Origin of the sequence: Rahnella sp. ChDrAdgB13 (assembly GCF_017655185.1) — a bacterium.
Taxonomy (GTDB): domain Bacteria; phylum Pseudomonadota; class Gammaproteobacteria; order Enterobacterales; family Enterobacteriaceae; genus Rahnella; species Rahnella contaminans.
This window is the reverse complement of the sequence record NZ_JAEMGT010000092.1, coordinates 57672-105843: the sequence shown is the minus strand read 5'-3', so window position 1 is coordinate 105843 and position 48172 is coordinate 57672. Positions and strand designations below refer to the sequence as shown.

General features: G+C 53.8%; 37 protein-coding genes and 1 pseudogene (1 of these 38 running past the window's edge). 9 read left to right on the top strand and 29 right to left on the bottom strand.

What is annotated here, in order from left to right:
- Positions 1–55 precede the first annotated feature (55 nt).
- The 5 genes from J8X26_RS21335 to J8X26_RS21315 form a co-directional block, all read right to left on the bottom strand.
- Positions 56–310, bottom strand: coding sequence for a hypothetical protein (locus tag J8X26_RS21335; RefSeq protein ID WP_208951877.1), 255 nt, complete (start codon positions 308–310; stop codon positions 56–58).
- A gap of 495 nt (positions 311–805) precedes the next feature.
- Positions 806–1486 carry a type 1 glutamine amidotransferase domain-containing protein gene (locus J8X26_RS21330; RefSeq protein ID WP_208951876.1) on the bottom strand — a complete coding sequence of 227 codons (681 nt, stop codon included), beginning with the start codon at positions 1484–1486 and terminating at the stop codon, positions 806–808.
- Between the two features lie 98 nt (positions 1487–1584).
- Positions 1585–2190 carry a TetR/AcrR family transcriptional regulator gene (locus J8X26_RS21325; protein ID WP_208951875.1) on the bottom strand — a complete coding sequence of 202 codons (606 nt, stop codon included), beginning with the start codon at positions 2188–2190 and terminating at the stop codon, positions 1585–1587.
- Between the two features lie 150 nt (positions 2191–2340).
- Positions 2341–3882 carry a peptide MFS transporter gene (locus J8X26_RS21320; protein WP_208951874.1) on the bottom strand — a complete coding sequence of 514 codons (1542 nt, stop codon included), beginning with the start codon at positions 3880–3882 and terminating at the stop codon, positions 2341–2343.
- A 387-nt stretch (positions 3883–4269) separates the two neighbouring features.
- A complete protein-coding gene (locus J8X26_RS21315; protein ID WP_165060390.1) occupies positions 4270–5214 on the bottom strand; it encodes an aminoimidazole riboside kinase in 945 nt (314 codons plus the stop codon).
- A 255-nt stretch (positions 5215–5469) separates the two neighbouring features.
- On the opposite strand from J8X26_RS21315, the gene J8X26_RS21310 reads away from it, so the two are divergent.
- From J8X26_RS21310 to J8X26_RS27735, 4 genes and pseudogenes are all read left to right on the top strand, one after another.
- On the top strand, positions 5470–7050 hold the full coding sequence (locus tag J8X26_RS21310; protein ID WP_165060393.1) for a carbohydrate porin: 1581 nt from the start codon (positions 5470–5472) through the stop codon (positions 7048–7050).
- A 75-nt stretch (positions 7051–7125) separates the two neighbouring features.
- Positions 7126–8496: a sucrose-specific PTS transporter subunit IIBC gene (locus J8X26_RS21305; protein ID WP_152323904.1), complete on the top strand. Its 1371-nt coding sequence runs from the start codon at positions 7126–7128 to the stop codon at positions 8494–8496.
- Positions 8496–9902 (top strand): annotated as a pseudogene (locus tag J8X26_RS21300) (sucrose-6-phosphate hydrolase); the annotation flags it as partial. The gene J8X26_RS21305 and the pseudogene J8X26_RS21300, both read left to right, overlap by 1 nt.
- A complete protein-coding gene (locus tag J8X26_RS27735; RefSeq protein ID WP_307803489.1) occupies positions 9894–10964 on the top strand; it encodes a substrate-binding domain-containing protein in 1071 nt (356 codons plus the stop codon). The pseudogene J8X26_RS21300 and the gene J8X26_RS27735, both read left to right, overlap by 9 nt.
- A gap of 52 nt (positions 10965–11016) precedes the next feature.
- Here the strand turns inward: J8X26_RS27735 and J8X26_RS21295 are convergent, their stop codons facing one another.
- From J8X26_RS21295 to J8X26_RS21275, 5 genes are all read right to left on the bottom strand, one after another.
- Positions 11017–11727 (bottom strand): helix-turn-helix transcriptional regulator, encoded by a 711-nt coding sequence (locus J8X26_RS21295; protein ID WP_208951873.1) that lies wholly within the window; start codon positions 11725–11727, stop codon positions 11017–11019.
- Complete coding sequence (locus J8X26_RS21290) at positions 11724–12116, bottom strand: amino acid-binding protein (protein WP_152323907.1); 393 nt, start codon at positions 12114–12116, stop codon at positions 11724–11726. The genes J8X26_RS21295 and J8X26_RS21290 overlap by 4 nt, the downstream gene beginning before the upstream one ends.
- The gene (locus J8X26_RS21285) at positions 12109–12432 is read right to left on the bottom strand and encodes an antibiotic biosynthesis monooxygenase (protein ID WP_152323908.1); all 324 of its coding nucleotides are present in this window, start codon (positions 12430–12432) and stop codon (positions 12109–12111) included. Before J8X26_RS21285 ends, J8X26_RS21290 begins: the two co-directional genes overlap by 8 nt.
- A 179-nt stretch (positions 12433–12611) precedes the next feature.
- Positions 12612–13130, bottom strand: coding sequence for a hypothetical protein (locus J8X26_RS21280; protein ID WP_229893226.1), 519 nt, complete (start codon positions 13128–13130; stop codon positions 12612–12614).
- A 180-nt stretch (positions 13131–13310) separates the two neighbouring features.
- Positions 13311–21854: a GH36-type glycosyl hydrolase domain-containing protein gene (locus tag J8X26_RS21275; RefSeq protein ID WP_374101298.1), complete on the bottom strand. Its 8544-nt coding sequence runs from the start codon at positions 21852–21854 to the stop codon at positions 13311–13313.
- A gap of 308 nt (positions 21855–22162) precedes the next feature.
- Here J8X26_RS21275 and J8X26_RS21270 point away from each other — a divergent pair, with 308 nt between their 5' ends.
- Positions 22163–23368 (top strand): MFS transporter, encoded by a 1206-nt coding sequence (locus J8X26_RS21270; protein ID WP_208951872.1) that lies wholly within the window; start codon positions 22163–22165, stop codon positions 23366–23368.
- Positions 23369–23453: 85 nt separating this feature from the next.
- Here the strand turns inward: J8X26_RS21270 and J8X26_RS21265 are convergent, their stop codons facing one another.
- A complete protein-coding gene (locus J8X26_RS21265) occupies positions 23454–24890 on the bottom strand; it encodes a glycoside hydrolase family 1 protein (protein ID WP_208951871.1) in 1437 nt (478 codons plus the stop codon).
- 19 nt (positions 24891–24909) lie between these two features.
- Entirely contained in the window at positions 24910–25839 is a 930-nt protein-coding gene (locus J8X26_RS21260; RefSeq protein WP_152323912.1) for a nucleoside recognition domain-containing protein, read from the bottom strand.
- A gap of 179 nt (positions 25840–26018) precedes the next feature.
- Here J8X26_RS21260 and J8X26_RS21255 point away from each other — a divergent pair, with 179 nt between their 5' ends.
- Both J8X26_RS21255 and J8X26_RS21250 read left to right on the top strand, forming a co-directional pair.
- Positions 26019–26423 carry a GFA family protein gene (locus J8X26_RS21255; RefSeq protein ID WP_152323913.1) on the top strand — a complete coding sequence of 135 codons (405 nt, stop codon included), beginning with the start codon at positions 26019–26021 and terminating at the stop codon, positions 26421–26423.
- A gap of 271 nt (positions 26424–26694) precedes the next feature.
- Positions 26695–27726, top strand: coding sequence for a methyltransferase (locus J8X26_RS21250; RefSeq protein WP_307803488.1), 1032 nt, complete (start codon positions 26695–26697; stop codon positions 27724–27726).
- A 102-nt stretch (positions 27727–27828) separates the two neighbouring features.
- Here J8X26_RS21250 and J8X26_RS21245 read toward each other — a convergent pair whose 3' ends face one another.
- Positions 27829–28203 carry a YebG family protein gene (locus J8X26_RS21245; RefSeq protein WP_152323914.1) on the bottom strand — a complete coding sequence of 125 codons (375 nt, stop codon included), beginning with the start codon at positions 28201–28203 and terminating at the stop codon, positions 27829–27831.
- A gap of 160 nt (positions 28204–28363) precedes the next feature.
- Here J8X26_RS21245 and J8X26_RS21240 point away from each other — a divergent pair, with 160 nt between their 5' ends.
- A complete protein-coding gene (locus tag J8X26_RS21240; protein ID WP_152323915.1) occupies positions 28364–28840 on the top strand; it encodes a GNAT family N-acetyltransferase in 477 nt (158 codons plus the stop codon).
- Positions 28841–28848: 8 nt separating this feature from the next.
- Here J8X26_RS21240 and J8X26_RS21235 read toward each other — a convergent pair whose 3' ends face one another.
- From J8X26_RS21235 to J8X26_RS21170, 15 genes are all read right to left on the bottom strand, one after another.
- Complete coding sequence (locus tag J8X26_RS21235; RefSeq protein WP_152323916.1) at positions 28849–29331, bottom strand: DUF1003 domain-containing protein; 483 nt, start codon at positions 29329–29331, stop codon at positions 28849–28851.
- A gap of 147 nt (positions 29332–29478) precedes the next feature.
- Positions 29479–31104, bottom strand: coding sequence for an alpha,alpha-trehalase (locus J8X26_RS21230; protein ID WP_208951870.1), 1626 nt, complete (start codon positions 31102–31104; stop codon positions 29479–29481).
- A gap of 72 nt (positions 31105–31176) precedes the next feature.
- Positions 31177–32583, bottom strand: coding sequence for an alpha,alpha-trehalose-phosphate synthase (otsA, locus tag J8X26_RS21225; RefSeq protein ID WP_208951869.1), 1407 nt, complete (start codon positions 32581–32583; stop codon positions 31177–31179).
- Positions 32580–33365, bottom strand: coding sequence for a trehalose-phosphatase (gene otsB, locus J8X26_RS21220; protein ID WP_374101299.1), 786 nt, complete (start codon positions 33363–33365; stop codon positions 32580–32582). The genes otsA and otsB overlap by 4 nt, the downstream gene beginning before the upstream one ends.
- Before the next feature lie 206 nt (positions 33366–33571).
- The gene (locus J8X26_RS27925) at positions 33572–33694 is read right to left on the bottom strand and encodes a hypothetical protein (RefSeq protein ID WP_280118841.1); all 123 of its coding nucleotides are present in this window, start codon (positions 33692–33694) and stop codon (positions 33572–33574) included.
- A gap of 93 nt (positions 33695–33787) precedes the next feature.
- Positions 33788–33925, bottom strand: a complete 138-nt coding sequence (locus J8X26_RS27730) for a DUF2493 domain-containing protein (protein ID WP_244370759.1) — start codon at positions 33923–33925, stop codon at positions 33788–33790.
- Positions 33926–33955: 30 nt separating this feature from the next.
- The gene (locus J8X26_RS21210; protein WP_208951867.1) at positions 33956–35623 is read right to left on the bottom strand and encodes a Na/Pi cotransporter family protein; all 1668 of its coding nucleotides are present in this window, start codon (positions 35621–35623) and stop codon (positions 33956–33958) included.
- Between the two features lie 113 nt (positions 35624–35736).
- Positions 35737–38442 (bottom strand): magnesium-translocating P-type ATPase, encoded by a 2706-nt coding sequence (mgtA, locus tag J8X26_RS21205; protein ID WP_208951866.1) that lies wholly within the window; start codon positions 38440–38442, stop codon positions 35737–35739.
- Positions 38443–38761: 319 nt separating this feature from the next.
- Entirely contained in the window at positions 38762–39007 is a 246-nt protein-coding gene (locus J8X26_RS21200) for a hypothetical protein (RefSeq protein ID WP_152323923.1), read from the bottom strand.
- A gap of 322 nt (positions 39008–39329) precedes the next feature.
- Positions 39330–40550, bottom strand: a complete 1221-nt coding sequence (locus J8X26_RS21195) for a glycoside hydrolase family 5 protein (protein WP_208951865.1) — start codon at positions 40548–40550, stop codon at positions 39330–39332.
- A gap of 194 nt (positions 40551–40744) precedes the next feature.
- The gene (locus J8X26_RS21190; RefSeq protein ID WP_152323925.1) at positions 40745–41425 is read right to left on the bottom strand and encodes an oligogalacturonate-specific porin KdgM family protein; all 681 of its coding nucleotides are present in this window, start codon (positions 41423–41425) and stop codon (positions 40745–40747) included.
- Between the two features lie 66 nt (positions 41426–41491).
- On the bottom strand, positions 41492–43660 hold the full coding sequence (locus J8X26_RS21185; RefSeq protein ID WP_208951864.1) for a right-handed parallel beta-helix repeat-containing protein: 2169 nt from the start codon (positions 43658–43660) through the stop codon (positions 41492–41494).
- Between the two features lie 86 nt (positions 43661–43746).
- A complete protein-coding gene (locus J8X26_RS21180; protein WP_208951863.1) occupies positions 43747–45312 on the bottom strand; it encodes an MFS transporter in 1566 nt (521 codons plus the stop codon).
- A 389-nt stretch (positions 45313–45701) separates the two neighbouring features.
- On the bottom strand, positions 45702–46682 hold the full coding sequence (locus J8X26_RS21175) for a VirK/YbjX family protein (RefSeq protein WP_208951862.1): 981 nt from the start codon (positions 46680–46682) through the stop codon (positions 45702–45704).
- 195 nt (positions 46683–46877) lie between these two features.
- Positions 46878–47231 (bottom strand): helix-turn-helix domain-containing protein, encoded by a 354-nt coding sequence (locus J8X26_RS21170; protein ID WP_208951861.1) that lies wholly within the window; start codon positions 47229–47231, stop codon positions 46878–46880.
- Between the two features lie 122 nt (positions 47232–47353).
- Here J8X26_RS21170 and J8X26_RS21165 point away from each other — a divergent pair, with 122 nt between their 5' ends.
- Positions 47354–47896 carry an NAD(P)H-dependent oxidoreductase gene (locus J8X26_RS21165; RefSeq protein WP_152323930.1) on the top strand — a complete coding sequence of 181 codons (543 nt, stop codon included), beginning with the start codon at positions 47354–47356 and terminating at the stop codon, positions 47894–47896.
- 73 nt (positions 47897–47969) lie between these two features.
- On the opposite strand, the gene J8X26_RS21160 is transcribed toward J8X26_RS21165, so the two are convergent.
- Positions 47970–48172: the 3' portion of an oxidoreductase gene (locus J8X26_RS21160; RefSeq protein ID WP_208951860.1), read on the bottom strand. Its footprint extends 880 nt past the window's final position; only the last 203 of its 1083 coding nucleotides appear in the window; its start codon lies off the right edge, out of view — the gene reads right to left on this strand; the stop codon is at positions 47970–47972.

The following is a 48172-nucleotide window of genomic DNA, read 5'->3' as shown; positions in this document are numbered from 1 at the left end:
TGTACGGATTACCTGAGGAAGTCGGCGACGAGGGGAGCTTTTATCTAAATCCGATTTATTCAACAAAGCCGAAAACAATCTCTATCGCATCTAAAATACGGTCATAATTAAGAATTCCGTTCCTCATTGCCTGGATTATTCTGATTGTTTCAGTTTCGTGTGAGTAATGTGAATCAGTGTCGAATACACCATACGCCATATAACCCAAATCGACAGGTACGGAGATCGCTCCGTTAATAAAACCTAATACTGAGTCAGGTGATATAATGACATTGGCAATGCGTGTGGCGATTTCCTCATAATTGCTCATGCTAATTCCTTTTATTAGCCAGTTCTTAGCGTGTGAGTATACTCCCCCTTTGGCAGTAGATATATTAAAAGAAAGTACACCAAGAAAAATGTTTTGACTGTCATAACGTCATTGGCGCCATGCGATCATTAAAAAATCAATCGCATCTGACGGATCCCGCTGACTTTACCTTTTTGTTTCGATGCCAACTGTTTAGCTTTTGGTGTACCGTTGCTCACCGGCGCGATTACGACCTCCCCGGTGAGCATTTGGGGTTTACCCGTAGACTGCCCAACTTTCCTAAGGCACCGTCGGGAAGCAACGGGAACTGCGCTGTTCGCGGTGGCTTATACCCTGCCGTGGATGCTAGGTATTCCGGTTGTGGTAGTGGCCGCGCTGGGATTAGGTATCTCATTGTCAAAACAAAGTAAATCTTCAGTTCAAAACTCTGAAAACGTGTAAACATCCTAAACTGAAGGTGACAGGAACACCCTGTCACCTTCATTCAATTGTCGCTTACGCCGACAGTTGTTTGATCAGCACTTCTGCCGTTTCCGTTGAGGACATCGGGTTTTGTCCGGTGATCAGCAGGCCGTCGCGGACGACATACGAACTCCAGTCAGCGCCTTTGGAATAGTTCCCGCCCTTCGCAATCAGCTCGTCTTCCACCAGGAAAGGCACCACGTCCGTCAGGCCGACCGCCTCTTCTTCCGTATTGGTAAAACCAGTGACTTTTTTGCCTTCCACCAGCGGCTTGCCGGCAGGTGTTTTTACATGACGCAATACGCCGGGAGCATGACAGACAAGCGCAACGTGTTTATCCGCCGACAGGAATGCTTCGATGAGTGCGATTGAGTTTTTATCTTCGGCAAGATCCCACAAAGGACCGTGGCCGCCCGGATAGAAAACGGCGTCGTAATCTGCCTGCGAAACGCTGTCGAGGCGAACCGTTGCAGCCAGTTGCGCCACGGCATCCGCATCGGCTTCGAAACGATGAGTCTGTTCGGTCTGGAAATCAGACTCATTGCTTTTCGGATCTAACGGCGGATTCCCCCCCTTCGGCGAAGCCAGCGTGATTTCAGCGCCAGCATCCTTGAACGCATAGTATGGCGCTGCCAGCTCTTCGAGCCAGAAACCTGTTTTACGTCCGGTATCGCCCAACTGGTCGTGTGAGGTTAAAACCATAAGAATCTTCATTGTAAATCTCCAGTGTAGTAGGTAAAAACGACCAAGTAGACCAGTCGTCTATTTATCGGGTAAATAAAAAACGGTGAACCGTTTGTGATACACCCCCGTCAGGGGGCGGTATGAATAATTTGCTGCGTCATGCTCATAGCCGAATCGAACGGGCCGGTATTGCGGACAATCTTAACCATAATGCTGGCACCGACCCAGAGCTGATAAAGGCTCTCTGCGACACGAGCGGGCTCATCATCAATGCTCAGGGAGCCTTCTGCGACGCCGGATTCTAACGCCAGCGTCAGGCGCGATATTATCCCCGACGTTCCCGCCTGTAAGGTTAAGCGCATGCTGTCGGAAAGATCGGCGACTTCTGCGCCAAGTTTCACGGCAAGGCATTTCCCCTGGCAGTCAAAAAATGACTGTAACTCCTGCCATTGCTGCCAGTAATTCATCAGGCGCTGCGACATCTTCAGGCCCGGCTGGCTCAGCGTGCTGTCAAGCTGCGCCAGATAATCATCAAAATAGCGCTCAAGCATCGCCGCGCCAAAGGCCTCTTTCGAACCGAAATAATGGTAGAAAGACCCTTTAGGCACGCCCGCGTCCTTGAGGATTTCATTGAGTCCGACCGCGGAAAACCCCTTACCGGCCATAATTCGCTGGCCAGTCTCGAGAATATGTTCGCGGACATCATTGTTATGGTGCTGAGTTGCTGTCGTCATGGGGCTAAACTATCAGCGATTAGACCAGTCGTCTACAAGTAAATTAGATAAATTGTCTTTTGCCCAAAAAAAAGAGGCCGATCGTCAGATCCGCCTCTTTCATTTTTACGTTGTTGTTCCGCTATTTAATGAGAATAGCGTTATGTCTTATCACGCATTGGTCGCGGGTTTCGTCTGTGAATTTTCCAGCATTTTGCGCATCGGAATGATCAGAACGAACAGCACTGCGGCACAGATCAGCAGCGAAATAGAACAACGCGCGAACAAGTCTGGCAGAACGTCCAGCTGATCGGCTTTTACGTGGCCGCCAATCAGCCCAGCCGCCAGATTACCCAGCGCACTGGCACAGAACCACAGCCCCATCATCTGGCCGCGCATTCTTTCCGGTGCCAGCAGCGTCATGGTCGCCAGCCCAATCGGGCTCAGGCAGAGTTCGCCAAGCGTCAGCATCAGAATACTGCCCACCAGCCACAGCGGGGATACCCCTGCTCCGCCGTTGCTCAGCACATTCTGCGCCGCCATCATCATGATCCCAAAGCCCGCCGCGGCGCACAAAATACCGATGATGAACTTAGTGATGCTGCTCGGACGCACATTATTCTGTGCCAGTTTCGGCCATGCCCAGCTAAATACCGGGGCCAGCAAAATGATGAACAGCGCATTGACGGACTGGAACCATACCGCAGGGATTTCAAAATCGCCGATCATGCGGTTGGTGTAGTCATTAGCAAACAGGTTGAACGAGGTCGGTTTCTGCTCAAACGCGGACCAGAAGAATGCCGCTGAAACCAGCAAAATGAAGCACACCAGGAGTCTGGCGCGTTCTTTGCGATTCAGACCGGCGAACACGAACAGATAGATGAAATAGAGTACGACCGAGGCCGCAATGACGTACACCAGCATGCTGGCGAGTGCGACAGGATTAATGACGATAATGCCCTGTGCGATCAGCGTAACGACAACCGCCACACCGGCCGCCAGCGCCAGCAACCAGGCGCCGACGCCTTTCTTTTTCGCGACCGGGCTGTTCCAGGTGGAATCCAGACCGACTTCGCTGTCATAGCGTTTCATCGCAGGAACGGCGTAAACACGGAAGATAATCAGTGCTACCAGCATCCCGATACCACCGATACCAAAGCCCCAGTGCCAGCCGTGGGTTTTGATCAGCCAGCCGGAAATCAGCGGTGCGATAAATGAACCCATGTTAATGCCCATATAAAACAGTGAGAAACCGCCGTCGCGGCGCGCATCCCCTTTTTTATACAGCGTGCCCACCATGACGGAGATACACGTCTTAAACAGGCCGGAACCGAGGACGATAAACATCAGGCCGATAAAGAACAGGTTGTCGCCAAACCACGCAGACAACGCAATCGCCAGGTGGCCGAGCGCAATCAGAATTGAACCGTACCAGACCGCTTTTTGCTGCCCGAGCCAGTTATCCGCCAGCCAGCCGCCCGGTAATGCGGCGAGATACATACAACCCGCGAAAATACCGACGATTGCCGATGCATTTTCGCGCGCCAGCCCCATGCCGCCGTCGTAAACGGTCGCGGCCATGAACAGAATCAGTAAAGGGCGGATCCCGTAAAACGAAAACCGTTCCCACATTTCGGTAAAGAACAATGAACCCAGCGGATACGGATGGCCGAAGAACGTCCGGCTCTCGTTTTTGTTAACAGAGGAATGCATAAATTCTCCAGAGAAAGTCTTTAGTCGTGCTTGTGAATACCGAAATGTCCGGCGGCATCTGGACGGCCGCTCTACGACAATCAGCTATTATTATGAGTAGCAAAATACCAGTCAGGTCTGGCGCCAACCGTGGGACTTTAAGATGAAAAGTCGACAGTTGTCTACTTTTACAGATTTTAAATCGGCAAAAAGAGAGGGGTTATTGGCATGAATATGGCGAGGGAATTTAACGCCTTGATAAAACAACCCTATGATTTATAGATAAATCTTATTGCACAAAATACCGGTGTTGAACTTTCAAAAAAGAACAGACGCCATGACCGCGCGTCTGTTCTGATCTGCCGGTTTCAGTGAAGTGAGCCGGAAATCTGCGTTGTCCGTTTCCCTTTACGGGAACGCCAGAGCGTAAAACTGCTCCAGATTTGCGCGATCCGGTAATGCCGTCATGGCCCCTCTGGCCGTCGTTGCCAGTGCCCCGCAAGCCAGCGCCTGACGGAGTGTCTGCTCCCAGTCGCTTTCTGAATTCAGCGGCCAGTGTTGCGCCAGTCCGGCCAGTAAACCGGCGACAAACGCATCGCCCGCACCGGTTGTATCCAGGGTTTTCACTTCAGGCGCCGGATATTGCATCAACGACGCATCTTTTTTGCGGTATACCGACACGCCATTTTTGCCCTGTGTGACCAGCAAAAGTTCAGGATTATGACGGTCGCACAAACGCAGAATTCCCTCGGAAAGTAGCGCTTCACCCGTCAGATATTCCAGCTCGTCTTCGGAAATCTTGATGATATCGGCCATAGACAGCGCCTGATTCAGGCAATCGCGTAGCTGATTTTCATCCGGCCATAAGTCGTGGCGAATATTTGGATCAAAACAAACGACGCCGCCGGCGGCTTTCATCTGCGCCATCGCCAGCACGGCGGAAGAGCGGCTGGGTTCTGCGGATAAAGCAATGGAACACAGATGCAGAAACTGCCCGGCTTTGAAGGCAGGAATATCCGTCGGTTGAAGGAATAAGTCCGCACCCGGACGCACCATAAAGGTAAAAGACCGTTCTCCATCGGCATCGTTTTCAACCACCACGGTTGACGTGCGATGGCTGACGTCAGGCAGCATGTGCTCGGTGTCCACACCTTCAGCGCTCAGCGTTTTCTTCAGGAATTTCCCAAACGGGTCATCCCCTACCCGCCCGATAAATGCGCTTTCTCCGCCCAGACGACTGATCCCCACGGCGACGTTAGCGGGCGCGCCTCCCGGACATTTCAGTAAGCGGCCATCCTCTTCCGGAATTAAATCCACCACCGCATCGCCCAGTACCCAAATTCGACTTTTCATTTTCATTCCCTGTATTCAATCCCTGTCTGGCTACAGGGTTAGGTAAAATAGAAGAACCGGTTTAGCTAATCAAGTACAAATGAATTATCCGTGTTTAGTGATAATTTGCAAAGAGGATCACAAATACGGGAAATGACGGTAAAACATCATTGATTAAATCGGGTGCGGGTGATTATTGTGCAGAGGAAAACCAGTTTAGCAATTTAGCAAAAATGGTTTTTCTCATAATAATTACACTTACCCTGAGGGATAAAAATGATGATGAAACCTCGCTATCTTGCTGTTGCTATTGGATTAATTCTTTCTGGCGCCGCGCAGGGAGCGGATACGTCGGTAAGTGCCATTGAGGCCCGCCTGAATGCTCTGGAGAAAAGACTGCAACTTGCCGAGAATCGCGCCGCCAAAGCAGAAGCCCGCGCCACTGAAGCAGAAAAACAGGTAAAAACGCTGGAAACACGCACCGCCAGCAATGAACAACAAACCCGTCAGGTGGCCAGGAATGCGGAAATAAATCAGCAAAAAACGGCTCAGGTGGCTGAACGTACCGAATCGTTAGCCAGCATTAACAACAAAACCAGCAGTGCGCCTGAAGGCTTCAAATTCTCAGGCTATGCCCGTTCCGGCGTGATCATGAATGATTCCGGCACATCAACCGAAAGTGGCCCGTACGTGACCCCGGCCGGGCAAACCGGCGGTGCGGTGGGGCGTCTGGGCAACGAAAACAACACCTACGTTGAATTAAATCTGGAACATAACCAGACCCTGGCCAGCGGCGCGACCTCCCGCTACAAAGTCATGCTGGCGGACGGCCAGCGCAGTTATAACGACTGGACCGGTGCAACCAGCGATCTGAACATCCGCCAGGCGTTTGTTGAATTAGGCTCTTTGCCGACGTTCAGTGGCCCGTGGAAAGATTCGACGCTGTGGGCGGGTAAACGATTTGACCGGGATAATTTCGACATTCACTTCCTCGATTCCGACATCATCTTCCTTGCCGGGACCGGTGGCGGTATCTATGACGTTAAATGGGGAGAAAACCTGAAAAGTAACTTCTCACTTTACGGACGTAACTTTGACGACCTCGAAAATAAGAATAAAGACGATACGCGGATTGAGAACTACATTGTCACGGCGAACAACTACGCCGGACCTTTCCAGTGGATGCTCAGCGGCCTGCGCGCCAAAAACAATCAGGATCGCGAAAATACCGGCACTCAGGGCATCACGAATGCCGCCGATACCGGCTTCCACACCCTGCTGGCGTACCACGGGGACAGCTTCTACGGGCTGCGCGACGGGACATCCACGACCGCACTGCTTTACGGTCATGGCTTGGGCGCAGAGGTTAAAGCGCTGGGTTCGGACGGCCATCTGACCGATGACGCCAATACGCTGCGTCTGGCAACTTACGGGATCACGCCGTTAAGCAAAAACTGGAGCATCGCCCCTGCCGTTCTGGCGCAGCAGAGTAAAGACCGCTATATCTCCGGCGATGATTACAAATGGGTGACGTTCAACACCCGCCTGATTCAGCAGATCACCGAAAACTTTGAACTGGCGTATGAAGGCAGCTATCAGTACATGGATCTCGATCCGCAGGGTTACAACGATTACAACAAGGTGAAAGGCGGATTCTACAAACTGACCTTTGCGCCAACCTTCAAAGTGGGTGATATCAGCGACATGCTGAGTCGCCCGGAAATTCGCTTCTTCGCCAGCTATATGGACTGGAGCAAAGATCTCGACCGTTATTCTTCCGGCGATTCGTTCGGGACAGATGGTTTTACCGCAGGCGGACAGTGGAATTTTGGTATCCAGATGGAAACCTGGTTCTAAAAAACAGGGTGTGATTCACCAGGACGCGCCCGGTTAAACCGGGCGATGTCGATAATAAAAACGGTAAGGGACAAAATGAATATCAATGCAATTGCCACGCAGTTGCTGCCATTACTTGGCGGCAAAGACAATATCGCCAGCGCGGCGCACTGCGCGACACGCCTGCGTCTGGTGCTGGCCGATGACAGCCTGATCAATAAAAGTGGCATAGAAAAAGTTGAAGGCGTGAAAGGCTGTTTCAGCAATGCGGGCCAGATACAGATTATTTTTGGTACCGGTCTGGTGAATAAGGTTTACGCCGAGTTCATCAAAGTGGCGGGCATCAGCGAGTCCAGCAAGTCTGAAGCGGCGGATATTGCGGCGCAAAAACTGAATCCGTTCCAGCGTATTGCCCGTGTGTTATCCAACATTTTTGTGCCGATTATTCCGGCGATTGTGGCTTCCGGTCTCCTGATGGGCCTGCTCGGCATGGTGAAAACCTACGGCTGGGCCAATCCTGAGAGCGCGATTTTTATCATGCTCGACATGTTCAGCTCGGCGGCATTTATCATTCTGCCGATCCTGATTGGCTTTACGGCGGCGCGTGAATTTGGCGGTAATCCGTTCCTGGGGGCCACGCTGGGCGGAATTCTGACCCACCCTGCGCTGACCAATGCCTGGGGCGTTGCCAGCGGTTTCCACACCATGAATTTCTTTGGTATTGAAATTGCGATGATCGGCTATCAGGGCACGGTATTCCCGGTGTTGCTGGCGGTCTGGTTCATGAGTTTCATTGAAAAACGCCTGCGAAAAATCATCCCTGATGCTCTGGATTTAATCCTCACGCCGTTCCTGACGGTGATCATTTCGGGATTCATCGCGTTCCTGATTATCGGCCCCGCCGGTCGCGCGCTGGGTGACGGAATTTCGTTTGTGCTCAGTACGCTGATCGCGCATGCAGGCTGGTTCGCCGGGCTGGTATTTGGCGGATTGTATTCCGTGATTGTGATCACCGGGATTCATCACAGCTTCCATGCGATTGAAGCCGGTCTGCTGGGGAATCCGAACATTGGCGTTAACTTCCTGCTGCCGATCTGGTCAATGGCGAACGTGGCGCAAGGCGGTGCCTGTCTGGCGGTTTATTTCAAAACGAAGGATGCCAAAATCAAAGCCATCGCCGTGCCTTCGGCCTTCTCGGCCATGCTGGGCATTACCGAAGCGGCAATTTTCGGGATCAATCTGCGTTTCATGAAACCGTTCCTCGCCGCGCTGGCGGGGGGGGCGCTGGGCGGTGCCTGGGTGGTGGCGATGCACGTGAATATGACGGCCGTCGGCCTGACCGGTATTCCGGGGCTGGCGATCGTACAGGCCAGTTCGATCCTCAGCTATCTGATTGGCCTGGTAATTGCTTTTGGCAGCGCATTCCTGCTGTCATTGTTGCTGAAATACAAAACGGAGAGTGAATGATGACGGAAACGAGCTTGCTCAAACAAGCCCTGCGCAGCGTGGTTGCAGGGCAGGTCAAAGCAGCGGCGGACCCTTACCGGCCCGGCTGGCATCTTGCGCCACCGGTAGGATTACTCAACGACCCGAACGGATTTATTCAGCATAAAGGCCGTTATCATGTTTTCTATCAGTGGAATCCGCTGGCCTGTGCGCATGGCGCGAAATTCTGGGGGCACTGGAGTTCGGCGGATTTACTGAACTGGCGGCACGAACCGCTGGCGCTGGCACCGTCGGAAGCCTACGAAACCCACGGCTGTTATTCCGGCTCTGCGGTCAGCGATCACGGTCACCTGACGCTCATTTATACCGGCAACGTGAAATACCCTGATGGCAGCCGCACGGCGTTCCAGTGTCTGGCGCGTGAAAACGCGAAAGGTGAATTTGATAAAACCGGCCCGGTGCTGGATTTACCGGAAGGCTATACCGGTCATGTGCGTGACCCGAAAGTCTGGCGAAAAGGCGGTCACTGGTTCATGGTGCTGGGCGCGCAAGATCTCAGCCTTCAGGGCAAAGTCTTATTGCTCCGCTCTGACGACCTGCTCAGCTGGGAATTTCTGGGCGAAATTGCCGGATCGAATCTGAACGGATTAGGGGATTTCGGTTACATGTGGGAGTGCCCGGATTTATTCAGACTGGACGGTCAGGACGTGCTGATTTGCTGTCCGCAAGGTCTGCCTGCGCAAGCAGACCGTTATCTGAATACCTTCCAGTCGGGCTATTTTGTCGGGCATCTGGATACCGAAAAAGCGAAGTTTCCGCATGGCGAATTCACGGAGCTGGATCTGGGATTTGAGTTTTATGCGCCGCAAACGACGCAAACCGATGAGGGGCGCCGGTTGCTTATCGGCTGGATGGGTATCCCGGACGGCGATGAGTTTTATCAACCCACGGTGGAAAACGGCTGGCTGCATACCCTGACCTGCCCGCGCGAACTGACGCTTGTAGCCGGTAAAATTTTTCAGCGCCCTGCCCGTGAATTGCAGGCTCTTCGCGGCGACATGCAGCAGTGGCAAGGGCTGGCGGACGACGCACCGGTTTGGGATGTTACCCGTGCTGAAGTGGACATTGAAACCGTACAGGCCTTCAACGCTGATTTTGGCGGAGACCTGCTGCTGAGATGGGACGGTGATTGTCTGCATCTGACGCGTAAAAACCGGCGCACCGGATTGCCGGAAGAACGTATCTGGCACGGCTCGTTACGCAAACTGACGGTAATGTGCGACAGCTCGGGCATCGAGATCTTCATTAACGACGGGGAAGCGGTGATGACCTCACGCTATTTCCCGGTATTGCCGGCCAGATTAAACTTCAGCGGCCATTACCCGATTGCGCTGCGCCACTGGCTGTTAGCCGATTGCGTGTTAGAATATAAACCTTTCCGGACAACAGAATATGGCGCAGTGAAAAAGACCAAACGCATCACTATCAGTGGCATAGCAGAGCTGGCTGGCGTATCGAAATCGACTGCCAGCCAGGTTCTTAACGGACACAGCAAGAAGTTTCGCATCTCCGATACGACGCGCGATCGCGTGCTTGCGGTGGCCGCCGAGCAGCATTATCAGCCCAGTATCCACGCCCGTTCACTTAACGTCACCCGCAGCTTCACGCTGGGTCTGGTTGTCCCGGAAATGACCAACTACGGTTTTGCGGCCTGTTCCAACGAGCTTGAAACGCTCTGCCGCGAGAACGGCATGCAACTGCTGATTGCCTGCACGGATGAGAACACCAGTCAGGAAACCATGGTGGTGAATAACCTTATCCAGCGTCAGGTAGACGGACTGATCGTGGCGTCCAGTATGCTCAGTGATGCGGAATACGTGAAAATCAGCCAGCAGTTACCGGTGGTTCTGTTTGACCGTCATTTGCAGGAAACGCAATTGCCGCTGGTCGTGTGCGAAGCCATCGAATCCTCGGCCGAACTGGTCGCGCGGGTGGCAAAAAAGCATCCGGATGAGTTTTATTTTCTCGGCGGCCAGCCACGCATCTCTCCAACGCGCGACCGTCTGGCCGGTTATCAGCTGGGGCTTGAGCGTGCGGGTGTTAGCCTGAATCCTGAATGGATAATGTACGGAAATTATCATCCCAGCTCAGGTTATGAAATGTTTGCCAATCTTTGTGCCCGGCTCGGGCGTCCGCCTAAAGCGCTGTATGTCGCGTCCTGCGGGCTGATGGAAGGAGTATTGCGTTATATGAGCCAGCACAAACTGCTCGGGAGCGATATTCATCTGTGCAGTTTTGACGATCACTATCTTTATGACTCACTCACGGTGAAAATTGATACCGTCGCGCAGGATTGCAAAGCGCTGGCAATTCATTGTTTTGACATGATTATCAGCCTGATCAATGAACAACCGACTGAGCAGATTCAAAGCTATTTAGCGCCAAAACTTCACTGGCGGCATCCAGATTCTGCGGAAACCACAAACTGAATATCATCCTGCGCGCATGAATCTGTTGACCCGAGGAATGCGCCTGAATCCATTACTTCACATCAATCTGGAAAATGCGTAAAAACGCCCTTTTCCCTTCTTCAGTAAACGTGACTTCGCGATAGCCCGGCGTTCTGTTCAGCCACCCTTTTCGCTCAAAAGCGGCCAGTAAAGCGGCGCCGGAATCGCCCCCGAGATGGAAACGTCGCTCGCTCCAGTCAAGACACGCGCAGCTGCTTTTGCGCCGGGTGTTCGGGTTCAGAATGGCGCCTAAATCTTCAAAATGCTGCTTTCCGGCGGGCGTCAGCGCATTACCGTCAGGTTCCAGCCAGCCTTCGTTACTCATGAATTCGTAAATCCCGACCGCGATTTTTCCTGCCAGATGGTCATAGCAGGTTCGCGCGACGCGCAAATGTACCGGCGTTTTGGGCTGCGGCGATTTCATGGATTTCATGGAAATCCCCATCAGGGTTTCCAGAAGATGGGCGACATCGCTGCCAGCCAGCCGGTAATAACGGTGTCTTCCCTGCGAAAGGCAGGTAATTAATTCGCTGTTGAGGAGTTTGGTCAGGTGCGCGCTGGCGGTGGACGCCGCAATATTGGCGACCGAACTCAGCTCTGTCGCGGTCCACACGCGGCCATCCATCAGCGCGCAAAGCATGCTGACCCGCGAAGGGTCAGCAATGGCCGAAGCAACCGCGGATAACGACAGTTCAAGCTGCAATCCGTCATCATCCGTTTTACGAACGTTGGGTAAACTCATTCAGTCGGTACGTCCCATTCTGCTGTCACCTGTGTGGCGAGTGTATTGTTATCGGTAAGCAAAATCAGCCGGTTATCGTGATCGCTGTACTGCACCAATATGTTAATCCCGTTCTGCGCGATGACTGCGGCAATGGCACCCAGTTCTCCGGGGCGTTCCTGTTTCAGCTTTCTGATGACCGGCTTTGTGACCTGCCGGACGTCCAGCCCGGCTGCCGCCAGCACCGTGCGGGCCAGCTCGCCCTCTTCAACCAGAAAATGCGCATGGCTTTCATCGCCTGCCGTAAACACACCGCCGCCTTCAAGCCCTACACCATTTTTGCCGAGGACAGAACCGAGGCGCGCCAGCTCACCGGGCGCATTGCGGAGAATAACGTGAATATCATACATGCGAATAACCTCCTTTTTCAGATGAATAGTCCCTGAGAACCTCAACAACGCGGATCCGGTAAAAAGAGAAAATAGTGTTCCGTCCCTCGGATTGTGCAGCCTGATGTTTAAGATTCTTTTTCCACGCCAGCACCGACGCTTCATTTTCCCACCATGACAGCGACAAAATTTTTCCCGGTGTACTCAGGCTCTGAAAACGTTCAATAGAAATAAAACCCGCAACGTCGTCCAGCAAAGGTTTTAGCTCTGCGGCCAGCTCAAAGTAGCGGTCCCGTTGTTCAGGAAAGGCGTCAGCCTCGAAAAGTACAGCGATCATAAAATGCTCCGGTATGAATGTCTTAGGAGCTCACTATAAGACGCAAAAATGGGTGACACTTCGGTGGCGGACGAAATGTTGATGTTCGTATCCACCCCACTTTTCAGGATAAAAGCTGACGGGTAAAGTACATGTCCTGTTTGCCTCTGTGACGGAAAACGATCCGCTGTAATTTACCGCTACCTGAAACTCCACTGCACGCTGACCACAAACACGGAAGGAATGATGATCCCGGTTTCTACGCCGAAATAGCTGGTGAAGTTGTACTGGATGGCATGGTAGATGTACGGTGAAAATCCGATGCCGGTGACTTTTTTGAAATCCTCATAGGAACCGTCATCGCCGCAGTGTTTGAAAGCGTCGAAAAAGAACTCGCCGGTATAACCGTAGACGCCTTTAAACACCCAGTTGGAATCTCCCTGGATCCAGTCCCGGCGCAGCCCAAGCGCAATACAGCGGTCGCCGAAGCTGTTGTTCATGGTACCGACCAGTGCGCTGTATTTGGAGTCTTCAGAGAATTTACGTTCTACCGACATGAATTTATTATCGAAAAACTCGTTGTATTGCCCGTAGTTACCGGTCAGGTGGTAAACAAAAGAACCGGTATTGAAGGAATATAAATTAATTTCATCGGCATGGAGACCCACGGCGACAAGGAGTAAGAAGAAACACAGAACCCGGCTTGAATTTTTTATCATTTAGATAATCTCTTTGATTATAAAGACATAATTTTATCTAAAAAATTTAAATCATTGATATGAGCGTGATCAGGCCCGTAAAAATTATTCTAAGACAGGATTTGTGTTTGTACAAAAAAGCCCCGCTAAATCCGGCAACAAGGCGGTGCCTGTTGCCGGACATTTATTCAGACCGCAGATTTATTCGTTTTTAGCCCCCCTTCCCAGTTCAACGTCAACGTGATGATCCTGCCCGTCATCGGTGAGCGGGATCTCATCATTCGCCAGCAAGTTGCCGTCCAGCGTCACGCGATATTCTTCCGTACTTTTGCGCACGGTAATCAGATAACGGCTGCTGCCTTGCTGGTATGCGATGCTGATTTCCGGCCAGTTTTCCGGAAGCTGGCTGTGAATGGAAATGGTGTCGCCTTTGCGCGTGATCCCCAGCAATGATTCGGTGATCAGGCGGTACGTCCACCCGGCGGAACCGGTATACCAGCTCCAGCCACCGCGTCCGCTGTGCGGCGCGACCGAATAGATATCAGCGGAAATCACGTAAGGCTCGGCTTTGTACCGGCCAACCGCCTCTGCGGTCAGGCTGTGATTGATCGGGTTGATCATCGCCATCAGTTCCCAGGCACGCTCAATATTGCCCTGTTTCGCAAAGGCCATGACTGCCCAGATAGCGCCGTGCGTGTACTGGCCTCCGTTCTCGCGGACACCCGGCAGATAGCCGCGAATATAACCGGGGTTCGGGCCGTTGCCGTCGAAAGGCGGCGTCAGCAGTTTGATTAAACCGGCGTCATTGTCAACCAGGTATTTATCTACTGACTGCATGGCGCTGGCGGTGCGGTCAGGTGTTCCCGCACCGGAAAGCACCGACCAGCTTTGGGCGATGGCGTCGATCTGACATTCGTTATTCAGATGCGAACCCAGCGTTTGTCCGTCGTCAAAATAGCCGCGCAAATACCAGTCGCCGTCCCAGGCGTGATCGTTGAGATTTTGTCTGAGCCGCGCAGAGTGTTCACGGCAAAGCGTGGCGACCTCTGCGTCCTGACGCTCTTCCGCCAGCGCGCCATAACGTTGCAGAACGTCATAGAGGAAGAAGCCCAGCCAGACACTTTCGCCGCGTCCGCCCAGCCCGACCAGATTCATGCCGTCATTCCAGTCGCCTGCGCCCATCAGCGGCAGGCCGTGGTCACCCAGCTTCAGCCCGTATTTCAGCGCGCGGACGCCGTGCGCCCACAGGGTTTCCTGCGTGTTGCTGACCAAAGGTTGTTCATAGAAAGATTCCTCGCCGGGAGCCAGCAGACGCGATTCGAGGTATGGCACGATTTCTTTTGCCACCGCGCCATCACCGGTCACGGCAATATAATGACTGATTGCCAGCGGCAGCCACAGATAATCGTCCGAGCAGCGCGTGCGGACGCCATTGCCGGTCGGTGGATGCCACCAGTGCTGGACGTCGCCTTCAATAAACTGCCGCGAGGCGCACAGCAGGATCTGCTCGCGCATACGTTGTGGCGCGGCATGCGTCAGCGCCAGCGTATCCTGCAACTGATCGCGGAAACCAAACGCGCCGCCGGACTGATAATACCCGCTGCGCGCCAGTATACGGCTGGCGAGGGTCTGATAAATCAGCCAGCCGTTAGTCAGTAAATCGACGGATTTATCCGGCGTGGTGATCTGAATTTTATCCAGCACCTGATGCCAGTGATGATGAACGCGATCCAGCTCAGCCTGTGCTGCGCCTTCCTGGAAGAACTGATGGATCAGCGCTTCGGCGTCTCCGGCGTTTTGCCCCAGACCCAGCGCAAAAGTAAAGGTGCGCTGATCGCCGTCAATCAGCGTGGTCGCTGACTGTACCGCGCCGCAAGGATCAAGCATTGCGCCGGTTTTATCCGACAGGCGCTGCGTCTTCATTGCTGCGGGTGATGCGGCGGAACCTGTTCTTCCGAGGAATTCACGGCGGTCGCCGCTCACGGAACAATGTGCGCCGGTCACGGCAAAAAAGGCCGTGCGCGGTGAGCCGTTGCTGGTGTAATGATTGGTCGCCAGCACGCCGCAGCCCTGCACAACGTGTGCCGCCGAGGTGACAATATGCATGGCTGATTTCACCCGCAGATCGGCCATCACCCACTCGACGTAACCGGTCACCGAAAGCCTGCGCGGCCTGCCGGAAACGTTGGTCAGCGTAAGCATGATCAGTTTGACCGGTGCGTGCTCAGCGACCAGCACCGTCATTTCGCTGCTGATCCCCCGTTCGGTATGCTCGAAAACGCTGTAACCAAAACCGTGTCGCGTCACGTAGCCGCCGGGTCCTCGCACGGGCAATGGTGCCGGAGACCATACGCTGCCGGTCTCTTCATCGCGCAGATAAAACGCTTCGCCGGAACTGTCGCTGACCGGGTCGTTTTCCCACGGTGTCAGGCGGTATTCATGGGCATTTTCATACCAGGTATAAGCCTGACCACTTTCTGAAATCACCGAGCCAAATTCCGCATTCGCAAGCACGTTCGACCATGGCGCAGGGGTATTTGCTCCGTCGTTGAGGACTATCTGATACTCACGCCCGTCCGGCGAGAATCCGCCATGTCCGTTGAAATAACTGAGGTCACGTGGAGGAGCCGTGACCGGCTGATTGTCGTTTAGCGTGCGTACCGGCAGTAAAGCGGGCAGTGAAACATGCGGTGGCTGCATGCGCTGATTCAGCTGATCTGCCAGCGCCCCGCGGCGGTCGTCGATCACCACGCGGGCGACGCTCATCAGCAGTGTGCGGTCGTCCTGCGTCATCTGTTCGCCATTACGGACAAAAATGCCGCCCGGAATATCGGTCTGGCTGGAACCCGCGCCGGACGCCACCAGGCTGAGGATCTGGTTTTGCAACGCCTGCTGGTAGCCGCCGGAATCATTACACAGAATCACCAGATCGACTTTCAGCCCTTTCAACCGCCAGTAATGGTGCGCACGGATCAGCAACGTCACCAGCCCGATATTTTCATTGCTGGTCATTGTCAGCAGAACCACCGGCAAATCGCCGGAAAGCGATTGCCCCCACAGGCCGGATTGCCCGCGACGGTTAGCGCTGACCGCCTGCGCATCGCCGCGCATTTCCTGACTGGCGAACAGAATGGCACCGGCCAGCCGGTTAAACAGCCCTGCGTCTTCCTCGGTGGCATTCAGCTGACGCAGCACCACCTGACTGTGCGACCAGGTGATTTCAAATACCCGATCAGCAATATGATGATCGCGGTATTTTTCCAGCAACGCCAGACTTTGCAGGCGGGTGTCGGCAATCCCGTAAACCATATCGATGATGACCGGTACACCGGGTTTCAGGCGGATGCGCTGACGGATTGCCATCACCGGATCCAGCACCGCTCCGGCGCTGTTACTGAGTGCCCCGGCACGGCGTAATGCCTGCGGATTGGAGGCCGTATTGCCGCGCCCGATAAACTGCGCGCGGTCAGTTTCAAATGACGTTTCCCGCTCGACGGAACCGTGGATCGCCATCATGTGGAACATCCACGGGCACTGTTCTTCCGGCTCGCGCGGGCGGCGATGGCACAGAATCCCTTCCTGCGCGGGCATCAGTTCAGTCTGCACAAACAGATTGCTGAATGCCGGATGCGCCGCGTCATTAGCCGCTGGTGCCAGTACGACTTCGGCATAAGTGGTAATTTCCAGCTCACGGGCATGGCGGCCATGATGCGTGACCGTCATCCGGCGGATTTCGACATCATCTTCCGGTGAAACCACGATATGCGTCTGCATTGTCAGCGAACCGTGAGTGCGGCGGAACTCGGCACCGGCATCGGTCAGTACGGCGTGATACGTGCCCTTTTGTTTGCCGAGCGGCTGCCATGTATTGCTGGTGACCGTGCCGGATTCCGGATCACTCAGATAACAGAATATCCCCCGGTCATCGCGCGTCGCATCTTCCCGCCAGCGGGTCAGCGTCAGGTCTTTCCAGCGGCTGACGCTGCCGCCCGCCTGCGTCACCATCAGATGATAATTCGTATTGGAAAGCAGCTGAACTTCCGGCGCCGGGCTGTCGGCGTTGCTGAATTCGCGCAGCTCGATATTTACTTTTTGCAGCGTGCTGTCGTGGGATTCGAAATGACGGCGCGGGCTGTAAAGCTCCACGGCGTCCGGTACGCGTTCCTGCAAAAGCAGGCGCGCAGACTGGAATGCCGCATTCGCCGCAAAGCGCGCGTTCATGGGCGCATCGAGCAGCACATTCGCCAGCGCCAGAAAACCCATGCCCTGATGGTGAGCCATGTACGAGCGCACCACGATGTAAATCTGCCCGCGGATCAGGCGAGACGGCGTGTAGTCGAGCGCGTCATAAAAACCGTATTCGCCGCGTGCGCCGCGATTTTCCAGCTCAGCCAGATTGAGGCAGGCTTCCTGTGGCCGGATCATCAGCGCCATCAGCGTGGCGTAAGGCGCGACGACCATGTCTTCGGCGAGCCCGCGTTTCAGCCCGAGGCCGGGCACGCCAAACGCGTGATACTGATAATTCTGGTTGAGATCAAACGCGGCATACGCGGACTCCGAAATCCCCCACGGAACCTTGTTCTCTCTGCCCCAGGCAATTTGCCGGTCAACCGCGGTCTGGCACATCTGCACCAGCAGCGTGTCCGGATACGCAGGCATGACCAGCTGCGGCATCAGGTATTCAAACATCGAGCCGCTCCACGACATCAGCGACGGTTGCTTGTCGATCACCGTGAATAACCGGCCCAGCGCGAACCAGCTTTTTTGCGGCAACTGATTGGTGGCAATGGTGACGTAATTGGTGAGGCGGATTTCCGACGGCAGCAGATCGTATTTCCCGCTGTCCATTTTATGCGCGTCGCAGTTATAGCCGACGGTCAGCAGATGAGTGTTTTTGTCGTAGAGGAACTGGAAATCCATGCGCGCATGGTCGTTCAGGCGTTTCTCCAGCTCACGGATGATGTCAAGCCGCTGACGCGCCAGCCCGATCGCGCGGGATAAATCCGGCTGCGTTCGTGCATCCTGTTGCGCCAGCCATTGCAATGAAGGCAGGACGCCGCTTTGCACTTCCGGCGAAAACGCACCATAAAACTCAGTCCACTCTTCCAGACCGGCGTCAATTTGTGCGGCCAGACGTTGCAGCCAGACGCCATCTGCAGGCGTGATCAGCGCGTGCATTTCCCGCAAAGGATCCAGCGCCTGCACGTTTGCCGCAGTATGCGGCATCAGCTGGCGGAGTTTGTTCAGCACCGGCATTGGCGTCTGCTTTTCGGCCATTTGCAAGGTATCTTCCAGCCCGGTCAGCCATCGTCCGATATCCATCGCAGGCTGCGTGCGCCACAACCGTAAACCGGTGCTGAGCGTCAGTAAATGCCCGGCCAGATTGCCGCTGTCCACGCTCGAAATGTAGCGCGGATTCAGCGGTTCAAGCGTGCGCGTGTCGTACCAGTTATACAGATGACCGCGATAATGCTCGAGTTTGTCGAGCGTATCCAGCGTCAGGCTGGTGCGTTCCAGCACCTCTTTTTGCGTGAGGTAGCCGAAATCCCACGCGGTAATATTGGCCAGCAAAGAAAGGCCGATATTGGTGGGTGACGTGCGGTGTGCAATGGTGGGCTGCGGGATTTCCTGGAAGTTATCCGGCGGCAGCCAGTTTTCAGTTTCCGTGACGAAATCTTCGAAGAAAGCCCAGGTCTGGCGCGCAGTCTGGCGCAGGAAAGCGTGTTGCAGAACATTGAGATCCGGCATATCACGTTTTGCAGGCTGACTGAGCCAGCACAGAATGCGCGGCGCCAGAAACCACAGAATGCCCAGCGGAAGTGCGAATGCCAGCAGCGGCAGATGGGAATACGCCGCCACTAAAATTACCGCCACACCGGCCAGCGGGTTGGCCCACATCCGGCGATAAAAATATTCCGGAGAATGCGCCCGGCTTTGTGCGCCAATACTCACGCTCGCCCATTCGTGCAGTTTGCGATGGCTGACGTTCAGCCGCCACAGCGTCAGCAAAATTGCCTGTACGGAGTAAACCGCTTCATGCGGCAAAGTCATCAGGTGCAGAAAAATACGCGAGACCCGGCTGACGGTGGCAGAAAATACGCTTTTCAGATGCGGGATCAGCGCGCGTCGCGGGCCTTTATTGAACAAATCCAGCACCAGCGCAACCCCTGCGGGGAACAGCAACATAAAGCTGATAAAGCCGAACCAGTAAAGCTTGTTGGGCACCAGAATCAGCGTGCTGAAAATGAGGATTAATAAGGCGGGCGCGACCAGACTCCGGCGCAGGTTATCAAACAGTTTCCAGCGTGAAAGCAGGGTCAGCGGATTGCGGGCGCGCTGGCCGTCTTCCTGGGTCACCCGTAAACCCAGCCAGTTCAGAAGCTGCCAGTCACCGCGGATCCAGCGGGTTTTGCGCGCCACATCCGCCAGATAATGGTCAGGATATTGCTCGTATAACACCACATCGCTGAGCATCCCTGAGCGGGCGTAACAGCCTTCCAGTAAATCATGGCTGAGCACCAGATTTTCCGGGCAGGTATTTTCCGTGGCCTGAATAAAGACATCCACGTCGTAAATGCCTTTCCCGACAAATGAGCCTTCGCCGAATAAATCCTGATAGATATCGGACGACATGGACGAGTACGGATCGTTTCCAGGCACGCTGCTGCATAACGCGGCGTAACGTCCCTGCCCGTTTTCCGGGATTTCTTCCGCCAGCCGTGGCTGGAGAATGGCGTAACCGGAAACCACCCGCTGAAGCTTTTCGTTGTACACCGGATGATTCAGCGGATGCGCCATCGCAGCCACCAGCTGATGCGCCGTCGCGCGCGGCAGAACCGTATCGCTGTCGAGCGTAATCACGTATTTAACCTGCCGCAAATGTTCCTGCGTGCTGCCTTCAATCAGCGAGAACGGCTGGCCCTCATCGCGCAGCCAGCGGTTCAGCGCGTTCAGTTTACCGCGCTTACGCTCATACCCCATCCACACGCCCTGCGCCGTATTCAGTTCACTGTCGCGATGCAACAGCGAAAACCGTGCGCCCTGCGTGGCGGGATAACGGCGGTTCAGGGACTGGATCTGGCGGGTGGCGTAAATCAGCAGCGCGTCATTTTCAGGATTATCGCGTTGAGTGCTGTCATGGAAATCACTCAGCAGCGCGAAATTCAGGTGCGCGAGCATGTTGCCGATGTAACACACCTCGAGGCTGTTAATCAGCGCATCAATATTTTTCTGGCTGCCCAGCAGACAGGGAATGACCACCAGCGTACTGGCGTTTTCAGGAATACCCCCGGCGAATTCCAGACGCGGCAACGGTTGCGGCGTGCGGCTACGGGTGGTGATTTCACTGAGAAGATTAAGCGCAAACTGGCTGGCGACCAGCACCACAGGAATCAGCAGCGCCCACCAAAGCCAGTGCAGCGCCGGATGTGCTGAGCGGTAAAGCGCATCGGCGGTAACGGCCGTGGTCAGCAGCAACAGACTGCCGAGCCACGAAAGCAGCGGCGTCTGGCTCAGTCTGGCGCGTATACGGGTGATCAGGGAAGAACGGGCGTTGAGATCTTTCTCTAACGTTTTTCTCCCGGCATCAATCAGATAGTAGCCGACGTGTTGTTGCTGATAAGAAACCGTTGCCTCGCGGGCCAGAGCTACGGCGCGGGCGGCGACAAAGGCTTCGTCATGACGGGAATTGCGTGAGAGACGTTCAATCTGATGGCGGTAATTATCGCGGGTATCAAAATGCATCAGCGGATAAATCCCGGCCGGGTCGCCGTGCAACGTCTGCTCCACCACGCTGAGATTTTCGGCAAAATCAGCCCAGTCCATTTCGGTCAGCTGGCGTAAACCCATAATGCTGTTGCTGACAGAAAGCTGATTAGCGGCCAGCTGCTGGTTAAATTTGTCGATCACTTCACGTTGCGTCAGCCCGACTTCGCTAAGGCGTTGTTCCACCCAGGTCAGCGGCAGCGCCAGCATCGAGCCATGCCCTTGTAAGCGACGCACCAGTTCGGCGACAAACGCGCTGGTGCGCGGCGGATTGGTGCGCGCCATATCGGCGATAATAATGATCTGACCGGACGGATCGTTTTCAGCGCTGTCTTGCAATTTATTGACCCAGTAATCGGCCAGATTGCGTTCCTGCTGGGCATTCGCCACTTCAATGCTGACGCGGCGCAGATTCTCAATCAGCGCCAGCCGCAGCATGCCGGGAAATGCCCACAGCTCGCCGAGCGTCAGCGGTTTGACGCTCTGATAGGTGGTAAAAAATCGGGTGAGCGTGGTGACATCCAGAAGCCCGTCACTGTGGCTGACGACTTCCGTGGCGATGTCATATATACGCGGGCAGAAATGTGGAGCGCCGAGCGACGGCAGGCCTTTGCCGAAGTTTTTCGGCAGCAACTGACGTACCAGGCGGATTTGTTCTTCAATCAGATAAAAGTTATCGAGCAGCCATTCACCGGCCGGCGTGATGCTCGCTTTCTCTCCGTTGCTTAAAATCAGACAACTTCGGGTCAGGACTTTTTCATTATCATCGAGGCGTTTAAGCAGGTAATACGGGAGTTTTTTACCGGAGAGCTTGTGCGAGAGCGCCAGTTTCCCGCCGTAGCGTTCCATCTGATCTGCCGAGAAAAGCTCCGTGCGGATCGGCACCGGTTGCTCCAGCGCGCTGGCCCGGTGACGCCGCGTGATTGAAATAACAGGCGGTGCGCGTTTGCTTTTGAACCAGTTAATGACAGTCTTTTTCACATCTTCATACCATACGCGGACCCGAGAAGGCAGTTGCCTGAGCTGCGATTAGAGTTCACATAAAAAGGAGAGAGGGTAAAGGTCAGGGAGGCAGAACGGGTTTATCACCCGCAGCGGGCAATACTTTTCATACTAGTCTTTTTAGTGGTAGTCAGTGGGTTTATTTTCCAGATCACAACATATTTACAGAGCGGACATCTCTGTGTAATATCGCCGCCAGACATCAGGGTGCCCGCCCTTTTGCGTAAGCGTTAACGTCAACCAACGCACTTTCTGCAGGATAATCCTGCTCATTGTGCGGTGTATTTATGACTCAGCCTCAGACGTCGTCGGCGCGTCCTTCGTCAATTGCCAATTCTGCTTTTTTCCTGTTTCTTATCCTTCTCACGGCAGCGAATTTACGTTCCCCGATCACCGCAACCGGTCCGGTTCTGGCAGATATTTGCGCGATGTTTGGACTGAGTGCTTCAGCCGCCGGGCTGCTCAATTTTATCCCTTTGATCCTGTTTGCGGCTATTGCGCCGCTGGCTTCCTGGTGCGGAAATAAAACCGGACTGGAGAAAAGTTTATGGGTCGCGGTTTGCCTCATCACGCTGGGCTCTGTGGTGCGCGTGATGCCGTATGCCAGCGGATTGTGGGCCGGCACCGTGATCCTCAGCACCGGGATTGCTGCGGCAAACGTGCTGCTTCCGCCGTTAATTAAGCGCGATTTTAAACACCATACGACCAAATATATTGGCCTGTATGCCTCAACCATGGCGATTACTGCCAGTCTTGCCTCCGGCATGGCGGCTCCTTTGCAGCACATCAGTGGTTTTGGCTGGAGACTGTCGCTCGGCATCTGGATTGTCCCTGCCCTTATCGCCACCGTCGCGTGGCTGCCGCTGTTGAAAAATACGCAACCGCGTGAATTATCGCGTCAGCAGGCGGCGCCTGGCCGGTTGAAATCACCGTGGAAATCAATGCTGGGCTGGCAGGTTTCTTTGTTTATGGCGCTTCAGTCGATGGTTTTTTACACCCTGATAGACTGGTTCACGCCTTACGCCAGTTCACACGGCATCAGCCAGGAAAGCGCGGGCTGGATGTTATTTGTCTATCAGGCGGTGGCGATCGTGGCCAATCTGGTCTGCATGTCGGCGCTGAAAAAATACCGGGATCAGCGCGGGATCAGTTTCATCGCCTCACTGGCCATTTTCACCGGATTAGCCGGGCTGCTGATCTTCCCTGCTTTGCCCTTGTTGTGGCTGGTTATTGCCGGTCTTGGCGCTGGCGCTTCCATGGTGATTTGCCTGTCGTTATTTAATCTGCGGGCGACAGACCACCGCCAGGCAGCGGCACTTTCCGGGATGGCGCAATGCGTGGGGTATGGCGTGGCGGCGCTGGGGCCGTTAGTTTTTGGCATGCTGCACGAAGTCAGCCACAGCTGGACGGTGCCTTTGATTGTGCTGACGGCAGTTAACGCGCTACAGCTGGTGATTGCCCCGCTTGCAGGTCGCGCTAAACATATCGGGTAAACGGACGTCACTTTTAAAATTTGTTGTTAAAAAATTCAGGCGGATTTCTCCGCCCGTTTTTTTCGTAATTTGTCACATCATCGTTTTAGCTGATATCTGCGCCGTTGGTGGCGATCACTTTCTGATACCAGTGGAAAGATTTCTTCTTGTAACGGTTGCCGGTGCCGGAGATTTTGTCATCGAGATCGACATAAATCAGGCCGTAGCGTTTGCTCATCTCGCCGGTGGACATACTCACCAGATCGATACAACCCCATGGCGTGTAACCCATCAGATCCACGCCGTCTTCAATGGCTTCTGCCATCGCAGCGATATGCTGGCGCAGGTAGTTGATACGGTAATCATCGGCGATAAAGTGGTTTTCATCCGGCTTATCGACGGCACCTAACCCATTCTCAACAATAAACAGCGGCTTTTCATAGCGGTCGTAAAGCTGGTTCAGCGCGATGCGCAGGCCCACCGGATCGATTTCCCAGCCCCAGTCGCTGGCTTCGAGGAACGGGTTACGCGCGCCACCGAGCAGGTTGCCTTGCGCGGACACCGCCTCGGGATTGGTTTTGTTGATGGTTGAAGACATGTAATAGCTAAAACCAATGTAATCCACCGTGTGCTGTTTAATCAGCGCCAGATCGTCCGGCTGAATGTCCAGCACGACGCCCTGCGATTCCCATAAACGTTTGGCGTAGTACGGATATTTACCGCCCGCCTGCACGTCCGCGCAGTAGAAGTTAAACGCCTGCGTCTCTTTCAGGGTTTCCAGCTGGTTCACCGGATTGCAGTCATAGGCGTAATGGGTGGCGAACAGGATCATGCAGCCGATCTGAATCTGAGCATTCGTTTCGCGGGCAATTTTGACCGCCAGGCTGCTGGCCACGAACTGGTTATGCCATGCCTGGAATTTGGCCTGAGCTTCCAGCGCGCCGGTTTTGACCGTCAGCCCCTGGCTCATGATCGGGAAATGCGCCGCACTGTTGATCTCGTTGAAGGTCATCCAGTATTTCACTTTATGACCAAATCGCGTCAGCACCGTGCGGGCAAAACGCTCGAAGTGGCCGATCAGTTCACGGTTTTTCCAGCCACCGAATTCGGTCGCCAGATGCAGCGGCATTTCGTAGTGGGAAAGGGTAATTACCGGCTCGATACCGTGCGTGATACAGGCGTCAATCACCTTGTCATAGTGCGCCAGACCGGCTTCGTTCGGCTGTTGTTCAATGCCATCTGGATAGATGCGTGTCCAGGCGATAGAGAAGCGGTAACATTTGAAACCCATTTCCGCAAACAGGGCAATATCTTCCTCAAAACGATGATAGTGATTGATGCCCATGTGGTTCGGATAGGTGTATTTTTCGGTATCCAGCGTGAAATCAAATTCTGCTGAAGAAACAATGCGTAACCGGTCTTTACCGCCGGGAATGGCATCAACAATCGACAGCCCTTTGCCGTCCTGATCGTACGCCCCTTCAACCTGATTGGCCGCTGTCGCGCCGCCCCACATAAAGCCTTGCGGAAACTTCTCTTTCATAAAAAACTCCCTTGAACAGTCAAAATACCAATGCATGAATAGTGCTGCGAATGAGGATGCCGATGATCGCGCCCGGTAGCGCAAAGCGGAACAGCCGGACGAAGCGGCTGGCGATCCCCAGAAAAATACCGATACCGGGTAAATCGAGCGTCTGGATCAGAAAACCACTGGAAGCATTGACCTGCTGCGGGGAAAAAAGCCCGCGATGAATCAGGTCAGACACCACGCCGTAATAGGCGGTGCCGCCCGCAAGCATTTTGGTCAGCGCGGGCAGAACGTACACGTCTGAAATACTGAAATATCCCAGCACTGGCCCGAGCAGACGGGTCAGAAACTCAATCGCCCCGGCTTCTTTTAAAATACCGACGACGGTCAGCGAGAGGATCAGCATCGGCACAGAACCCAGCGCCAGACGGATTGCATCCGAGCCCGCGCCGTTAATGATGGCGATCAGCCCTTTGCCGGCCTTGTCTTCCAGCGGATTACCTTCACGTTCCGGTGCGGTGGCCGAAAGACGACGGCCAAACAGATAGTAGGTCGCACTGGCTGCGCCGAGTCCACCGACAATAGAAATGATAATCGCCGCGCCCCAGTGCAGGCCGTAAGGAATAAGCGGATAAAACACATTGCCCTGCCCCATGGCAAAAAGCATGGCCAGCGTGGCGGCGAGATGGCGGTCGGACGTCCCTCTCTTTTCCATCAGCGCCAGTGACGCCAGCGGTGCCGCGAAACTCACAAAATTCAGCTGGATCAGGGCAAATACTGCCATACCCGTGACGCCAAAAGGGCGTAAAACCGGCGTCACCAGCCGGACAATCCCGTCGAGAACGCCACGAACTTCCAGGTACTTCATGATGATCAGCATGACCACCATGATTGGGATCAGCGTGTAAAGCGCCACGTTAACTGAGGCTTTCCCCGCCGAGAGAATGATCCCGATAATGTCCATTACCCGCTCCGCAAAAATAAATTGCCAGTAACATAGCGCCAACCTGACGTGTTGTCATGCGGTTGAGCAATGATAAAAAAGCGGCTAACGTAACTGAACGCCTGTCAGCTTCTATGAAAACAGTCAACACGGTAAACCGGCTAACCCGCTCATTTGCCGGACGATCTCAGGAGATTTCCATGTCAGATAAAGTGTCCGCCCAATGTCATTGCGGTTCGGTTGTCTTCAGCGCCGTACTGACTGATGGCTATAACAACGTGCTCCGCTGCAATTGTTCGTTCTGCCGTATGCGCGGGGCGGTCGTCGTCCCGGCTCAGGAAGTGGATGTGATCAAGGGCAAGGACTCGCTTACCGAATACCGGTTCAATACCGGCGAAGCAGCCCATTTCTTCTGCTCAGTTTGCGGGATTTACACCTTCCACCAGCGCCGTTCCAATCCTGAATTCTATGGCGTGAATGTCGCCTGTATCGAAGGCGTATCGCCGTTTGATTTCCCGGTGGTCAGCGTCAGCGACGGCATTAATCATCCAAAAGATGGCGGTAAAGGCGGCGTAGCGGGATATATTCGTTACGAGCCGAAATAAATACGAGACGAAGTAATCTGGCTCTGAAAACTAACAAAAATGGCGTCCCGGTAACGCCATTTTTATTTTATCAAATAAAGTCGCGTCCCGTTTAAATGACAGCGGCCCGTTATCTTTACGGGTTTATCTTTTCTGAATTTACCCTGACATTGTTGTTTCTCTTTTTCTGTCCTAATGTTTTTCCCGAGAATAATTTCTCTCTATGGACAAATAAAATTGCAGCGTTGTTTTGCAAATTTATTCGCATTTCAATTTTGCGTGGAGAATTATTGTGACTAACACAACTGTTGCTATTTCAGAAAGTGATTCAGCGGCTTTGCATTTATTAGAGCAGGCAATGGGATATACCTTTCAGGCGTCACTGCGCGCCGTGGCGGAGTTATGCGTTGCTGATTGTCTGGTCAAAGGCCCTAAAACGCCCGATGTACTGGGCAAAGAACTGGGCGTCAACCCGCGGCAACTCTACCGTGTGATGCGGATGGTGGCGTCTAAGAATATCTTTAAGGAACATGAAAACGGTGAGTTTTCCCTGACGCCTTCCGCCGAATTCTTACGTTCAGACGTCCCCGGTTCCCTGCGTGCGGCAGTATTAATGCTGACGCATGAAACACTCTGGCTTCCGCTCGGAAATGTTATAGAAAATATTCGCGGCGAATCCGCCTTTAAAAATCGTTACGGTATGAATTTCTACGAGTATTGGGCTCAGGAAAGTGCGCATGACGGTATTAATGATTTTGACCGGGGAATGTCATCCATGTCTTCGATTGAAAATAACTTCATCGTTCGGAGTTATCATTTCCCTGATAAATCAACCGTCGTGGATATTGCCGGTGGCATGGGCGGATTATTATTAAAAGTGTTGCAACATAATCCGACGCTGCACGGTATTTTATTCGATCAGCCGCAGGTCTTGCCTAAAAACCGTCTCAGCGAGCTGGGCGATGATTCCCGCTGGGAATTGCATCCCGGCAGTTTCTTTGAATCCTGCCCGACGGCGGATTTTTATATGTTGAAATACATCACGATGGACTGGCCGGAAGAACAGGCGCGCAAAATACTACGCACCTGCCGCAATGCCATGCACGCCGGTTCGAAGCTGCTTATCATGGAACCGGTCATTCCGCGCGGAAACGCCTGGCACGGCGGCAAGGAAGTCGATCTGCTTTTGCTGGCAAGTTTTGATGGCGGGCAAACGCGTTCCGAAGATGAAATCAAAGCATTGCTGGCGGATGCCGATCTCAAACTGAACCGCATTATTGATACAGGTTGCTACGTCTCGATTGTTGAAGCGGAAATTCGCTGATTTCTGGCGGGAAAACGTTGCGCAAATGCAGTGATAAAGGGGCACGCGGGATATTGCCAGTGCGTGCCCTTTCTGTTTCCGTCGCTCTTTATGGCAAAATAGTCAGGCGGCTTTCACTGCGCGGGCTTTTTTCGGTGCAGGTGCTGCTTTTTCTTCCGTTTCTGCATCCGCTTCGACGTGTTCCACGGCTACAGGCTCTGCGGTTTCTTCAGTGGTCTCGTCAGCAACGACCGCTACGGTTTCCGGTAATTTACTGGTGCGCAGGATATGCTGAACGGCATCTTTTTGCTCAGCGAGGTGCAGCGCGATATTTTCCGCCAGCACTTCGTCAATCTCAAGCCCGCTCTGCGATAACCACTCGGTGAAGGTATCTGCCATATCGAGCATCTTGTCGTAAGCGTCTGCATCTTTTTTATTGGCAAATGTCATTTTCTCTTCACCTTTTCTGACGACAACAAATTTTGTTTCAACAGCCATGACTCGCTCCTTATACTGTAATTATATACAGCATATTAATGATGAGTGCAGGATACAGCATTCAGCCAGCTTTTTACAGCCCGACTGTATGAAATCTCGACCGGCCTGCGCTACATTCGTACGGTGATCATTAAAACAACCGAAACTCGCGGAGAATACAGTGACAGCAACCGACGTATGCCAGTGGACAAAAGGCGCATTCCATATCACCACGGATAAAACCGCGCAGGATATTCCGGCGATCCATCGTTACCTGACCCGCTCAACGTGGGCTGCCGGAATTGACGAGCAAACCGTGCGCGATTCCGTTGAAAACAGTCTCAACTTTGGTCTGTTTGAAGGCGAAAAACAAATCGGTTTCGCCCGCTTTATCACTGATTACGCCACCTTTGCTTACCTGTGCGACGTCTATGTGCTGGAAGACTATCAGGGTAACAACCTCGGCGGCTGGCTGGTCGAATGCTGCCAGTCGCATCCGGTTTCCGCGCGCCTGCGCCGCATGGTGTTGTTCACCACCACCGCGCCCTGGTTGTATGAAAAATTCGGTTACGAACCGGTAAACAGGCCGGATTATGCGTGGGCGATAACCCGGCCTGATATTTATCGAAAGAAAAGTGACTTGAATGAGGAGGTGTAGCGTTTTGTTTACCGGCTGGCCAGCTGCGTTGTCAGGGTTTCAATCCGCTCGGCCAGCTCTTTGGTCAGCGAGGTCAACTGAATGTTCTGCTGGACTAAAACCAGTAACTGGGCGGAATTTTCTTCAGCCACAGTCTGACGTTTTGCCATCGCATCATCCAGATCTTCACGGTGCTGAGCATCCGTCAGCGCGTGTGCCTGGTCGCGTTCGGCCTGACGGGTCTGCGCCAGTAAAATCAGCGGTGCCGCGTAAGCTGCCTGCAAACTGAAGGCCAGATTCAGAAGAATAAACGGATAGGGGTCGAATTTGGACAGCCCGGAGATGTTCAGGTAGATCCAGACTGCCACAATCACTGTCTGCGCGATGAGGAACGTCGGCGTGCCAAAGAACCGGGCGAATGCTTCGGCTTTGAGGGCGAACCATTGTTCACCAAACGTGTGACTGTGGCCTTTCAGCGGGCGATAAAAACGGAATTTTTTGACGGGCTGCATCGTGTTGACTCTCATGTTTCGGTGAAAACGGCTTACGACGGGGCTTAACTCTATCGCTATTTTGCCGCTTCCCAAAGCAGTGAGAGTCCCGGCAGTATTAACATACCTTCAATGAAACGGTTGTTCCTGCACTGGCGCGTCAGACCTTTACTCGTAATTCTCGCCATACAGCCCGATCAGGCGGCGGACAACGCCGTTGGTCCAGCCGAAACCGTCCTGAAGCGGATATTCGCCGCCGCCCCCTTCGCGCGCGGCGCTGCCGGAAATGTGGTATTTCTCAATCAGCTTGTGATGTTTCTGATAAAACTGATTCACCGTTCGCAGCCAGCTGCGGGCGATTTCGTCGCCCAGCGCGTCATTGCCGTACAGCTTGAAGCCCTGGATCGCCATCCATTGCAGCGGTGCCCAGCCGTTCGGTTTGTCCCATTGTTCGCCGGTTTCAAACTCCGTGGCCAGCAAACCGCCGGAAGTCAGCAGCCGTTCGCGTACCACGGCGGCGACCCTTTCGGCCTGTCCGTGCGTCGCGAGCCCGACAAACAGCGGCACCACGCTGGCGGCAGAAAACAGCGCCAGTTGCTGACGATGCCAGTCGTAATCGCGGAAGCATCCGTCTTCGTCATCCCACAGATAGCGGGTAATGGCGTCGCGGCGGATCTCCGCTTTCTGCCGGAACAGCGCCTGCGTCTCCCGGTTGCCTTTCAGGCCGGAGATATTCGAAATTGCGTTTTCCAGTTTGTAGAGGAACGCGTTCAGGTCGACCGGAATGAATTGTGTGGTGCGGATACTCGCCAGTCTGTCCGGATCGCGCAGCCAGCGTGAGGAATAATCCCAGCCGGACGCCGCACCGGCGCGCAGATCACGGTAAACTTCATTAGCCGGGCGGCTGGAATGTTTCGCCGTCTCCACGTCTTCGCGCCACGATTCATCACGCGGCGTATCCCTGTCGTCCCAGTAGCGGTTCAGCAGCGTGCCGTCTGGCAGGCAAACCACGTGACGGTATGCCTGATTGGGCATCAGCGATTCCGCGCCGTCCATCCAGAATTCGTACTCTTTCAGCAGATGTTCCAGATAACGCCGCGCACCGCGCACGCCGTCCTCCTCGAACAGTTCCACCATCAGGGCAAACACCGGCGGCTGTGAGCGGCTGAGATAATACGTCCTGTTGCCGTTGGGAATATGCCCGTACATCTCAATCATCCAGGCGAAGTTGTCTGCCATGGTGCGCAGCAAATCATTGCGGCCGCTTTCTGCCAGCCCCAGCATGGTGAAGTAAGAATCCCAGTAATAGGTTTCGCTGAAACGCCCGCCCGGCACGATATACGCCTGCGGCAGCGGTAACAGCGATGACCACGGCACATGGTCTTCCGGCTGGCGCGTCAGCACCGGCCAGAGTTTATCGATGTGCTCTTTCAGGGAGTCGCCCGGATCGCTGACATATTCATCGCCGTGATGTGCAGGTAACGAAAAGTGCGCATCAACAAAGCGTTGCAGATTAAAACCGGGATGATTTTTTATCCGGCGGTAGCGCAGCAGAATGTCCAGCGGATCCATTTTCGGCGGGCAGTCCGGGAAGGTTTTGCTATCTTCAAACAGGTGCGAAGACTGCACGGCGGTAAACAGTTCCATGTAGCGATCCGCCGGAGTCAAAGCATCAGATGGCGGCAGGCCTTCGATCATTTCCGGTTCCGGTTCGGCATCCATCATCCGGTCCAGGATCAGCTCAATCGGTTCCAGGTCAGGGAATTCGTTAGTCTGTAATTTAGCGTTTTGCATATGCGACAAGCCTCTGCATTGCGTTAAAAATGACACAGCCCTTATTCAGGGCTGTGTTTAGAGAAGTTTTTCTCAGGCGACGGCGTTGTGCGCAACGTCGTGGGGAGAAATGGCCAGCAAATCCTGCAAATAGCTTTCACCCCAGTGCGTAATATCGTTTTTACGCAGTACTTCCATCATGTCGTTGTAGCGTTCACGGCGCTCTTCCAGCGGCATTGTCAGCGCCTTATCGAGCGCGGCGGCCACGTCATCACGGTCATACGGGTTGACAATCAGTGCCGCCGTCAGTTCATTCGCCGCACCGGCAAACTGCGACAACACCAGCACGCCGGGGTCTTGCGGATCTTGCGCCGCGACATACTCTTTCGCCACCAGATTCATGCCGTCGCGCAATGGTGTGACCAGCCCGACGTCGGTCAGGCGGAACAGTTTCATCAGCAAACTGCGCTGGAAATGCTGATTGAGATAGAACAGCGGCGTCTGGTTCAGGCTGCCGTATTTCCCGTTGATGCGTCCGACTTCGGTTTCAAGCTGATGACGCAAATCCTGATACGCCTGCACATCGCCGCGCGACGTCGGTGCTATTTGGGAATACCGCACTTTACCGCGATGCTGAGGGAATTTCTCCAGCAGTGCCTCGAACGCCAGAAAACGCTCCGGCAGCCCCTTGGTGTAATCCAGACGTTCGCAGGAAATAATGTTTTTCGCCTCGCGCAGCTCGCGTTCCATGGCGGCCATTTTCGGCGGCAGCGGCCCTTCCGCCATTTTGCGGATGCTGTCCGGCGCAATGCTGATCGGATAAACCCCGGTCTGGAAGGTGTTGCCGAACGCCTGATGCAGACAGGTATCGGACGGCTGCATAGTCGTCAGTTCGCCGAGATTATCCAGAAACGCCTGGCGGTCGCCTTCGGTCTGGAAGCCCAGCAAATCGAAATGCGACATCATCTCCAGCAGTTCGTTATGCGTCGGCACGGCATTAAAAATTTCGGGTGTAGGGAACGGAATATGCAGGAAAAAGCCGATGCGGTTTTTTACGCCAAGTTTGCGCAGCGCGGCGGCAAAAGGAAGCAAATGGTAGTCATGGATCCACAGAATATCGTCGGGTTTTATCAGTGGCTGCAATCTTCTCGCCAGCAGATCATTGACGCGGCAGTAGCCTTCCCAGGCTTCACGCTGGAAATCCACCAGGTCGATGCGGTAATGAAGCGCTGGCCAGAGTACGGCATTCGAAAACTGGCAGTAATACAGATCATAATCGTTTTGATTGAGCGGAACCGAGGCGTAGGTGATGCCGTCCTCTTCCACCAGACTGAGATCATCTTCCTCTTCGCCGGAGATTTCACTGATTTCTCCGTTCCAGCCAAACCACAGCCCGGACGTGTTTTTCAGCGCATCCATAATACCGACGGCAAGCCCACCCGCGGATTTCGACCCGTCAGGAATAGCAATACGGTTAGATACGACAACCAGGCGGCTCATAGTGTTGTCTCCTTATTATTAGTGATGGTTAAGTGACGTTGTAACGCTTCCAGCCACTGATACACATCGCTGACGCGTCCCAGACGGTAGCGTGCATGGCTGGAACCCTCTCCGACTTTCACGGAAATACCCTTCATGGCATTGACGACCTGGAAGCCCTTTTCATCGGTCAGGTCATCGCCAACAAACACCGGAATACGCCCGGCGAACGGCACCTGCTGCATAAACGTCGTGATTGCGGAGCCTTTATCGTTGCCGCGCGGCTTAATTTCCGCCACGCATTTTCCGCGCTGAAGCATCAGGTCGGGATACGCAGCGACTGCCGATTCGGCCAGTTGCAGAACCTGCTGCTGAAAAGCCGGTGCCTGACGATAATGCAGGGCAAACGCCATGCCTTTGGCTTCAAGAAGCGTTCCCGGCATTTCGGCCATTCCCTTTTCAAGCTGCTTTTGCAAGGCAAGCGCCACATCCTCAGGCAACGTCACGCGGTGCAGATTCCCTGCGGCGTCGCGCAGTTCGGCGCCATGCACGCCCGCAGCCGGTAACCGGAGCGGCGCGGAAAGCTGGTCAAGCTGTTCAACCGGACGCCCGGAGATCAGCGCCAGTGCGCCTGAAGTGGCCGCAGCCAGCGTTTTCAGGTTATCGCGAACGGAAGCGGGAATGGAGACGTCGTCCGGCTCGGCGCAGATTTCGGCGAGCGTGCCGTCAACATCAAAAAAGAAAGCATATTTCCCGCCACTGAGGGCGGGGATCGGGGGCGTCTCTGTGGTGGTATCCTTCAGTTCTGTGGTCAATTTTATTCTCCTGTATACGTAGCCGGTTGCGCTGAATCGTTGTCACTGTTAACAGAAACAGCGCGGCGCAACCTCTCTACAATTGAATAAATATAACCTCTTATAAAGCATTTGCCGGGACTATCAGAATAATCCAGAAACCGGTTTCCCGAAAATTGGGAAAAAATTGCGCTCCTGCTCCGGTGTTTTAGTCGTTACAGATACTGTTCAATTTCAATCACTTTAATTCCTTTGCTTTTCGCCAGCCCGATGCAATCGGCGGTATCCTCTCCGCCAGAAAATGCCAGCATAATATCCGGGCGGCTGTCTTCTAACATGAAAATATTCCGGCGGATTTCTGCATATTTACCATGAGCCGCCCAGTTGGCGGGATAGCGCACGATATGAACGCCCGCATCCCGCGCCCAGCGCTAGATTGCGCCGCCGGAGGACTGATGCCCGCCGTGGATCAGTACATGGATATTTTGCGATTGCGAATATAAATCCAGCACCCGCGTTAGTGTACTGATACCCGCATAAAACCGGCCTGAACAAATAAGCACTCTCATGAAATTTTCCTGTTGTTTTTATTATGGGATTTACACGTCTGCGTTATTTTCAACCCTGGCCCGTAATTCATCTCCGCGCCGGTCAATAACCGGATAAGCCACGGCGGCAATATGATGATGTACGCGCCGGTAATCGCGTAAAACACGCTGGAAAATATCGCCGGATTCCGCCCACGCATTTTTATCATCGCGCAGCTTTTTAAAATGCTCACGGCTGGCGGTGGCTTCAATCTGGCGAATCACTTCTTTTCGTGCCACCAGCTGATGCGCGGCGTCGTGGTCTTCGCCCAGAAATGCGGTCACGGCCAGACGCTGGCTGGTGAGGATTTCCGTATGCAGCAGCGCAATATTGTTGCGCTCAAACTCACTGAACGTCTCGCCTCGCCGCGTCCTGCGGGCAGCCAGTTCCGCCAGGCTGCTGGAGAGAATGTCACCCGCATGTTCGACGTTAATTACAAACATCAAAATTTCCTGAGCACGGTCGGCATCGGCGTCGCTCAGCCCGTCGTGCGCCAGATCGGCCAGATACGCCCGGATCGCCGCACTCAGCATATCCAGAGAGTGATCCAGCTGACGAATTTCCGTGCGGCTGCCCTTCTCCGGGGTCTGAAACAGCACCTGCAACCGGTCGAGCATTATGTTGAGCATGTCGGCTGCGCGCAGGGATTCACGCACGGAATTGGATAAACCGATGTACGCGATATCCAGCCCGGTTTCATCGAGGTACACGGGCATACCCGGATCACCGGCACGCGCCTCTTCCGGGAAAAGCCGCTCAAGCAGGCGGGCGACCGGCGCGGTCAGGCCGATAAATACCAGCGCCAGCACGGCGCTGAACGCGGTATGAAACCACACCACCAGCTGCGGCAGGGTCAGCGCTAAGTGGTCTGCAAGGCGCGCCAGCAGAGGCATTAGGGCCAGTGCTGCCACGCAACCGGCGCAGCGGATCAGCAGATTGCCCACGGGCAGACGGCGGGCGACGGCTTTGCCGGCATTCAGCACCGGCGGCAGCGCACCACCGATGTTCGCGCCGAGCACCAACACCATGGCGGTTACCGGCGTCATGACGCCCGTCGCTGCCAGAGAGGCGATCAGCAAAATCACCGCCACGCTTGAATGGCAAACCAGCGTGAGGATCACCGACACGGACAGCGCGATCAGCGTATCGCCCTGTAGCCCGGACATCACGGCGCGGAATACCGGCGTGGATTCGATGTGTCCGAGCGTTGCGCCCAGCAGGTTCAGCGCCAGCAGCATCAGCCCGAGGCCAATCATCGCGCAACCGGCGCTTTCAAAGCCGGTATGGTCGCGCATTTTAAAGACGATAAATCCGCTCAGCATCAGTAACGGCACCGCGATCGCGGTGTTGAAACTCATCAGCTGAACCACCAGCGTCGAACCGACGTTGGCTCCGAGCATCACGGCCAGCGCAGGCGCGAGGCTCAGCGTTCCGGCGGCGGTAAACGAAGTGGCCATCAGGCTGACCGCGGTGCTGCTTTGCAACAGGCAGGTAATGCCCGCGCCGGACAGCAACGCCATCCCGCGATGTTTAAGATGACGCCCCATCCAGTGGCGTAACGGTGTCCCGAATCCGCGTTGCAGCGCGGAGGAAATCATGTGGGAACCCCACAGCAGCAGGGCAATAGCGCCTGCCAGGTTGATCAGTAAGGTGGTGCCAGATTGGGTTGTTGCAAACATAATCGCTCCCCTTTTTCAGGGTTGTCATTGTGAAGCGTGGTGCTATTTTCAGTCTTAAAACGGTGCCGCAAAACGCTGCGGCACCGGTCAGGTTTTAATGAAAAATCAGGACATCAGAACCACTGTTTAAAACGACGGATGTAGAACGTTTTCATGCCCTGTGCGACGCAGCAGTACGCCAGCAGCGTACCGGCCAGCCACGGGAAGTATTGCCACGGCAGCGCCTGTAACCCGACGATCGGCCCCAGCGGAGAGAACGGCACGTAGATACCCACGGCCATCACCAGCCCGGTCATCAGCATCACCGGCCACGCCGCCGTGCTCTGGATGAACGGGATTTTCTGGGTACGCAGCATATGCACCACCAGCGTCTGGGACAGCAGCCCTTCCACAAACCAGCCGGACTGGAACAGCGTCTGCATATGTTCACTGTTGGCGCTGAACACGTACCACATCAGGGCAAACGTCGTCATGTCGAAAATGGACGATGTCGGGCCAATCCACACCATGAAACGGCCAATGTTTTTGGCATCCCATTTACGCGGTTTTTTCAGGAACTCCTTGTCAATTTTGTCCCACGGCAGCGCCAGCTGGGAGATGTCGTACATCAGGTTTTGCAGCAACAGCTGAATCGCCAGCATCGGCAGGAACGGGATAAACGCACTGGCAACCAGGACGGAAAACACGTTGCCGAAGTTGGAACTGGCGGTCATGTTCAGGTATTTCATGATATTCCCGAACGTCTCGCGCCCTTTCAGCACGCCCTCTTCCAGCACCATCAGGCTTTTTTCCAGCAGGATAATATCGGCAGATTCTTTGGCAATATCCGTACCGCTGTCGACGGAAATCCCGACGTCCGCATCACGCAATGCCGGTGCATCGTTGATACCGTCACCGAGGAATCCGACCGTGTGGCCGTTGGCCTGCAACGCTTTCAGCACCCGCGATTTTTGCAGCGGCGTCAGTTTTGCAAACACCGTGCGCTCTTCCACCAGCTCACGCAGCGTGGCGTCATCGAGGCGTTCAATCTGCGGCCCGAGCAGCGGTTCACCCGGTTCTAATCCCACCTGATGACAGATGCGGCTGGTCACGACGGCGTTATCACCGGTCAGCACTTTTACGCCCACGCCGATATCACGCAGCGCCGCAATGGCCGGGCCGGCAGATTCTTTCGGCGGATCAAGGAAGGTCAGGAACCCCTGCAGGATCAGGTCGTGCTCATCGGTTGTGCCGTACTGTTTTTTCGCCTCACTTTTGCGGATGTCGCGGGTCGCCACCACCAGCACGCGGAACCCTTCCTGGTTGTAGTCATTCGCCAGCGCCAGCAGTGCCTCACGGCGTGCCGGAGTCAGTTCCACCACCGCGCCGTTTTCCTGCATGTGGGTGGAAATACTCAGCATCTCTTCTACCGCACCTTTACAGATCAGCAGATGATTTTCCTTCGCATCCTTCACCACAATCGACAGACGGCGGCGGACGAAATCGAACGGCATTTCATCCACTTTGCTGTAACCCTGAGGCCGCGTGAATGGTGAAACGCCATTCTCGGAGAAGTGCAGAACCGCCTGGTCCATCAGGTTTTTGATGCCGCTCTGGTGATAACTGTTCAGCCACGCCAGCGCCAGCACGGATTCGTCTTTTGCTCCTTTTGTGTCGATGTGGTGCTCAAGAATGATTTTGTCCTGCGTCAGCGTGCCGGTTTTATCGGTACACAGAATGTCCATCGCGCCTAGGTTCTGAATGGCGTTCAGACGTTTGACGACCACTTTGCGTTTTGCCATCGCCATCGCGCCCTTCGCCAGATTGGCGCTGACGATCATTGGCAACATTTCCGGCGTCAGCCCGACGGCGACCGCGACGGCAAACAGCAGCGCGTCCCACCATTCGCCTTTCATGATACCGTTGATCAGGAAGACCACCGGTACCATCACCAGCATGAAGCGGATCAGTAGCCCGCTGACGCTGTTCACGCCGCGATCAAACGCCGTCTGCACGCGGGTGCCGACAATGGCTTTCGCCAGCGAGCCAAAATACGTTCTTGCCCCGGTCGCCACGACAACGGCCTGCGCCGTGCCGCTGACTACGTTGGTGCCCATGAAACAAATGTTGGGAATATCCAGCAGGTTTTCATTTTCCGCACTCACGTCGCTGGCCGATTTCTGCGCCACGTCGCCCAGCGTGTCGTACTTCTCAACCGGCAAAGCTTCACCGGTCAGCACGGCCTGGCTGATGAACAGATCCCGCGATTCAATCAGACGGACATCTGCCGGGATCAAATCGCCCGCATAAAGTTGCACGATGTCGCCGACGACCAGTTCGCGCATCGGGATTTCACGCAGCGAACCGGCTTTTCCCATGCGGTCACGGCGCAGCACCGTGGCCGTGGTTCTGACCATGGCTTTCAGCGCTTCAGCCGATTTCGCCGAGCGATATTCCTGCCAGAAACGGACAAGCCCGCTCAGCACCACCATCGTGCCGATGATGTAAACCCCGGTAAGATCGGTTTCTTCTCCGGCGCGCAGCGGGAACCAGAAATCGGTGAAGAAGCTGATGACGGCCAGCACGGCTAACACATAGATGAACGGGTTGTTAAAGGCTTTAACCATCTGAATCAGCGCGTGAGGCGGCTTGTCGTGGGCGACTTCGTTGTAACCTTCTTTCTCCAGACGTGTAGCGGCACTCGCTTCCGTCAGGCCGTCGCGTGTGGCGTTAACATTAATCAGCGTAACCGCGACGCCGTTTTTCGCTTCCTGCGCGGCACGCATGGAGAGCGTCTGTTGTTTCTTTTTTTCTTGTGTGGTGTTGTTTTGTACAGTCATGGTGGTGCTCCTGTCGCGCAACAATAGGGGCGTTATATCTGTAAGCCTTATTTCAGGCCGCAGAATATTGCCCGTATCGTCGAAACGATCGGTATTTTCATTTATTTTATGCAGGGCTGTTCGCTGTTTATTTTAAGATAAACAGAACAAGCCTTATTGTGTGTCTATTATTTCTGCTTCAGGTTTCGCCGGGCGGAATTATTCTCTGAAATAATTTAGTCGAACCCGTTCAACGGAATTAAATCAGCGATATTCCTGCCGGAAAACGATCAGGCAGTAATAATGACGAGATCCAGCGCGGGATAAACCACGGGCTAAATCAGGCGGGGGAAAACCGACTTTGAGGTTCTTCGCTGTCAGCCATGATGCAACGCTGTTCGAGCTGGCCGGTCACAGGACTGACGCGCCAGGTGGTCACGCGAAGATTCATGTTGCTGATTTTAGAAGAAAAAATTGAATGCGAGTCTTTGCCACGCGCAGACAGAACCCTGTCTCGGGACGGACGGACACGCAGAAGTGATGTCAGGGTTTTGACATCAGGATAAAGGATTGATTTGAAGTTCATAACACACCCCGGGACCGTAAACACTCAGGTTGAGGTGAGGTAACACAAGAGCATCAGGCTCTGGCGAGGCGCACCCAAACGATGAAATGATCACAGTCGATTTCATGTTTAATATTCCGAAGCACCGGTTCAGCGTCATTCGGGAAGCTACTAGATACAGTGTCCATTAGTCTCTTATGTTAAGTGAGGAAAGGCCGCAACTTCCGGCAGGTGCAATTTACGCATGCTGTATATTATTGTCAACCCGTAAACCGCTATTAAAAGTGTTCGTTTATATTTGGGCGAGGTTACGGCGAAATATAAACGAACATCAACAACCTTATTATTTCGTCGATGGCAGACTTTCTGCCAGCCTGCGGCTGATCGGTTCGAACTCCGGCGTTGCGCGGCGTTTCAGATTGTCTGGTTTATTTTGTTCAATCACCTGCCAGTATGACCACGGGACTTTACCTTTACCCAGTTCGTAATCCATCGCGTCCCAGCTGTCTTCGCGAAAACTGTAAAACGCCCAGTGCGCCTGATTTTTATCGAGCACGGAAAGAACGTCATTCAGATACTGACGGCAATCGTTCAGCATCCTCACGCAGCCAAACTCACCGGCGACCATGCGGCTGGCAGAAATGCCCCGCTGTTTAGCCCAGTCGAAAGGTTGCTGAAGATAATCCGCCACGCGTTTTACATCCCATCTTTCAGGCTTCCCGCTGAAAGGAACGTCGCCCGGATACGTAAAAGGCCGGTCGCGTTTGAGATTGGGTCCGCTGGTGGCTTCATAGGGTTCATACATGTGGAAACTGTACAGCACGCGCGCATCTTTGAGCGGCTCCGGCCAGTAACCGAAACTGTCAGCGGCAGCGTACCAGCCGCTGTCCACCATCACCGGTGTGACCGGATCCACCTCGCGAATGGCCTGAATCAGCAGGGTATAAAACGCCGGTAAATCACGCGCGGTGCCCTGATGCTGCTGATACCAGCGCTGCATATCGGCCTGTGACGCATGTTCCTTCACCCCGCCATTTTTCTCCGGGGCAGGTTCGTTGATGAAATTATAGGCCGCTACGCCGGGCGTATCTTTCAGCGCCCTGGCAAGGTCACGCCAGAAATCCGCGCTCTGCTGCCAGTATTTTTTATCCTGCCAAAGCCGTCCGTCAAATTTGTTGCCGTTGTTCTGCGACCAGCGCATCCCCGGCAGCGACAGCGGCGTGATCACCACTTTCAGCCCGGCGGCGTGTGCACGTTTGAGCGCAGCTTTCAACGTGGCCAGATCTTCCGGCACCAGCCCCTGATAATGGTCGGCGTCTCCCAGCAGGAAATCACGCTGTGCGGGTTTCCATTTGTCGTAAGACAGGCGCACCCAGCTTGCGCCATAGCCCCGCAACGCCGAAAAATACGCGTCGTCCGGCGGCAGGCGGTTGAAACTGTTGCCGCCATATTCAGGCGTATTCCAGAAAGCGATTTCATCGGCGGCGCGGGCTGGGGTTGAAACCAGGATGCTGAGCAACAAGGCGGCTAAGGACAGTTTTACAGGTTTAATTTTCAGGGTCATAAATTCCGTTTCATCAGTCAGTTTTTTGATCCGTAGTGACGTCATCATCTACGTGAATGCGCCACACTAGCGAAATCATGGCAAAACCGCATGCTCCCTCACCGGAAATTTGAACGGGCGCACGGAGTGAAACGAAAAATGCCGGTCAGCGCAAACTGACCGGCGGCATATTCAGGCATTAATTCCGGTATTTATCAGAATGAATATTGAATCCCTAAACGGAAACGCGTCTGACGTTCATCGGTGGTTTTTCTGACAGACACATCACCGACCTGAACATACGGTGTCCAGTTCTTATTGATATTGTAAGCGACCTTCAGATCCTGCTCATAATCCCATTTATCGTTGTCATATAAAATCTGGTCGCTGTGCTTATAAATATAGTTATATTCAAATCGCCAGTCGGCAAGACGATATCCCAGCCAGATTTCACCGCGGTTGGTTTTACGGTCTTCGGTATTTTCTTTGGTATAACGGGTATATTCGTAACGATAGCGCGCATTAAAGTAAATACCGCTGTCGAAGGTATATCCGGCAGTTAAAAACGGTTTGTAGATGCTGCTGTCAGAACTGGATTCGAGCGTAAATCCCGGTTGCAGGAAGAACGCTGGCGTCACTTTATACTGATAGCTGATGGTGCTTTCAGTGCCGTTATCCACCAGATTATTAAAGGGTTTGTTCGGATTGTCACCGCCGGATTTCCACTTGGCTTCCAGTGAGAAACCGAAGCCATTGGCGAACCGGTGTGAGACTAACGCCCTGTCTTTATGTTGTTTACTGTCATCGAGCCATTCATGGCGAAGGTCGATCGTCACGGCCTGGCTGCTGGCGCTGGCCAGCAGCAGACCGCAGATCAGCAGTCTGTTATTTTTCATTTTTAAAGTCCCAGAGATATTGAGTTTTTTATTTTATAAGTAATGCTTGTTATTCATTACGCCGCTTTATTTTTGTTTCAAAAAGTCAGCGTAATTAAATCCGCCGTCAGAAAAACGGGTAACCGGATCCGGCAGCCTGAGAGAAATAAACTCTCCCGGCGTAATTTCTTTACTCAGCGTATTCACGCTTTTGTTATTCAGATAAAAATAATTACTCTCATCGATATTACCGCTGACAGAATCGTCATATTTGCCCGGCGTGGTGCGCACCGATATGTTGTCTTTGAATACGCCCTGCTTATCCGCGGTGGTGTACGGCGACGGACGGAACAGGAAATTGAAGCGTTTGTTGTCCACTGCGCGGTTGCCTTCCACGTAAAGCGCGCCGGGGTTGAAGTTGTCGGTGAAGCCGTCCATTCCGTTTTCCACCGCCACGCTGTTCAGCACGCGGTGCGCCACCGGCAGGCCTTCTCCGCCGAGCTTAAATCCGTTACTGCCGTTGTGAACCGACAAGCTGTTTTCGATCGTGACGCTGCCGTTCGGGCCGTCCTCGATTTTATTGAACAGGTCGAATCCGTCATCCACGTTGTCATGTGAATAGCAGTTCACCAGCCGGTTGCCCTCGCCCGCGCGCATTTTCACTGCAAAACCGTCGGCATTTTTACGCCCAGGATCCTGATTTCCCCAGGATTCAGAATTGCTGATGAGGTTATGGCTGGCCCACAACGCCCGGCCAATACCGTCCGGCGAAGCCACCCAGATGCCGGTATCGTCGGCATGATGGGCTTTAACGCGGTCAATATGGTTATGACTTCCGGCAATATGAAAACTTTTCTGCGTGACGGTAATGCCCTGCACGTTCCAGAAACTGGCCTCGAGTTTTAATCCGTTAAACACCGCATTTTCGCCCAGCGGACGCAGCGTTTTCTGTTTTGCCAGAGTGCCGCTGGCGGTGGCCGGGATCACACTGGCCGGATAGTCACCGTCCGCCAGCCACAGGGTTCCGCCTGGCGCTAACAGATTCACCGCGCTGGCGAAATCCAGCGGATGCGCCTGCGAACCGTCGTTTTCAGCCGTTCCCTGCGGCGAGACATAAAGCGCATCAGGATTGCTGACCAGCGCCATACGAACCGCAAATTCCTGCGTCAGCGGTTTTCCGTTTTCCGGCGTAAACGTCACTTTCAGTGTGGTGGAAGGCTGCCCTGCGTGGAACGGCACGACAACCACTTTGCCGCCCTGAACGGTTTTCTGCCGTAACAGCGGTTTATTCGCTTCATCTATCTGCAACTGCCCGTCGCCGTTGGTGCGCAGTTGAAATACGCTGTCGCGGCGCGCGACGACCGGCGAGGACATGAATTCAATGCGCGGTTTCAGTGACGGTGTCACGTAAGCCGCCGAAGGCAAGGAATGCGCTTCGCTGAGTGTCAGCTTAGCGTGACTGACCGTGATCCTGGCATTGCGAGAAGCGAAGAAACCGACGTAATACCCGGCTTTATCGAGCTGTGTGACCCGATCTGCGCCTTCAACGGATTTTACCGTCCACTGGTCGCTGCCCTGTGGCGCATAGGCGACATCAAAACCGCTGTCCGTTCGCGTCAGCCGCAGTGAGAAATGTGCGGGCGTGGTCAGCGGATGGTATTCCTCGCGCACAATGCCGATCCCGGTATTTCCCCACGGCTGTTTGACGCCCTGCCGTGCAATCAGTACCACGACCGGCGGTTTATCGCCCACTGCCATCACGCTGTTCATCACCATATTTGAGGCTGCCGGTAACTCCTCAATGCCCGGTTTGGTGACGGGCTCGCGCGGTGCGCCGAGAATGTCGCGCACCAGTAATCCCGCACCTTCCTGACCCGCCGGTTTTGCGCCGTTTTCCGGGCCAAACTGATCGAGCGTGATATCGGCTTCCAGCTGGAAATTCGACTCGGCGGGCAGACGCGTATAAAAATAGGTCAGGCCGTCGTGGCTGTTCCCCACTTTTCCGCCGCGACTTTCCAGCGTGAACGGCGTGGTCAGCGGAACACCCGTTTCGGGAACGGGCTTGTTATCCGCCAGACGCACTTCGTTCATGCCGATTTTTTCCGGCAATACGTTGGTGGCGAAATTGACGTCTGTGGACTGACCAAAAGTGATGCTGTGCCAGCGCAGATTTCCCGGTTCAGGCAATGCGGCGGCTACGCTGTGTGCGCTGATCCCGAAGGAGAGCGCGACCACAGCCAGTTTGTATTCCCACATAGATTTTCTCATCCTTAAAAAATACGGGGTTGCTGGCCGGTTATCCCGGCCAGCCGGTGAGTTCAAAATACAGGGTGACGCTGAGATTACGGCTGTTGCGTGGTGCCGGTCAGCGGTTTAGGCACGTCCACACTGACGGCGGGCGTGTTGAAAATTTTGCGGCACACAGCGCTGTTGCCCCAGCATTCCTCATACGGATGGCCGATCAGATCTTCCATGACCGCACGTGCGTCTGGCTTGATATGGCCGATGGCGCCACCCGCTTTGATACGCGCCACTTCGCCGAGCACCACCAGATGCGTTTTACGGTTCAGTTTCATTTGTTTACTGAACACCATCGCCATCAGCGCAAGGCCAATTACGCCAATGCAGAACACCAGCGCAATCGCCATCACCGCGCTTTCGGGCTGGGTATGTGATTTGGACTGGAAGCCGTAGAAGCTCAGGATGGCGCCCATCACAAACACAATCACCGAGCGCATCAGCTTGCCGGAGAAGGTCATCGCACCCGCGTAGATCCCTTCGCGACGACGGCCGGTAAAGGCTTCATCCACATCGGCCAGGAAGGTGTATACCGTCCACGGAATGTAGTAAACGCCGCCGGTGCCGATACCGAAAATCACGGTAATGGTCAGCATCGCCACGGTCGCGTACTGCTGCGGCAGGTGCAGGAAATGCAGCAGGCTGTAGCAAAGGACGGAGAACACCACAATTCCCAGCGCCAGAATATAAGGCTTGCTGAAACCGTGTTTCACACAGATACCGATGAAAATCGCGGTAGAGAACAGTTGCAGTATAGAGTTCAGGCTGCTCAGCCCGGCGACCATGGCCGGGTCATATTGCAGCACGAAAATGATGAAGTAGGTAAAGACCGACGCGAACAGCCATTCCGCACCAAATCCGCACAGATACATGCCCAGATGTTTACGGAATACGTGCAGGTGGAACGTCGATTTCATATCACGCACCAGCGTCAGCATGGTTTTGCCGAGGCTCATTTTGGTGTCGTCAACCGGCGTAGTCTCTTCCACCGGGCGTTCCCAGGAAGACAAATACAGCAGGCCGATGGCAACGAACAGGATCACCCCATACGTCAGCGCCGTGAAGAAGAATGGCTGCGCGGAGTCTTTGCCGTAAATCAGGATGAACTGGCCGGGAATGAAAGCCGCAAGGAAGTTTGCCACTTTACCGAAAATCGCCTTGTAGCCGGTCAGTTTCGAACGGGCTGAAAAGTCGGTGGTCATTTCAGTGGCGAGCGTTTCATACGGCACCATGACCGAGGTATAAATCAGCTCGAACAGCACGTACGTAGACAGGTAATACCAGAATCCGAAGCCTTCGACCCACAGGAGCGGATAGAACATCATCAGCGGTACGCCGAGCAAAATGAAGAAACGGCGGCGGCCAAAGCGTTTGCCGAGGCGCGTTTTACCAAAGTTATCCGAGAGGTAACCCATCAGCGGGTTACTGATGGCGTCAATAATGCTGGCAACAGAGAAGATGGCTGAAGCCTGAAGCAGCGTCAGGCCACAAAAGGTGGTGTAGAAATAAAGCAGCCAGATCCCGGCAATCGCCAGTGCACCGCTGCCCAGCAGATTTCCACCGCCATACGCCAGCTGATGTTTAAATAAAATGGGTTTTTCTGTGTTCATGTGTCGTTCCGCCAGAGAGTTTATAAATATGAACCGCTGTTTCGTTTTTATAGAGATAGCGTTTTATATAGGCGGAGTGAATGAATTGATGTGAATCAGTTCACATTTGAAAGCGCGGCGGGTGATTTGTCAGGCAATTTTGCGATACGTGTAACATTCCCGTCCATCAAAACATCACAATTCGCGAGAACGTTCATTTTGCATTAGTTTGGAGTGGAATGGTTTGCTGACTATTATTAATTAAAATCAGGACGTTAACTGGTGAAAAATCTGAGGATTTCTTTTCACCTTAAAGTGAAAGGTCATGCATGAATGGAATAAAACAGGCCAGTCCCTGGCCATTTTGCCTGCTACAGCGGGTCATTCTGATTCATAAATCGCCCGGAAAATCAGGCTTTCAGCAGTGACGCTGTGCTTTCACCGAGTTCATCCAGCAAGGTATAGCGTTTACGGTATTCAGAACGTTTTTTGCTCGGGAGTTCTTCCATGGTTTTGCGGGGCAGTTCGAGCGGAACGTCATATAACGCGGATGAATACACCGTCGCGCTGATGGAATCCCAGAATTCGTTATAGCTGGCGACAAACACATTTTTCTTCCGGTGACGATAACGCAGGCTGCGGAAAACGTGTCCGGTATCGCTGACGGCAAGAATGCGTTTCACACCGGTAATTTCTGCAATGCGTTGCAGGCTTTCGAGTAACAGATGTTTTGGAAACAGTCCGTAGCAGGATTTGGTCGCCTGTTTAATCACTTCATGCGGCGTTGAACGGTGCGCGCCCTGGAAACCGCCTACCACGATCGTCGGCCCTTCCGGGCTTTGCACCACACTGAACGTCAGTGCCGCAAGGCGGGTTTCATTCATGTACAGGAACATGTTGGCTTCACCTTCACGTTCTGATTTGCCGATGGAACCCAGCACAACACGGAAACTTTCGCCGTCTTTGCCTGTAAATTGCGTGACGGTGTAACCGCCAACGCTCAGCAAAGCATTTTTTAGCGTCGTATTGCTGAGGCTTTTAACAAATTCGTAGTGATCGACCAGCGCATCCGCACGCCCGGCGGACGGCAAACCGAGATACAGATAGGGCTTGTGAATTTTGTTGGGCAATTTTGTCTGTACGCTCAGCGCTTCCTGCCAGACCGGCTCTGCGGCCATCTTGTCGAGCACCTTCAATGTATCCAGCGGGTGCAACAAGGTTCGTACGGCGTATTTCACGCGAAACATGCGGTTTTTCCACAACGCATCCGGGGTACGCGCGCCACTCAGCAGATCCATAAACAGACTGAATCCACTGGTTTTTTTAATGTTTTTTCCAGCGGAGTAACTTCCACTGAGGGATTCTGTTTCGTTAAGGGGTGAGTGTTCCATGATTGATTTCCGGTGCCTGAAATAATCACGGTATCACCTGATTTTTAAACAATTTTACAACGTGGATTTAAAGAAGACCGGGGGTTTGGGAATATGTGCTGACCGTTTAGCTGCGGTTTACTTTACGCTTTCTTTACACAGCAACCCGCTTTTTCTGCACATTCATCGGTTAGGAAACATGACGCGATTAATCCGTCAGTTCAGCCGGTCAGTGCTGTGGACGTTTCCCCACTCGCACATCATGTCTAAAACCGGGATCAGCGACTGGCCTCTTTCAGAAAGGCTGTATTCCACTTTGGGCGGAATTTGTGGATATTCCTTTCTGATGATCAAACCGTCGCTCTCCAGCTCTTTCAGTGTGAGGCTGAGCGTTCTGAATGAGATTCTGCCCAGACGGCGTTTTAGCTCATTGAAACGCACCACAGGCGTAGCCCCGGTCAGCGAGTAAAGGATGATCATTTTATATTTCCCGCTGACCAGCGAAAGCGTGTAAGCGAACCCTGTTTCTTCCTGAAGCTCGCAGGAAATAGCGACCGCTTCTTCATTCATTACGCTATCCTTTTGTATAGTACCTATCATAAGTGACAGTATTGTACTTTAAATTAAAGCTCCCTATGATGCAAACATCAAGCAGACGCTGAAATACTTCATCGAATAAAGGGAGATATTATTTGAAAACGCTCATTGTGGTTATTCATCCAAATCTGAATGAATCTGTTATCAATAAACGATGGTTCCAGGAATTAACGCAATACCCCGATCTCTATACAGTCCATAATCTTTATCAGGCTTATCCTGACGGGATTATTGATGTCCAAAAAGAACAGCAGTTAATTGAGCAGCACGGCAATCTTGTTCTGCAATTTCCGCTGTACTGGTTTAACAGCCCGCCGCTGCTGAAACAATGGCTCGATGAAGTCTTCACCTATGGCTGGGCGTACGGGTCCACCAGCGGGCACAAGCTCAGAAACCGTAAGTTTTCTCTGGCCGTGAGCGCCGGTATTAAGGAAGAGGATTTTGCGCCTGAAGGACGTTATCAGCATTCGTTAAAAGAAATACTTTTGCCTTTCGAAATGACGGCCAGATATGTGGAGGCAAATTATCATCCCTTCTATGCTTTTTACGGCGCAGAGTATGAAGTATCGCCAGAGGAATTAGAGAATAGTGCAAAAGGTTATCGTGATTATCTTCAGTCTTTAGCATCAGTTTTATAAATTCAACCCGGCAAATGCCGGGTTTTTATTTGCGGAATATTAAGTCGCCGCCGCGCGACTTATTATCCATAAATTAAAAGTTTTCCACAAATTCAAATGCCAGACGCAACTGTTCTGCATTCGGATTTCCCGGCAACAGATGAATAGATTCTCCAGCCTGCAAGGTGCGTTCAAGCAGCCGTGAGATCTGTGCTTCGTCAAGAATATCCACCTGCAACTGCGCCAGACTGACAGGCAGGTCCAGCACGCGGTACAGCGCCGTCAGCTGTTGTACGA

Bases quoted from the DNA above. Each gene is read 5' to 3' on its own strand.
- J8X26_RS21190 (WP_152323925.1), bottom strand. From the start codon at position 41,425: ATGAAAAATAACAGACTGCTGATCTGCGGTCTGCTGCTGGCCAGCGCC.
- J8X26_RS21295 (WP_208951873.1), bottom strand. From the start codon at position 11,727: ATGAGTTTACCCAACGTTCGTAAAACGGATGATGACGGATTGCAGCTT.
- J8X26_RS21305 (WP_152323904.1), top strand. From the start codon at position 7,126: ATGAATATCAATGCAATTGCCACGCAGTTGCTGCCATTACTTGGCGGC.
- J8X26_RS21245 (WP_152323914.1), bottom strand. From the start codon at position 28,203: ATGGCTGTTGAAACAAAATTTGTTGTCGTCAGAAAAGGTGAAGAGAAA.
- J8X26_RS21195 (WP_208951865.1), bottom strand. From the start codon at position 40,550: ATGACCCTGAAAATTAAACCTGTAAAACTGTCCTTAGCCGCCTTGTTG.
- J8X26_RS21265 (WP_208951871.1), bottom strand. From the start codon at position 24,890: ATGAAAGAGAAGTTTCCGCAAGGCTTTATGTGGGGCGGCGCGACAGCG.
- J8X26_RS21235 (WP_152323916.1), bottom strand. From the start codon at position 29,331: ATGCAGCCCGTCAAAAAATTCCGTTTTTATCGCCCGCTGAAAGGCCAC.
- J8X26_RS21315 (WP_165060390.1), bottom strand. From the start codon at position 5,214: ATGAAAAGTCGAATTTGGGTACTGGGCGATGCGGTGGTGGATTTAATT.
- mgtA (WP_208951866.1), bottom strand. From the start codon at position 38,442: ATGACTGTACAAAACAACACCACACAAGAAAAAAAGAAACAACAGACG.
- J8X26_RS21200 (WP_152323923.1), bottom strand. From the start codon at position 39,007: ATGAACTTCAAATCAATCCTTTATCCTGATGTCAAAACCCTGACATCA.
- J8X26_RS21310 (WP_165060393.1), top strand. From the start codon at position 5,470: ATGATGATGAAACCTCGCTATCTTGCTGTTGCTATTGGATTAATTCTT.
- J8X26_RS21260 (WP_152323912.1), bottom strand. From the start codon at position 25,839: ATGGACATTATCGGGATCATTCTCTCGGCGGGGAAAGCCTCAGTTAAC.
- otsA (WP_208951869.1), bottom strand. From the start codon at position 32,583: ATGAGCCGCCTGGTTGTCGTATCTAACCGTATTGCTATTCCTGACGGG.
- J8X26_RS21280 (WP_229893226.1), bottom strand. From the start codon at position 13,130: ATGATAAAAAATTCAAGCCGGGTTCTGTGTTTCTTCTTACTCCTTGTC.
- J8X26_RS21210 (WP_208951867.1), bottom strand. From the start codon at position 35,623: ATGTTTGCAACAACCCAATCTGGCACCACCTTACTGATCAACCTGGCA.
- J8X26_RS21180 (WP_208951863.1), bottom strand. From the start codon at position 45,312: ATGAACACAGAAAAACCCATTTTATTTAAACATCAGCTGGCGTATGGC.
- J8X26_RS21270 (WP_208951872.1), top strand. From the start codon at position 22,163: ATGACTCAGCCTCAGACGTCGTCGGCGCGTCCTTCGTCAATTGCCAAT.
- J8X26_RS21290 (WP_152323907.1), bottom strand. From the start codon at position 12,116: ATGTATGATATTCACGTTATTCTCCGCAATGCGCCCGGTGAGCTGGCG.
- J8X26_RS21175 (WP_208951862.1), bottom strand. From the start codon at position 46,682: ATGGAACACTCACCCCTTAACGAAACAGAATCCCTCAGTGGAAGTTAC.
- J8X26_RS21320 (WP_208951874.1), bottom strand. From the start codon at position 3,882: ATGCATTCCTCTGTTAACAAAAACGAGAGCCGGACGTTCTTCGGCCAT.
- J8X26_RS27730 (WP_244370759.1), bottom strand. From the start codon at position 33,925: ATGAGAGTGCTTATTTGTTCAGGCCGGTTTTATGCGGGTATCAGTACA.
- J8X26_RS21335 (WP_208951877.1), bottom strand. From the start codon at position 310: ATGAGCAATTATGAGGAAATCGCCACACGCATTGCCAATGTCATTATA.
- J8X26_RS21325 (WP_208951875.1), bottom strand. From the start codon at position 2,190: ATGACGACAGCAACTCAGCACCATAACAATGATGTCCGCGAACATATT.
- J8X26_RS21170 (WP_208951861.1), bottom strand. From the start codon at position 47,231: ATGAATGAAGAAGCGGTCGCTATTTCCTGCGAGCTTCAGGAAGAAACA.
- J8X26_RS21185 (WP_208951864.1), bottom strand. From the start codon at position 43,660: ATGTGGGAATACAAACTGGCTGTGGTCGCGCTCTCCTTCGGGATCAGC.
- J8X26_RS21255 (WP_152323913.1), top strand. From the start codon at position 26,019: ATGTCAGATAAAGTGTCCGCCCAATGTCATTGCGGTTCGGTTGTCTTC.
- J8X26_RS27925 (WP_280118841.1), bottom strand. From the start codon at position 33,694: ATGTTAGAAGACAGCCGCCCGGATATTATGCTGGCATTTTCTGGCGGA.
- J8X26_RS21230 (WP_208951870.1), bottom strand. From the start codon at position 31,104: ATGCAAAACGCTAAATTACAGACTAACGAATTCCCTGACCTGGAACCG.
- J8X26_RS21285 (WP_152323908.1), bottom strand. From the start codon at position 12,432: ATGATCGCTGTACTTTTCGAGGCTGACGCCTTTCCTGAACAACGGGAC.
- J8X26_RS21330 (WP_208951876.1), bottom strand. From the start codon at position 1,486: ATGAAGATTCTTATGGTTTTAACCTCACACGACCAGTTGGGCGATACC.